43 protein-coding genes and 1 pseudogene (2 of these 44 running past the window's edge) are annotated in these 57,671 nt (G+C 40.3%); 10 read left to right on the forward strand and 34 right to left on the reverse strand.

All coding sequences use genetic code 11. The features are described from left to right. Positions 1 to 616 carry the 5' portion of a YveK family protein gene (locus tag ACSVDJ_RS17090; protein ID WP_439167487.1) on the reverse strand. Its footprint begins 128 nt before the window's first position, so only the first 616 of its 744 coding nucleotides appear in the window; it begins with the start codon at positions 614 to 616; its stop codon lies off the left edge, out of view. 488 nt (positions 617 to 1,104) lie between these two features. Here ACSVDJ_RS17090 and ptsP point away from each other — a divergent pair, with 488 nt between their 5' ends. From ptsP to relB, 3 genes are all read left to right on the forward strand, one after another. Continuing rightward, entirely contained in the window at positions 1,105 to 2,820 is a 1,716-nt protein-coding gene (gene ptsP / locus ACSVDJ_RS17095) for a phosphoenolpyruvate--protein phosphotransferase (protein ID WP_439167488.1), read from the forward strand. Between the two features lie 178 nt (positions 2,821 to 2,998). Continuing rightward, positions 2,999 to 3,319 (forward strand): hypothetical protein, encoded by a 321-nt coding sequence (locus ACSVDJ_RS17100; protein WP_439167489.1) that lies wholly within the window; start codon positions 2,999 to 3,001, stop codon positions 3,317 to 3,319. Positions 3,320 to 3,323: 4 nt separating this feature from the next. Next, positions 3,324 to 3,515 carry a type II toxin-antitoxin system RelB family anti-toxin gene (relB, locus tag ACSVDJ_RS17105; RefSeq protein ID WP_439167491.1) on the forward strand — a complete coding sequence of 64 codons (192 nt, stop codon included), beginning with the start codon at positions 3,324 to 3,326 and terminating at the stop codon, positions 3,513 to 3,515. A 44-nt stretch (positions 3,516 to 3,559) separates the two neighbouring features. On the opposite strand, the gene ACSVDJ_RS17110 is transcribed toward relB, so the two are convergent. The 15 genes from ACSVDJ_RS17110 to ACSVDJ_RS17180 all read right to left on the reverse strand — a co-directional run bounded on the left by ACSVDJ_RS17110 (position 3,560) and on the right by ACSVDJ_RS17180 (position 20,525). After that, positions 3,560 to 5,215 (reverse strand): SLC13 family permease, encoded by a 1,656-nt coding sequence (locus ACSVDJ_RS17110; protein WP_439167492.1) that lies wholly within the window; start codon positions 5,213 to 5,215, stop codon positions 3,560 to 3,562. A 107-nt stretch (positions 5,216 to 5,322) separates the two neighbouring features. Beyond that, entirely contained in the window at positions 5,323 to 6,033 is a 711-nt protein-coding gene (locus ACSVDJ_RS17115) for a response regulator (RefSeq protein ID WP_439167494.1), read from the reverse strand. Beyond that, positions 6,030 to 7,625 (reverse strand): DcuS/MalK family sensor histidine kinase, encoded by a 1,596-nt coding sequence (dcuS, locus tag ACSVDJ_RS17120; protein ID WP_439167497.1) that lies wholly within the window; start codon positions 7,623 to 7,625, stop codon positions 6,030 to 6,032. Before dcuS ends, ACSVDJ_RS17115 begins: the two co-directional genes overlap by 4 nt. Before the next feature lie 308 nt (positions 7,626 to 7,933). Continuing rightward, positions 7,934 to 8,704 carry a tyrosine-protein phosphatase gene (locus tag ACSVDJ_RS17125; protein WP_439167499.1) on the reverse strand — a complete coding sequence of 257 codons (771 nt, stop codon included), beginning with the start codon at positions 8,702 to 8,704 and terminating at the stop codon, positions 7,934 to 7,936. Positions 8,705 to 8,800: 96 nt separating this feature from the next. Beyond that, positions 8,801 to 9,667, reverse strand: a complete 867-nt coding sequence (locus ACSVDJ_RS17130; RefSeq protein WP_439167923.1) for an LCP family glycopolymer transferase — start codon at positions 9,665 to 9,667, stop codon at positions 8,801 to 8,803. A 230-nt stretch (positions 9,668 to 9,897) separates the two neighbouring features. Beyond that, positions 9,898 to 11,112, reverse strand: a complete 1,215-nt coding sequence (locus tag ACSVDJ_RS17135) for a glycosyltransferase family 4 protein (protein ID WP_439167500.1) — start codon at positions 11,110 to 11,112, stop codon at positions 9,898 to 9,900. Between the two features lie 21 nt (positions 11,113 to 11,133). Continuing rightward, entirely contained in the window at positions 11,134 to 11,997 is an 864-nt protein-coding gene (locus ACSVDJ_RS17140) for an NAD-dependent epimerase/dehydratase family protein (protein WP_439167502.1), read from the reverse strand. Beyond that, complete coding sequence (locus ACSVDJ_RS17145) at positions 11,994 to 12,653, reverse strand: sugar transferase (RefSeq protein ID WP_439167503.1); 660 nt, start codon at positions 12,651 to 12,653, stop codon at positions 11,994 to 11,996. The genes ACSVDJ_RS17140 and ACSVDJ_RS17145 overlap by 4 nt, the downstream gene beginning before the upstream one ends. Continuing rightward, a complete protein-coding gene (locus tag ACSVDJ_RS17150; RefSeq protein ID WP_439167505.1) occupies positions 12,626 to 13,477 on the reverse strand; it encodes a formyltransferase family protein in 852 nt (283 codons plus the stop codon). Before ACSVDJ_RS17150 ends, ACSVDJ_RS17145 begins: the two co-directional genes overlap by 28 nt. A gap of 23 nt (positions 13,478 to 13,500) precedes the next feature. Then, positions 13,501 to 14,181 carry a PIG-L deacetylase family protein gene (locus tag ACSVDJ_RS17155; RefSeq protein ID WP_439167506.1) on the reverse strand — a complete coding sequence of 227 codons (681 nt, stop codon included), beginning with the start codon at positions 14,179 to 14,181 and terminating at the stop codon, positions 13,501 to 13,503. A gap of 50 nt (positions 14,182 to 14,231) precedes the next feature. Continuing rightward, positions 14,232 to 15,461, reverse strand: coding sequence for an ATP-grasp domain-containing protein (locus ACSVDJ_RS17160; RefSeq protein ID WP_439167508.1), 1,230 nt, complete (start codon positions 15,459 to 15,461; stop codon positions 14,232 to 14,234). Positions 15,462 to 15,478: 17 nt separating this feature from the next. Then, positions 15,479 to 16,702: an ATP-grasp domain-containing protein gene (locus ACSVDJ_RS17165; RefSeq protein ID WP_439167510.1), complete on the reverse strand. Its 1,224-nt coding sequence runs from the start codon at positions 16,700 to 16,702 to the stop codon at positions 15,479 to 15,481. A gap of 73 nt (positions 16,703 to 16,775) precedes the next feature. Further along, positions 16,776 to 17,852, reverse strand: a complete 1,077-nt coding sequence (locus tag ACSVDJ_RS17170) for a lipid II:glycine glycyltransferase FemX (protein WP_439167512.1) — start codon at positions 17,850 to 17,852, stop codon at positions 16,776 to 16,778. Between the two features lie 55 nt (positions 17,853 to 17,907). Beyond that, complete coding sequence (locus ACSVDJ_RS17175; RefSeq protein WP_439167513.1) at positions 17,908 to 19,734, reverse strand: polysaccharide biosynthesis protein; 1,827 nt, start codon at positions 19,732 to 19,734, stop codon at positions 17,908 to 17,910. A gap of 350 nt (positions 19,735 to 20,084) precedes the next feature. Then, positions 20,085 to 20,525 (reverse strand): YaiI/YqxD family protein, encoded by a 441-nt coding sequence (locus ACSVDJ_RS17180; RefSeq protein ID WP_439167515.1) that lies wholly within the window; start codon positions 20,523 to 20,525, stop codon positions 20,085 to 20,087. A gap of 122 nt (positions 20,526 to 20,647) precedes the next feature. Here ACSVDJ_RS17180 and murB point away from each other — a divergent pair, with 122 nt between their 5' ends. After that, the gene (gene murB / locus ACSVDJ_RS17185) at positions 20,648 to 21,574 is read left to right on the forward strand and encodes a UDP-N-acetylmuramate dehydrogenase (RefSeq protein WP_439167517.1); all 927 of its coding nucleotides are present in this window, start codon (positions 20,648 to 20,650) and stop codon (positions 21,572 to 21,574) included. A gap of 71 nt (positions 21,575 to 21,645) precedes the next feature. Here the strand turns inward: murB and ACSVDJ_RS17190 are convergent, their stop codons facing one another. Further along, the gene (locus tag ACSVDJ_RS17190) at positions 21,646 to 22,215 is read right to left on the reverse strand and encodes an REP-associated tyrosine transposase (protein WP_439167518.1); all 570 of its coding nucleotides are present in this window, start codon (positions 22,213 to 22,215) and stop codon (positions 21,646 to 21,648) included. Positions 22,216 to 22,460: 245 nt separating this feature from the next. Between ACSVDJ_RS17190 and ACSVDJ_RS17195 the strand changes: the two genes are divergently transcribed. Beyond that, positions 22,461 to 22,670 (forward strand): hypothetical protein, encoded by a 210-nt coding sequence (locus ACSVDJ_RS17195; RefSeq protein WP_439167520.1) that lies wholly within the window; start codon positions 22,461 to 22,463, stop codon positions 22,668 to 22,670. A 50-nt stretch (positions 22,671 to 22,720) separates the two neighbouring features. Here the strand turns inward: ACSVDJ_RS17195 and ACSVDJ_RS17200 are convergent, their stop codons facing one another. Then, positions 22,721 to 23,095, reverse strand: coding sequence for a cbb3-type cytochrome c oxidase subunit I (locus ACSVDJ_RS17200; protein ID WP_439167521.1), 375 nt, complete (start codon positions 23,093 to 23,095; stop codon positions 22,721 to 22,723). A gap of 266 nt (positions 23,096 to 23,361) precedes the next feature. Between ACSVDJ_RS17200 and ACSVDJ_RS17205 the strand changes: the two genes are divergently transcribed. Next, positions 23,362 to 23,781: a hypothetical protein gene (locus ACSVDJ_RS17205; protein WP_439167523.1), complete on the forward strand. Its 420-nt coding sequence runs from the start codon at positions 23,362 to 23,364 to the stop codon at positions 23,779 to 23,781. Between the two features lie 255 nt (positions 23,782 to 24,036). On the opposite strand, the gene ACSVDJ_RS17210 is transcribed toward ACSVDJ_RS17205, so the two are convergent. The 7 genes and pseudogenes from ACSVDJ_RS17210 to ACSVDJ_RS17240 all read right to left on the reverse strand — a co-directional run. After that, positions 24,037 to 26,595 (reverse strand): right-handed parallel beta-helix repeat-containing protein, encoded by a 2,559-nt coding sequence (locus ACSVDJ_RS17210; RefSeq protein ID WP_518619507.1) that lies wholly within the window; start codon positions 26,593 to 26,595, stop codon positions 24,037 to 24,039. A 246-nt stretch (positions 26,596 to 26,841) separates the two neighbouring features. Next, positions 26,842 to 29,004: a 5'-nucleotidase C-terminal domain-containing protein gene (locus ACSVDJ_RS17215; protein ID WP_439167527.1), complete on the reverse strand. Its 2,163-nt coding sequence runs from the start codon at positions 29,002 to 29,004 to the stop codon at positions 26,842 to 26,844. Between the two features lie 273 nt (positions 29,005 to 29,277). Then, a complete protein-coding gene (locus ACSVDJ_RS17220; RefSeq protein ID WP_439167528.1) occupies positions 29,278 to 30,498 on the reverse strand; it encodes an S-layer homology domain-containing protein in 1,221 nt (406 codons plus the stop codon). Positions 30,499 to 30,808: 310 nt separating this feature from the next. Next, positions 30,809 to 35,572 (reverse strand): endonuclease, encoded by a 4,764-nt coding sequence (locus ACSVDJ_RS17225; RefSeq protein WP_439167530.1) that lies wholly within the window; start codon positions 35,570 to 35,572, stop codon positions 30,809 to 30,811. 129 nt (positions 35,573 to 35,701) lie between these two features. After that, complete coding sequence (locus ACSVDJ_RS17230) at positions 35,702 to 38,176, reverse strand: 5'-nucleotidase C-terminal domain-containing protein (RefSeq protein ID WP_439167531.1); 2,475 nt, start codon at positions 38,174 to 38,176, stop codon at positions 35,702 to 35,704. Positions 38,177 to 38,527: 351 nt separating this feature from the next. Beyond that, entirely contained in the window at positions 38,528 to 39,475 is a 948-nt protein-coding gene (locus ACSVDJ_RS17235) for a methyl-accepting chemotaxis protein (RefSeq protein WP_439167925.1), read from the reverse strand. Then, positions 39,473 to 40,228: pseudogene (locus ACSVDJ_RS17240) on the reverse strand (MCP four helix bundle domain-containing protein); the annotation flags it as partial. The gene ACSVDJ_RS17235 and the pseudogene ACSVDJ_RS17240, both read right to left, overlap by 3 nt. A 618-nt stretch (positions 40,229 to 40,846) precedes the next feature. On the opposite strand from ACSVDJ_RS17240, the gene ACSVDJ_RS17245 reads away from it, so the two are divergent. Then, positions 40,847 to 41,338: a competence protein ComK gene (locus ACSVDJ_RS17245; protein WP_439167533.1), complete on the forward strand. Its 492-nt coding sequence runs from the start codon at positions 40,847 to 40,849 to the stop codon at positions 41,336 to 41,338. 102 nt (positions 41,339 to 41,440) lie between these two features. Here ACSVDJ_RS17245 and ACSVDJ_RS17250 read toward each other — a convergent pair whose 3' ends face one another. The 7 genes from ACSVDJ_RS17250 to ACSVDJ_RS17280 all read right to left on the reverse strand — a co-directional run bounded on the left by ACSVDJ_RS17250 (position 41,441) and on the right by ACSVDJ_RS17280 (position 53,323). Beyond that, positions 41,441 to 43,927 carry an S-layer homology domain-containing protein gene (locus tag ACSVDJ_RS17250; protein WP_439167535.1) on the reverse strand — a complete coding sequence of 829 codons (2,487 nt, stop codon included), beginning with the start codon at positions 43,925 to 43,927 and terminating at the stop codon, positions 41,441 to 41,443. A 328-nt stretch (positions 43,928 to 44,255) separates the two neighbouring features. After that, positions 44,256 to 45,770, reverse strand: a complete 1,515-nt coding sequence (gene floT / locus ACSVDJ_RS17255) for a flotillin lipid rafts scaffold protein FloT (RefSeq protein WP_439167537.1) — start codon at positions 45,768 to 45,770, stop codon at positions 44,256 to 44,258. 12 nt (positions 45,771 to 45,782) lie between these two features. After that, positions 45,783 to 46,322: an NfeD family membrane protein gene (locus ACSVDJ_RS17260; RefSeq protein WP_439167539.1), complete on the reverse strand. Its 540-nt coding sequence runs from the start codon at positions 46,320 to 46,322 to the stop codon at positions 45,783 to 45,785. Positions 46,323 to 46,590: 268 nt separating this feature from the next. Further along, positions 46,591 to 49,662, reverse strand: a complete 3,072-nt coding sequence (locus ACSVDJ_RS17265) for an S-layer homology domain-containing protein (RefSeq protein WP_439167541.1) — start codon at positions 49,660 to 49,662, stop codon at positions 46,591 to 46,593. 474 nt (positions 49,663 to 50,136) lie between these two features. Beyond that, on the reverse strand, positions 50,137 to 51,234 hold the full coding sequence (locus ACSVDJ_RS17270; protein WP_439167542.1) for a glycosyltransferase family 4 protein: 1,098 nt from the start codon (positions 51,232 to 51,234) through the stop codon (positions 50,137 to 50,139). 63 nt (positions 51,235 to 51,297) lie between these two features. Beyond that, positions 51,298 to 52,014 carry a WecB/TagA/CpsF family glycosyltransferase gene (locus ACSVDJ_RS17275; RefSeq protein WP_439167543.1) on the reverse strand — a complete coding sequence of 239 codons (717 nt, stop codon included), beginning with the start codon at positions 52,012 to 52,014 and terminating at the stop codon, positions 51,298 to 51,300. Positions 52,015 to 52,024: 10 nt separating this feature from the next. Next, positions 52,025 to 53,323 (reverse strand): nucleotide sugar dehydrogenase, encoded by a 1,299-nt coding sequence (locus ACSVDJ_RS17280; RefSeq protein WP_439167545.1) that lies wholly within the window; start codon positions 53,321 to 53,323, stop codon positions 52,025 to 52,027. A gap of 169 nt (positions 53,324 to 53,492) precedes the next feature. On the opposite strand from ACSVDJ_RS17280, the gene csaB reads away from it, so the two are divergent. Both csaB and ACSVDJ_RS17290 read left to right on the forward strand, forming a co-directional pair. Next, on the forward strand, positions 53,493 to 54,599 hold the full coding sequence (csaB, locus tag ACSVDJ_RS17285; RefSeq protein ID WP_439167547.1) for a polysaccharide pyruvyl transferase CsaB: 1,107 nt from the start codon (positions 53,493 to 53,495) through the stop codon (positions 54,597 to 54,599). A gap of 16 nt (positions 54,600 to 54,615) precedes the next feature. Further along, positions 54,616 to 55,785, forward strand: coding sequence for a glycosyltransferase family 4 protein (locus tag ACSVDJ_RS17290; protein ID WP_439167549.1), 1,170 nt, complete (start codon positions 54,616 to 54,618; stop codon positions 55,783 to 55,785). Positions 55,786 to 55,975: 190 nt separating this feature from the next. Here ACSVDJ_RS17290 and ACSVDJ_RS17295 read toward each other — a convergent pair whose 3' ends face one another. Both ACSVDJ_RS17295 and ACSVDJ_RS17300 read right to left on the reverse strand, forming a co-directional pair. Continuing rightward, on the reverse strand, positions 55,976 to 56,344 hold the full coding sequence (locus ACSVDJ_RS17295) for a hypothetical protein (RefSeq protein ID WP_439167550.1): 369 nt from the start codon (positions 56,342 to 56,344) through the stop codon (positions 55,976 to 55,978). 201 nt (positions 56,345 to 56,545) lie between these two features. Next, positions 56,546 to 56,941, reverse strand: a complete 396-nt coding sequence (locus ACSVDJ_RS17300; RefSeq protein WP_439167551.1) for a nuclease-related domain-containing protein — start codon at positions 56,939 to 56,941, stop codon at positions 56,546 to 56,548. 108 nt (positions 56,942 to 57,049) lie between these two features. Between ACSVDJ_RS17300 and murJ the strand changes: the two genes are divergently transcribed. Next, a protein-coding gene (gene murJ / locus ACSVDJ_RS17305; RefSeq protein ID WP_439167552.1) for a murein biosynthesis integral membrane protein MurJ crosses the window boundary here: on the forward strand, positions 57,050 to 57,671 show its 5' end (the start). It continues 893 nt past the right edge of the window; the window shows 622 of its 1,515 coding nt (coding positions 1–622); its start codon is at positions 57,050 to 57,052; its stop codon lies off the right edge, out of view.

A 57,671-nucleotide genomic window follows, 5' to 3' on the forward strand; every position in this document is an offset into this window, starting at 1 on the left:
GTTCAGATTTGATCGTTTGATCTAAATATTCAAGTAAGAAAGCTAATGCCACACTGATCATGAAGCCAATAACAAAACCAATCGCAATATTTAATAGCGGCTGCGGCTTCACAGGGGCCATCTCCTTTGACCCTTCCGCTTTTGCTAAAATACTGACATTGTCGACATTCATAATTTTTATAATTTCTTTTTGAAACACAGTAGCCACTTCATTCGCTATCATCGTTGCTCTTTCAGGGTCCTGGTCTTGAACCGTAATATTCACCACTTGCGAATAGGTTTCATTTTGGACAGCAATTCGCTGATTTAATTCAGCAACTTTTACATTGAGCTTTAAATTTGCTATCACCTTGTCTAAAATCGCGGGGCTTTTAATGATGTCATTATAAGTATTAATTAATTGCAAATTTGTTTGTACAGCTGTTGAGTCGTACAACTGCTGTTCCGTTTTTGCTTGATTGACGAGCAATTGCGTAGACGTTTCATACATAGGCGTTAAAATAAAATAACTAATCACACCACTCAACAAAGTAAACAATATAGTAATGCTTAAAATTAACTTCACACGCTTCCAAATAATATTGGTCAATTCACGTAAACTAATTGTTTCCCCCATACTTTCGCCTGCCCCCAAATTTTTGATTTTCCTCTCAGCGCCGTTCATTCAAAAGAATATTTTTGTTCTTTATTTAGAACAACTTTATAAGAGGAGTATATCATAATCACTAGGATTAAATAATAGGTAGATCGGCTCATTTATTCGTTATAAAGAACGACATTCAAAATGATGAAACTTTCCCTAATTATCCACTTGTATGTGAATAAAAAAGGAGAAGATTCAATGTCACAATATACATTTGAAGCAGAAACGCCGAATTTGATGAGTTCTTTGTTGAGAACATTCACATTTAGACTTCGTTAACTTGTTTATTAATTTGTTACGAGTGATTGGCTTTTTGAGCGAGGATTAACGAAAAGAGGTGTACCCAAATCATTAGACTTGGGTACACCTCTTTTCAGATTTAAACAAGTTTGTATGGAAAGAGTATGATTATGCGGTAAACTGTAAGGAAGAGAAAACAGTCGATAGAGGGGGCCAAAAACATGAGCGAAAAAGAAATGGCAGGCATTGCCGCATCAAGCGGCATCGCGATCGCCAAAGCATTCCGATTAGAAACCCCAGAGTTCATCATTGAAAAAGTAGCAATAGTCGATACATTGGCTGAAGTGGCGCGCTTTGAACAAGCGATTGCTACAGCGATGTCGGACTTAGAAATCATTAAAGAGCATACTCGTAAACAACTAGGTGAAGAGCAAGCAGCGATTTTTGCCGCCCAGCTTCTCCTATTAAGTGATCCAGAGTTCATCCAGCCAATTAAAGAAAAAGTTACTTCCGAGCGAGTCAATGCCGAATTTGCTTTAAACGAAGTCTCTTCCACATTTGTTGACTTGTTTGAATCGATGGAAGATGCCTACATGAGGGAGCGAGCAGACGATATTGATGATGTCACCAAACGAGTATTAGCTCACCTGCTACACGTAAACTCTACTGATTTAAAGACCATTACAGAAGAAGTCATTATTGTTGCGAAAGACTTACCTCCCTCCACCACTGCACAATTAAATCGACAATTTGTCAAAGGCTTTATAACGGATAATGGTGGTCGGACTTCTCATTCTGCGATCATGGCTCGTTCAATGGAGCTTCCAGCAGTTGTTGGTACGAAAAGAGGTACGGCACGCATTCAGCATGAGGACATCGTGATTGTTGATGGAATTGACGGAAAAATTATCGTAAACCCAACAGCTCAGATGATTAAAAAATATGAAGAAAAAAAATTAGCCTACGAGGCCAAAAAAGCGGAATGGACGCAGCTTGTCCATGAGCAAACTGTATCTGCTGACGGACATCTAGTCGAATTAGGTGCCAACATCGGGACGCCAGCCGACGTGAAAGGCGCACTCGAAAACGGCGCGGAAGGCATCGGGTTATATCGGACTGAGTTTTTATACATGGGGCGGGACAGCTTTCCGACAGTGGAAGAGCAATTTGACGCTTATAAAACGGTATTAGAGCGCATGAACGAAAAGCCTGTGATCGTTCGGACACTAGATATCGGCGGCGATAAGGAGCTACCATATATCTCTCTTCCTAAAGAGAAAAACCCCTTTTTAGGATTTTGCGCTATCCGCTTCTCTTTAAGTATGCAAGACATGTTTAGAACGCAATTGCGAGCACTATTGCGAGCGAGCATATATGGTCATTTGAAAATCATGTTCCCGATGATCGCCACACTAAGCGAGCTGCGACAAGCAAAGGCGATTTTAGTAGAAGAAAAAGAAAAACTGCAAGCTAAAGGCATCAAGGTAGCGGAGCAAATAGATATCGGCATCATGGTGGAAATTCCCTCCACCGCTATCATGGCCGATCTATTCGCCAAAGAAGTTGATTTCTTCTCAATCGGAACGAATGATTTAATTCAATACACATTAGCAGCGGATCGCTTAAACGAAAACGTATCCTATTTGTACCAACCTTATCATCCGGCCCTTCTGCGCTTAATCAAACACGTGATCGATGCTGCCCACAACGAAGGAAAATGGGTCGGCATGTGTGGAGAGATGGCCGGTGATGAACTGGCGATTCCGATTCTGCTCGCATTAGGCTTGGATGAGTTCTCAATGAGCGCGACTTCGATCTTAAAGGCTCGCTCACAAATCCTGCAGCTTTCTACAGTCGATTGGAGCGAACATATTGAACATATTCTTTCAATGTCGACAGCGGAAGAAGTGGTAGCGTTTGTTAAAAGTCAATCTTGATCGAGGTACCACCCTTTATTTAGGTGGTACCTTTGTTTTTTACTGAGCTGAAATAAGTAAAGTAAGTGGATCTTCGTCACATCAAAGAAACCTGCAAACGCCAAAATAATTTGACATTATATCCCACTAATTTTATAATCAAATATGTAAAAAACTTTTTACATATGGAGGGTGTGTGATGAAAATGTTAGTGATTTATTTGCTTGTTCCAATAGTATGGGTTTTGATTATTAGCTGGTTTACCGGAAGAAAAGAGTATATGTTCCAATCAAATGATGACGAGCGAAAACAACACATTAAACAAAAAGCGATCGTACAAAGTTGGACAGCTTTGATTTTATTTTTCTTAACTAATTTCTTCATAGATTTTTTCCATTTGCATGATGAACGTTTAGATGAAGTACCTTTCGTTTTCCCTGAACTTTTATATTTACTTATTGCCCTTTTCAGCTATTTCATCTTCTTTTTTATAAACAACAAAAAAATGAGCGCTCATTAAACGTATGCAAAATAATATTCGCACTCTAAGGAAAGAACTCGGATATTCACAAGAGAAATTAGCCCATTATACTAACGTTTCTAGACAAACTATTAATGCAATTGAAAATAACAAATATGACCCTACGCTTGAATTAGCTTTCCGCTTAGCCAAAGTTCTCGGTGTAACCGTAGATACGTTATTTTTTTCTGAATAACACGACAAGAGCATGTTTTGTTTAAAACATGCTCTGTCTACTCTTTATCTAAACTCCACCGGAAAAGCATTGACGTTCACGTCGAAAATGAGCGGTAAGCCTATATAGATGGCGCCAACGATGAGGACAATCGCTATAATATTGACCCAAAAGCCGGCTCGCATCATTTCGCTAATTTTAATTTTTCCTGTGGCGAAAATGATCGCATTCGGCGGTGTACCAACTGGTAGCATGAACGCACAGTTCGCGGCCATCGAAGCAGCCATCATTAAAGCAAATGGATGAACATCAATCGCCATCGCCAATGCCGCAAGAACTGGCATAATCATCGTAGCGGTAGCAGTGTTTGATGTAATTTCTGTTAAGAACAACACGAAAGCTGTCACGAATACAATGACAAGGAATAGCGGAAATGCCTCTAATACCGTCAACTGATCACCAAGCCAAGTGGCAAGACCCGTCTCTTTAAATCCAGCAGCAATCGCTAACCCACCACCAAACAGCAAAAGAACACCCCAAGGTAAATCGCGTGAAACCGTCCAGTCTAACAACGCTCCACCTGTTCGTTTAGAAGGTAAAAGGAATAGTAATACTGCGGCGAAAATAGCAATCATCGTATCACTAATTCCCGGAATCACAATAAAGTTTTCATTTTGCCATAAAAATGTTCTCGTCACCCACATGAAAGCAGCAAACAAAAAGACTGCAAGCACAAGCTTCTCCTCTGAGCTCATTGCCCCTAACTTCTTCTTTTCTTCACGAATCAGTTCTATACCACCTGGTAACTCTTTAAATTTAATTGGAAAGGCAACATTCACTAAATAAAACCAAGTAAAAATTAACGAAATCAACACGACAGGAGCCGCCATTAACATCCAATCAGCGAATGAAACTGTCACACCGTAAAAGCTTTCAATTGCGCCCGCCATAATAATGTTGGGTGGTGTTCCGATCAACGTCCCTAATCCACCGATCGTACCTGAGAAGCCGATTCCGAAAATGACTGTTTTCTCAAACCCTTTAATATCAATCGACTGTTTTCCTGATTGTTTCACAATTTGAGCTGCTTGATATGTAATCGCTGTTCCAATCGGCACCATCATCATGACAGCCGCCGTATTCGATACCCACATCGATAAAAACCCAGTCGCAATCATAAAGCCTAGCACGATTCGTTTAGAATCAGTCCCCATCACTGCGACAATATTAATCGCAATCCGACGATGCAAATCCCACCGTTCCATCGCCATCGCAATCATAAAACCACCGAGGAATAAAAAGACCATCGGATCACCGTAAGCAGCCGTTGTTACTTTACCATCCACTGCTCCGGTAATCGGTAATAAAATCACCGGCAAAAGCGATGCGACCGGAATAGGAATCGCTTCTGTAATCCACCAAACGGCAACCCATACCGTTGTTGCGAGAACTGCTCTCGCTTCAACCGTTAATCCTTCTGGTGAAAAAAACAATTGAATCAATGTAAATAATAATGGTCCAAGGAACAAACCGCCCCATTGCACTTTCGTCATCGACCGTCTTTTATTCGGCTCATTCGGCTCTTCTTGCTTCGTTGAAGACGAATGATGTTGCATCTCTACTACGTTGCTTTCTTCTTTTGCCGAGAAAAAAAGAAGTTGTTTAATTTTATCATGTGCATTCCAACATTCTTGCCAAACCGTTGCTGTTAACTGATTCATCGGCAATCCCCCCTCTTAATATCTACTTTAAGAGTAAAGGATTCCACAGAAAAAAAGAGATTAAATAAGCAAAAAAATAGTTTTGAAAATAAAAAAAGCAAACGCTTTCATTCTATATACGATTGCACTTGATTCCGTTTTTGCTTCAAAATTCGACATCTTGTTTGCGGACGACCCACCGATCCATACGAAATTCGCTCTTCTAACACGCCGATCTCCTGCAAAAAAGATAAATATTTACGAACAGATACTCGTGATACACCTGAATGAAAGGAAATATCATCCGCTGAGAAATCGCCCTCTGTCCACTTTTCCACTGACAACCAAACAAGCTTTAACGTTTCTTTCGTCAGCCCTTTCGGCAATACTTTTCGAATCGCCTTCTTCTCTTTTGAAAAAAAGAGCTCGTCAATCTCCCCTTGATTCACTTCATCCGAACGCACATACATCTCATGTCGTCGTTGATAAGAAAGAAGGGCTTGCTGGAAACGGTCAAATTGGAATGGCTTCATTAAATAGTCTACCGCCCCGTATTGTAATGCTTTACGAACACTTGCCATATCATTTGCTGCACTAATCACAATGACATCAATGCTTTTATTCAATAGGCGAATGTTCTTCAACAACTCCAGCCCTGTCATCCCTGGCATATATATATCTAGTAAAATTAAATCTGGACGATGCGCCTGTACCTCTCGTAGAGCCGCTTCCGGCGCATTAGCAATCGCTTGCACGTGAAACCCCGGAATCGCCTCGACATACTGTTGATTAATTTGCGCAACCATCGGATCATCTTCTGCAATTAATACTTGAATCAACGCTCTCTACTCTCCTTCCTAACCGGAACATTCACTTCTATAATGGTTCCTTTTCCTTTTTCAGATGTCACATAAATTTGCCCTTGTAGCTCTTGAATCGTTTCTTTCACAAGATATAGCCCGAAGCCATGTCCTTCTCCTTTTGCAGACATGCCTTTTTTAAATGCCTCATCGACATGATCCATCCCTTTTCCGTGATCTTTCACTTCAATTGTGAGTACTTCTTCTTCATACCCGAGAAACACCGTCACTGGTCGCCCCTGCTTCGGCGTTGCCTCCAATGCATTGTCCACTAAGTTACCGATAATCGTAATTAAGTCATGCGTCAACGAAGCGCTAGAAACATTCGGCATGAAAGAATCTTCCGTTAACATTAATTCTTTCTCTTGTTCATGACAATAACTCATTTTCGCTAGTAGAAATCCGGCAACTACTGGGTCTTGAATCCGCCGTGATAAATAACCGATGCTGTCTTGATAACGCACATTCAACTCTTCAATATAAGCAGGGAGCGCATCATATCTCTCCATATGAACCATCCCTAAAATGACGTGCAAACGATTCATAAATTCATGCGTTTGCGCACGTAACGCTTCCGCATACATCTCCGTCCCACTTAATCTCTCCGCTAATTTCTTCATTTCAGTTTTATCGCGGATCGTTGCGACTGCGCCGATAATTTGATCATCTACATATAATGGAGAGCGGTTCACAAAGAAGATTACATCGTTCACTTCCACCTCTTCATCCACAATGACCTGTCCATCAGTTACCGTTTGCCCTAAATTCATCCTCGGTAGCATCGTTCGTTCGGATTGCCCAACGAAAGGCCCTGTCACACCTGCTTTTTCAAGAAGACGAACCGCTGCTTCATTCATTAATGTCACCGTGCCATGACGATCTACCGCCACAATCCCTTCATGGGTAGATTCAATCAATATCTCTCGCTCCTCAAGCAATCTAGCAATTTCCATCGGCTCTAGCCCGAACATCACCTTGCGCACACGACGGCCGAGATATAAGGCCCCACCAACTCCGACAATTAAGCCGGCTCCTAGTCCAACATAAATCACTTGTTGTTCGGAATGAATGGCTTCCTGTATATGAACAAGTGTCATTCCAACAGCTACCGCCCCGATTTGATGCCCCTCTTGGTCCAAAACAGGGGTAAAATAACGCAGCGATTTGCCAAGTGACCCTTCAGCAATGGATAAGCCCTCTTCTCCATTTAATACTTTTTGCACATCATTCCCTTGAAAAGGTTGACCGATTTCTTCCGGGTTTGGATGAGATTTACGCATACCTTGTTGATCAAACACCGTAATGAAATCTACATTTAACTCTTTCCGCACATGTTCCACATATGGTTGAATTTGTTGCTCTTTCGCTTCATTCGCTAACCCTTCACTAACGACCGTTGACTCTGCCAATAACCTCGATGTCATCGTTACCGTCTTCTCAATTTGCTCCCTCGTTTTCTTCTCCGTCTGATGTGCGATTAACCCATTCGTAATAGCAAGCGCCAACACAACAACAACTACAACGAGACCGACAATAAGCGCTCGTAACGTCAATTTCTTCTTGATGTTCAAAATCATTTCCTCCATTAAGCAAATCCACTGACTCTATCCTCAAAATATGAGAAACTGTTACTTTTTACTTCCCTATAGTATAACACTCGTACTGTTCAAAATTATAAAGAAGATTTGACGCTTATTTTACTTATTTAAAAGGAAAAGATATCCTCAGCCAAGTCGAAAAACACGCCTTTGATTCAGCCGAAAAATGTTGAATACAAAAAAAGCATTCTGTTCTATAACAAAATGCTTCATTGTATTAGGGCTGACTTTTGTTGCAAAGACAAAACGAGGAACACCTACAAAAACAAGAAAGTAAAACTCTAGAAAAGCCCAAGGAACTTCTTTTTAAGGTGTAGATATGTCGGTGGCTCCTTATGAATATGTTGACCACTTATAATAGTTTCGGCATTTTCTTGAAAGTAGAAACGGTAATCGTCCCCCATCTGCAATTGTAATCTCTCGTATGCTTCTGCTAGATGGAAAGGGCGAGTAGTCGTGTTGTGGGCATCAGATGCGATGAAATGAGCTAAGTTGGCTTCGATGAGTTGTTCTGTCAATCGTCTAATTCTTTTTCCAAAATAACCGATATAGGAGGAAGCAGTTACTTGCGTTAAAGCGCCATTTTTGACAAGCTTGTACAATTTATCAGGATGCTCAAGGATTTCTTGATTTCGCTCGGGATGAACAATGATCGGAAGAAGTCCTTTCATCTGGAGATCAAATAATAATTTTTCCGCGTATTGTGGAATATAGCCGGAAGGGAACTCAATCAGTACATATTCGGAATTTCCGCCTACAGTAAGTAGCTCACCGTTTTCGAAATCCTCAATGAATTCTCCATACATTCGAATCTCTTGTCCAGGTAAAATCTCTACATTTATCCCTGCATTCCTTAATTCATAATTTAAGTTAGCAACGTGAAGTAAAATATCAATTTTCTTATTTTCATAGATACTATTTTTATGGTGTGGGGTCGCAACAATCTTCGTGATTCCTTGCTTCTCGGCCATTTTAGCCATCGATAAACTACTCGCATTCGATTCAGCGCCATCGTCTAAACGAGGTAATATATGACAGTGAAGATCGATCATGACATTTTCTCCTTCCCTTACTCGCTTATCACTTTTAGAGTAAACAGAAAACACACAGCTTATAGGCCGTGTGTTTTTGTCTAGGTGTCGTTAATGTTATTGAATGCCTAAATGTTGTTTCAGCATATCCGAAACGCGCTCTTTTTCTTCATCAGACACTAGGTGGTAGTAGACACCACCCATTTTTTTGCCTGTTCCTTCGATTGTTTCTTGTTGGATGTTGTTTCTAGCTGAAGCGTAATTCTTTTGAATGTTCATCATTTCGTCTACCGTTAAATTCGTTTGCACGTTCTTTTGCAGGGCACCTAAAATTTCGTTGTATTTTAACACCGATGTTATGCTAGCCCCTTTATCAAGAATGCCTTGAATCACCTGGCGTTGGCGAGCTTGTCGACCGAAATCACCTTGTGGATCTTCATAGCGCATACGTGTATATTTCAATGCTTCTTCTCCCGTTAAAGTGATCGTTCCTTTTGGGAATGTTTCACCATCATAAGTAAAAGCAAATGTGTTTTCCACTTCAATTCCACCGACAGCATCGACTAAATCTTTAAAACCATCCATATTGATTTCCACATAGTAATCAACGGGTACATCAAGAAACTGCTCCACTGTTTTTGCTGACATATCAACTCCGCCAAAAGCATAGGCGTGATTGATTTTATCTTCAGTTCCTTTGCCTACAATTTCAACACGCGTATCACGCGGAATGCTGAGCATTTTCACAGAATTTTCTTCGCCGTTAACGGACATCAGTAACATCGTATCTGATCGACCTCGGTCACCTTCTCGCTCATCGACTCCTAACAGTAACACGGTAAATGCTTCTTTATTTTTCAAGGAAACTTCTTTTTCACGTTTTTCAGATTTCTTTAGCGCATGTTCATTAACAATGCCATCTAAAGCATTGTTGATTACCGAATACGCTGCAAAAATCGCTCCTCCTCCAATGGCCAATATCACCAACAAAACAATGAGAAAAAGCCTTTTCTTACTTTTCTTCTTTCTAGACCTCGATCTTCTCTCCATCCAAGTTTTTCTCCTTTATCAATGTACGTACCTATCCTTTAGAATAGCATGAAAATGGAAAGGAGAGAAGAAGGGGGTTTTTCAATACTAACTTGTAACAAAATATTTGAATGAAGATCATTCATTCGATTCATATCATACTAATATTCTTTTCTTTATTTAAGCTATACTCCAAAATATGTATCTATTTCATTTAACAGTTTTTGCTTATTAAAGTTTCGATCATAATAGTTTCTCGAATTTGTCCCCATCTTAGTTAATTGTTCTTTTGGGCAACTTAATAATTCAACAATTGCTTTAGCAAGCTGTTCAGCGTTTCCAGCCTCGCTAACGATACCTGCGTTAGCCGCTTGAATAATTTGATTAGTTTCTCCTTGGGCTGAAGCAATGATAGGCATTCCACAAGCCATATAGGACTGAAGCTTGGCAGGGATAGTCATTGAAAACAATGGACTTTCCGTTAAACAAAGAAAAGCTGCATCACTAGCTGCTAGAAGTTCAGGAATCCGGGTTGCTGGCTGCTTTGGAATAAAATGAAACATATCAGATACATCGTGGGAATTCACTAAATCAATTAATGTTCCTTTATATCTACCATCACCAACAATATTAAATCGAATATTTCTTTGTGAATTATATCCCTTTAATAACACAGCCACCTTAGGGAGGATATCTAACCCTTGAGAAACACCAATATTACCTGTAAAAATAATATTAAATGCCTCATCATTTGGAATTTCTGCAACACTAGTTGTTTCTAGTGGTAGATAGAAATCCTCTGCATACTGAGGCCAGTACGATATTTTTTCCTGTGAAACTCCACGATTGGCGATAGAAGTGATGAAACTATTTGACGTCGTAAAGATTTTTGTGGAGCGAGAGTAAATATAATCAACCATTCTGCCTATTAAGTTTACTATCAATTGATTTTTTATTCCTGATAAGATTTCGAAGTTCTCTGGCCATAGATCTTGTACATAAAGATAGCATGGAATCTTTTTCTTCTTCGCATACCATACGCCTGGTAACGCTTGTGTCATTGGCGAAACTTCAAATATAAAGACATAGTCCGCGTTGACCCTAGTAAAAATTTTCCATAAAAAACCTGAAACTACAAAGGACACATAGTTTAGTGAAAGCATCAATGGGGTATCTCCCCTTGGTATGAGCGGGATGCGAACGATCTCAATACCGTTATATATTTCTGTTCTCTTTTTAAATAGACCGTACCCGTTGAAATATTTTCCTTGTGGATAGTTAGGAATACCTGTTATAACAGTTACTCTATAGCCTCTTTTCACCCACTCAGTACAAATATCATTGATTCGAAATTGTTCAGGGTAGAAATATTGAGAAATAACCAAAATATGTTTCTTCAATTCATCGTCCACCCTTCTTCATCATTTTTCCGTTAATATAATCGAACTTCTTAAATCTCTAACTCTATATTCCTCTTTATAATCACTCAAACTCTGATCATAAATCAAATTACCAAATACCTTATTAACAATTCTTACTTTTCTACCTATAGCAATTAAAATCGGGTTAAATACTTTAGTCAATTTAACCTGCCGACGATGGGCTTCAGCGATAAGTTGAACAAGATCACTGGTCTTCACGTACTCATAATTTTGAGGAAAAAAGAGGTCGCTCTCTTCATTATTAATAATAAGGCGAATAAACTCACAAAGATTGTCTATATGAAGCATACTTCGTTGATTGTTAATGTTAGGAAATATGGGTAGGATCTGAGCTGCTTTAGCCAATTTAGGATAATTTCCTTTAGAACCTTTACCATAAATCATCGGAGGTCTAATAATAGCAATGTCGAAATCATCGCTCCTTAAAGGCTTAATCCCTTCTTCTGCTTGAAGTTTGCTATCGCCATAAAAGTTTGCAGGGGATGGTACCGTTGTTTCATCAATGATTCTCGGAATGTTTATATCACTACTTTCACCATAAACGATAATGCTACTCATAAATACAAATTGTTTCACTCCATCTTTTTTGGCTTTTTGTGCAGCTTCTATAGTTAAATCTCGATTCACTTTATAATAGAGAGGTTCCATTTCTGGTTTTGCATCAACATGTGCTATGCCAACCGTATGAAGCACCACATCATATCCTTCAAATGACTGTTCCCTCCAACTCCCATCCCTCAAACTGATCATATCAACAGAATATTGATCAGGGTATACTGATGCCCATTCATTAAAGGCTGTTCCTATATAACTATTACTTCCTGTTATAAGTATCTTTTTCATTTTGAAATACTCTCCTCTTCAGAAGTAGCTACCTCTCTAGCTCCTTGATGAATATTAACTAAGCATTTATTAACGTATCTATCTTCACCAAATAAAATGACACCAATAGTCCTCATAATAATCTTACAATCAAGCCACAAGCTAAAATTCTCTATATAGTAAACATCAAGCTTATAACGATCCTCCAAAGAAAGATAAATATTACCACTTACTTGCGCTAATCCTGTCATCCCTGGGTTCATATTCAGTCGTTTAGAAATTTCATCCGTATAATCCACAAGAGATGCTACTCGCTCGGGTCTTGGACCAACTAGACTCATTTCTCCCTTTAATACATTTAGCAATTGTGGAATTTCATCCATTTTGCTTCTTCTAAGAAACTTCCCAACCGCCGTGACTCGATCATCATCCTTCATGACCTCTTGACCTTTCACCATGTTTTCTGAACCCGGTCTCATCGTTCGAAATTTGTAGACTTCAAAGATTTTCTTATGGAGTCCCGGACGATCCTGTAAGAAGAATATTGGACCAGGTGAAGTCGTTTTAATTAAAATAGCGACTGCTATCCATAAAGGAAGAAACAATAACAGTACAAGTAAAGAAACAGCGATATCAAAGAAACGTTTCGTCAATTTTTCCCATCTTTTACTTTGCATGACGATCCCTCTATTTCATAATCAATCAGAATTAAATATCCGTCTCTTAGTTTTATTTCCCCTTCATCTAGATTAGTTTTAGCTGCCCATATTCGGAAAATGTGATCTCCATTATAATAAAAAGCACCGGGGTATGGATGTGTGACGGCTCTTACTAATTTATCTGCTTCATCCATGGTCATATTGTTGAAAATCTCGCCGTCTTCTGGTTTTCTTCCTGGCCACTCCGTCGCTTCTGATTCATTTTGTTTTGTGAATGTAATGTCGTTATGGACGATATCCTTCCAATACTTTGAAATAAGAGAAATATGCATCTGATCCACTTGTTTATAAAGCTCTGTTGCTGTGATATTCTCCTCAAGAGGAATGATACCTTGACCAATGATATCACCAGTATCCACACCTTCATCTAGCTTAAACATCGTTACACCTGTTTCTTTTAATCCTTTAATAATCGCCCACGGAATAGCAGCCCGACCTCTGCCTAACGGTAATAGGGTAGGATGCATACCAATACAGCCATGTACAGGAGTTTGTATCACTTCTTTTCCTGCTATTTGTGACCAACCAATAATAAATAACCAATCAATTTGATAGTCTTTGAGTGCTTGAATCACTTCTTGGTCATTGATGTGATCAACTTTTAACAGTGGAGTATGATGTTCAGCAGCAAGATCATCCAGATAGATTCGACCAGACTTATTTTTCGCTTTCTCATCCTTCAGCGTGATCAGTAAGTCTAGGTTTCCGCCGATACGATATATTTCTTCCATGCAACTAAGCCCCAATTGAACACAAGTGGCAAATGCTATTTTTTTTCTCACTCTCATCCCCCATTCCTTATAGGTTAAAATTCACGCCGGAATACACTTTCAAAGGCTTCGGCGTAAACCATCCCCGCTTGTGCCCCTCGGTAAGCTGCCAGTCCTTTAATTGCTTCTTTACTTCTAGGGTGAGGATAATCTCTCATCACACCGCGGTATTGTGCGAGAGCCTCTAATTTTTTGTCTACGTTGGCTTCTCCCACTTCAATAAACGTATTGGGTGAAAACTGATTTAATGTTTTATTCATCCCCCACTCTGTTGACGACGGAACCTCCATAAACAGTAGCTCCTTCAAAGATTTCACATCATCTCTTCTTTGAAATAGCCTCACCGCCGCTTGACAAGCAAGCGATGTATGCAAATGATCGTTATTTAAATCTGCCGGGTGATGAGTAAAGATCACTTCCGCTTCCGTGTCAATTATTGCTTGTTCAACAAATTGCACTAATTTCAAATGTGGAGCCATATTAAATTCAATGTTTAAAAAATCACCTTTAATAATTTGCTCAACTCCTAATAAATTCATAGAGTTGTTCACATCTTCATTCAATTCATCAGTGGTGGGTCGGTAATTTCTCGCATTCACTTCCCCTGATAAAATACAGACGTTTACCGAATGACCTTCCTGAGCTAGCTTATACATCGTTGCACCCGCCCCTAACACTTCATCATCCGGGTGAGCAACAACTACTAAATAGTTCATGAAAGTTACCTCGCTTATATCAAATTATTATTTGTTCCGTGAAAAACTAGTTAACCTATCCGCTCTTCTTTTTCTACGTTAAAACAAACTACATTACTTTTTAATTCATGGATAAATTGTTGACACTTGCCTTCTGCTTCCTTGACATCGGTTCCAGTGCAGATGACATGACCACAATGGTCGATGCTCGATTGAAGTTTAGAAATTTCTTGGTTTTCTGAAATTTTTAAAACAAAGTCTGCTGGTTGATATTTTTGGTGGAGTGGAGAGAGATCTCCTATTTGCTTGAGAATACCATTTTCGTCAAAATGGATAAATTGAACGGCTACGGCTTTCGTTTCGGTGATAGATGGGCATTTAGGCTTTTGTCCACTCGCTAATTGCACAGTAAGAGCGACAAGGTCGATGCCTGAATGCAACTTGATGAGTTCAGGTATTTGATGAGCAGCTAGTCTAGCCCCGATCTCAATAATGAAGGGTATGCCGTCAGCAGTCATCATGATATCGAAATGACAAGGACCATTTTGGATGCCTAGGCTAGTAAGCGCCTTTTCGCATTCGCTTTTCACTCTTTTCACCTGATCTTCAGATAGAAGCGATGGAAACGAGTGACCGATTTGAACCATTTGTTTTACTTTGTCATTGTGAAGAAAACAATAAACCATTTCTCCATCCACGCTAAACGACAACGCTCCAAACTCGAACCCTTCGACAAATTCCTCGACTATTACATTCCCACTGGGGCTAAACTGCATCGCATATTGGACAGCTTGGTCTAATTCAGCAATGTTTGTCACTTTACTAATTCCTCGACTTCCTGAACTGTCCGTCGGTTTCACAATATAGTTTTTTGTTTGTATCGCTACTTGTAATTGAGACTTCACCCTTATTAAATCGATTGGATGACTAATTTTATAAAATGGAGGAGTGAACATTTGATGAGCGGCAAACTTTTTTCGCATTTCATATTTGTCTGCCACAACGTGTATAAGCCCTTCTCCTTGCATAGGTAGATTCAACTTTTCATTCACATAACAGCTAGTCGGAACCGCTAAGTCATTGGACATCGTCATCGACCCGACTACCTTGTATTTGCGCGCCACTCGTTCTACTTTCCTAAAATCAGTGACATCGACACACTCGAAATAATCGGCCTTACTCGCTCCAATGCAGCTTGGATCATTAGAAACGACCACCGCATGCATTCCAAAGGCTTGAGCCTTTTTAATTGCCGGTACCTGTCCCACACTTCCGCCTAAAATTAAAAAGTTCTTTTTCATAGAATCTCCCTCTCCCCTTACAAAACTTGAGTTTCAATTCGACAAATATCGAGTAGTGACAGGCACTCTGTGATAAATTCCGCACACTTTTCTTCTGCTTCAACAGCACTCGTTCCAGTAAAGATAACGTGGCCGTATTGATCTTGGCCTGATTTGAGCTTAGTTATTTTTTGCTTTTCTGACAGACGAAGTTCGAAGTCTACTGGTTGGTATTTTCGCACGAGTGAAGATACATCACCGATTTTTTCAATGATCCCATCCTGATCGACAGTGATCATTTCTACTGCTACTGCTTCGTTTTTAGTCACTGGTAGGCACTCGACTTTTTGTCCACTCGCTAATTGGATAGTAAGGGTAGTTAAATCAATGTCTGAATGAAGCATGACCAATTCAGGAAGTTTCGTTGCACCAAGTCTTGCTCCTACTTCAATCACAAAAGGAACTCCGTCAGAATCAATAATGATGTCAATATTACTTGGCCCATTTTCAATTCCCAAACTAGTTAACGCCTTTTCGCATTCCTCTTCAATTCTACTAACTTGCTCCTTAGTGTACACGGAAGGAAAAGAATGACCGATTGGAACCATATTTGACACTTTATCATTATGAACAAAGCAATAAATTATCTTGCCATCGACACTAAACGTTTGGGCACCTATTTCAACTCCATCAATAAATTCCTCTACAATTACACTTTTATTCCGGCTAAAACCTACCGCATATTGAACAGCTTCATCTAATTCTTCACTAGTTGTAATCCTACTAACCCCTCGGCTTCCTGAACTGTCGTTAGGCTTAACAATAAAGCTTTCTGTTTCCAAAGCAGATTTCAGTTTATGCTTAACGAAGATTAAATCGTCAGAATCTCTAATTTGATAAAATTTTGGTGAATTGACTTGATGAGTAGCAAACTTTTCTCGCATAAGATACTTATCTGTTGCAAGCTGAATCAACGCCTTTCCTTGAATTGGAAGATTTAATTTTTCATTCACATAGCAACTAGTCGGTACAGCCACATCATTAGACATAGTCATCGAACCAACCACTTTGTATTGGCGGGCTACTTGTTCTACTCCCTCGAAATCCGTAGTATCCACGCACTCAAAATAATCTGCTATACTTCCCCCAATACAATGTGGATCATTAGAAACAACCACCGCATTCATCCCAAGTGCTTGTGCTTTTTGTATAGCTGGCAATTGTCCTACACCACCGCCTAAAATTAGAAAATTAGCCCTCATAACTTTTCACCACTCTCGATCAATTTTTCGCTGATTAAACTCACCACAGACCTTTTATTTTGACAAACCTCTGTCATTTTCGATATTCTGGAAAAAACCTAGCTTCTTCTCCTTGAACTAGGTTAGTTTTTGCGCTAGCTAGTTGGTCGTAGATTTGTTGATTGTGAATTTTCTTACCGATGTAAAAGTTTGTTTCAGTATTGGAGAATTGTCGTTTGTATTTATACAAAGAATCGCCTTTTTCTTTTCCTCCCCCATGGTCAACAATTCGATAGCCATTTCTTTGCCCCCATAGAACGCATTCATATCGTAAATAACAATTTGGGCATAAATGAAGATGCTCTTTGAAAGAAGCACTTAAATGAATAGTGACAAACCCTTCGCTTTTTAATAGCAAATTAGCAGAGATAACTTGACCCTCATGTAAAGCGAACGCTAAAGTAATATGATCTTTCAACGCTTCGAAATAAGCTTGAAAGAACTCTAGTGAGAAATAATAAAAAGATGAAGCTTGCTTCTTATCCATTGTTTCTGTATAAACATCGTAGAATGTTTGAATTTCTTTCGGGCTAATATCCCTTCCATCGATAAACTGTACCTTTACTTGATGTCGCTTACTCTTGTTAATTTTCCGTCTCTTGCTTGGAGCTACCGCACGCCAAGTTTCTTCCTCCGTCTTGGTGACATCATTATAAACAAACTCACCGGCGCACATCATATTCAAATACCCCTCTAATACTGCTTCCGTTTGTAAATAAGGATGGAGACGAACAAACTCACTAACAATCCCCGCTTCTTTACAATAATGCTCAAAGGCACGTCTAAAATCATGAAGAAAATCATCGTCTTCTTTTAATTGACTAGCAGAACACAAAGGCCCTCCATATCCATAAGGAGTGGTAATATCATAATATATTTGATCATCAACGCGATCTGGAATCTCTCGTTTTAAAAAAGGGTAGATGATAAATCTCTCTTGAGATTGCTCATACACAAATAATTGCGCCACCCCTTCTCCCCTCTCTTCATACATTTGTGCATATTGTGGAAGATAGAATACATCATAAGTTTCACATCTCATGACGAAATCAAGCCATTCTTTCCTTTTGGAGAGGTCAAGGATTTTGTACTTCACATTTTCTTTTATCATAATTTTTCCAACTCCTTTTTTTGTTCGTCATCAATTTAGAACGTGGAACAAAACCTTAAGTATTAATCGCCACTGGCTTCGGAGAAATGACCGTCCGATGATGAGCAATGTCTAATAATAGATGAGCAAGCGTGTGACTATCCATCGCCATAAATGTAGTGAGCAAGTAGCTGACAACCTCCATATCTTGCATGACTGCTTTTCCGATATGAATTTTCGGATGAATTTGTTGTTCGTGCACTTCGTTGTCGTTGAGCAATTCTTCATACAGCTTCTCTCCCGGTCGGATTCCGGTAAACTGAATGCCAATTTCTTCTGTCGTAAAGCCCGATAATTTAATTAAGTTTTTCGCCAGGTCCACAATTTTCACTGGTTCGCCCATATCTAATACAAAAATTTCTCCCCCGTTCGCTAACGTTCCCGCTTGAATGACAAGCCGAGATGCTTCGGGGATCGTCATAAAATAACGCTCCATTTCAGGATGAGTAACTGTCACAGGCCCACCTTTTTCAATCTGCTTCTTAAACAAAGGGATGACACTACCGCGACTGCCAAGAACGTTTCCAAATCGCACCGCTACGAATTTCGTCTTCGCTCGACCGTTCATATTTTGCACAATCATTTCCGCTACTCGTTTCGTCGCGCCCATCACACTCGTTGGATTGACGGCTTTATCCGTTGATACCATCACAAAGCTCTCTACTCCGGATTGAGCAGCGGCTTCTGCAACATTTTTTGTTCCGATAATATTATTTTTGACCGCTTCATGCGGGTTTTCTTCCATTAAAGGAACATGCTTATGAGCCGCTGCGTGATAAATGATGTCCGGTTTATATCGTTCCATCACTTGTAACATGCGTTCTCGATCTTGAATGTCCGCTATAACAGGAATAATATGTATAGCCCCTTTGCATTTTTCCTTCAGCTCCATCTCGATCGTGTAAATGCTATTTTCACCATGCCCGAGTAGGATCAGCTGAGCAGGGTTGAAATGAGCAATTTGGCGACAAATTTCCGAACCAATCGATCCACCTGCTCCTGTGACGAGTACGACTTTTTGGTTAATCGTTTCTGTAATATGCTCCGTCGCTAGCTCTATCGGTTCCCGTGCTAACAAATCCTCCGGACGAACATCTCGCCATTGATGAACAGAAAGTTTTCCGAGAATGAGATCTTCTATTTTTGGGATGATTTGCGTTTTTCTATTTGTTTGCGAGCATGTTTGATAAATAGTATTAATCTCTTTTTTATTAAGAGAGGGAATGGCAATAATAATATGTTCAATGTTATGAGTTCGAACGATTTCTTGAATATCCGCAATGCTCCCCACTACAGGAACCCCCAATATTTCTAGGTGATGCTTTCTTTGATCATCATCTACGAAAGCCGCGGGCAATAATTCAATGTCAACTTCTCTCTGCAATTGACGAACAACCATAACACCAGCAGCACCAGCTCCAACAATTAATGTTCGTTTTTTATTCTTATCTGGTAAGAGAACTAGATCACGCAGCACTCGGATGGAAAATCGTGAACCGCCGATGAATAGCATCAGTGCCATCCAAATCACGACATACAGCCGCGGATTTACTTGTTGTGTCATGATGAAATCAATCGCCATTACGCTAATCACAGATAAAGTAATCGCCTGCAACAAAACCATTAACTCCCTTATGCTAGCAAAGGACCACGCCTTCTTATACAAATGACTTTTCAAGGCAAACACCTGATAACTGCACACCAAACCAGCAATAATCACCAAAGTGGATAAATAATCGAACTCAAGCAAACCGCCAACCACCAACTGCCCGAACACCACCGCCACAAACACCAACAACACATCCATGAACACCAACACCGTCACTCGCCTTTGATAAACCATACGACTTCCCTCCTTTTTTAGGTGCCTGTCACTCCCCGAGTTTTGTCGAACAAAAACTCGGTCGGACACCGTAAAGCTTGTACGCAAATCACTGTTTTCTAGCATCATGAAAACGGATGGTCAGCTATTCCAATATTCGAAGAAGTAAAGGCAATCCTGCGCAACTCGTTCAATATAACAAACATTTTGTTCTCTATAAAGAATATTATAAAGAACACCCCTTCTTTTGTAAATACAATCTTTTCGGGAGGTGCCTGTCACTCCCCGAGTTTTGTCGAAACACAAAAAATCCGCGAGATCACAGGTTCATCTCGCGGATTTTCGTTTGTTTAGTTGTGTTCGTTCATTGGTCAATGTTGCTGTTTACACCAGGCAATTAACTGCTGCTTGAAGATTTCATTGTCTTCTTTTTTCCTTTTTTTCGGCCCCTTCATCCGGCCTCCTGCTTGGCGAATTTTCTTCGCTGTATGTCGGCTATGTAGCAGTTGATCAATATTGTCTGCTGTATAGCTTCGACCATTTTGATCGATCGCCGCTCCTTTTTTGGCGAGCACCATCGCGGCCAATCCGTAGTCCTGTGTTACGACAAGATCCCCTTTTTCTACCCGGTTGACGAGTACAAAGTCCACCGCATCTGCGCCCTTGGATACGGTAATCGTTTCTGCTCCATCGCGTATCATATTATGAGCAGTATCACAAAAAATGATCACTGGAAGATCAAACATCTTCGCCACCTTACACGTTTCATCGACTACGGGACATCCATCCGCATCAATTAATATTTTCATCAACAACACCCTCTTTTTTCCTTTCTAACAGGATTTTTTCCCTAAAAGTTGAAATGCTTCAGCAAAATCATCATACTTTAATAAAAAAACTGCTATAATTCATTATAGTGAAAATGTGAAAAGGAATGATCAAAGTGACTGATTATCGTCAATTTTACGATAAACTACAAACCGTGGTGAATAAAGAGCATATTCGCCTTGATGAATATTTAAAAAATCATACGTACACAAAATTAGGTGGCAAGGCGGACTTGTTCGTGACACCATCGACGTATGAAGACGTACAGCAAGTCGTCAAATTTGCTAATGAGAACGAGATCCCGCTAACGTTGCTTGGCAATGGATCAAACTTAATTGTCAGAGACGGCGGTATTCGCGGTATTGTCCTTAATTTGGAGTTTTTACACAAAATTTATGTTTCAGAGGGTGACATGCTAGTTGCTCAAAGTGGAGCGGCGATTATTGAAGCCTCTAGAGAAGCTTTGAAAGCCAAATTAACTGGACTAGAATTCGCTTGCGGTATCCCTGGCTCAGTTGGTGGCGCATTATTTATGAACGCAGGAGCGTACGGTGGAGAAATTAAAGATGTTCTTGACTATGCGATCGTCGTTAACCGCGAAGGCGAATTATTAAAGCTTGCGGCAGCAGATTTAGATTTATCGTATCGCACGAGCAACATTCCAACGAATCGATACATTGTACTTGAAGCAGGCTTTCAACTGAAGCCCGGGAATTATGATGAGATTAAAGCGGTGATGGACGACTTAACGAACCGACGAGAGACGATGCAGCCGCTTGAATATCCATCTTGCGGAAGCGTCTTTAAACGCCCACCTGGATACTATGCAGGGAAACTAATCCAAGATAGCGGCTTACAAGGAACAAGAATTGGCGGTGCCGAAGTATCAACGAAGCATGCCGGCTTCATCGTCAACATCGACAACGCCACAGCCACTGACTACATTACTTTGATCAAACATGTCCAAAAGACAGTCAAAGAAAAATTCAACGTGGACTTAGAACGAGAAGTAAAGATTATTGGTGAAGAATAAGTGGGACGGAGGGACAGGTCCCTTGTCCCTCTGTCCCAAAGGAAGCCTCGTATGTGAGGGGCTTCTTTTTTTTAATTAGAAAGAGACAATGATTTTTCACAAATCATTTCGCAATATTGACGCTTTTGTTCCTCCAACGTGCCTCGATAACCTTCTAGTAGAGGGGCGATGTTTATATAAGGGGGGAGCTCTTCGCTATTGTCGGCGCTGTAAAATGAATAGCTGCTCCACGGGTAGAGTTCTGGGCAGGTGACCATTTTAGCGGCAACAGGATTTAAGTGAATGTAGCGACTGACGCGGAGCATCTCCTCGTGATCATAAATCACTTCGTCAAAAAATCGCTTTTCAAACACATGACCGCTCAAGCGATAACGACTGTTGAAATAATCGGCAAATCGCTTATTCAATAGGGACATCACTTTAGAGATCGGTTGCTGAGTAGAACGTAGCTGTAAGTGGAAATGATTCGTCATCAAACAGTAGGATGTGAGTTCAAAAGGATGGGTTTCATGGAGCTGGTTGAGGATGTAGAAGAAGGCTTCGAAGTCATCAGGGCAGTAAAACAGTGGGTCCCGGCGATTTCCACGAGAGACAATGTGGTAAAATTTTTCTGGTATCCAGGTTCTTCTTTTTCGTGGCATGTTACGTTCTTTCCTTTAGAGGGGATTGAATAGTGCGAACAGTGGACAGTAAATGAAGAAGCAATGCAAGTCCTCCTTTAATAGAACAAAATGTGAGCCAAAGCGACCCACACTTAACATATTAGACACTTTTTACACCAAACCCTTTTTAACGTGGGGAAAATTATTTCGACAAAAGTCGGGGAGTGACAGGCACCTACCGTATACCGTATGCTACACTTGATCTGTAAAGGAGCGTAGATAGAATGAAAAAGAGAATGACTTTTGCCGTGCCGATTATGATTGTTGTCGGGATTCTAGCCACATGGATGCTAGCGAAAGATTATGCCACGATTGATTTGACAACACGTGTGTTAATCATCGCTAGTGCCGTCGTTTTATCAGGTGGTATCTCCTTCTTCCTATTAGGCAACGAAAACGATAAAATCGATCCGCCGCCGACTAAGAAGAAATAGAATCGACAAAAACCGGGGAGTGACAGGCACCTACCCTCCCCGGTATTATCTTATTTTGTGCTTTTTAGGTTAGTTAGTAGGTTATAGGTGAATAGAAGGATGCCGAGTACGGTTAGTGTGGAGCCGATAGCTACCCAAGTTGTGAGCGCTTCGTTTTTTGTCGTGAGCAAGAAGGCTAAGGCGATCATCATAATAGGAAGACCAATGTTGTGAAGCCAAAAATGGGCTTTAGCTATTTTTCCAAAAGTAAGCGACGGAAATAAATAATAAATGATCCCAGCAAACATGAAGGCTACCCATCCAAGTAAAAGCAAGTGCACATGAACACCTGTTAACTCATAAGAATGCTGAATGGACATATAATAACCAAGCAAAACCCCCAAAGCAAAATACACAACGGAAATCTTGATGAATTTAATAGCCATGTTGATCCCTTCCTTTTTAAAAATAATAAAATGAAACTTCAACCAGTGGAGGATCTTACTGCTCTCTAACGGGGGATAAAGCATCCTCCTCACTTTCAATATATGAACAAAACCAAACCATAGACCAAAACCCTGCGGAACATTTTTTTCGCAGGGTTTCGACAAAAATCGGGGAGTGACAGGCACCTGTCGAAGAATATCACCAAGCACAAATGGGCCGATATCGCATACATTGCAAATAGACAGGATGAAAGGAGTTCAAATATATGGATTACACAGATTACTCTCAGCATTACCCATTCCCGTTAGAAGATGATGAGTACAGACAAAATCCGTTTCAAGGACCACCAGGACAACAGCCAGGATTTCCAGGTGGATTTGGCCCTCCAGGACAGCCGCCTGGTTTCCCATCAGGAGGTGGACAGCAACAAGGAGGACCACCTACTTCTCCACCGCCTTCGTTCATACCTCAGTCGCAACAAGTAACAACATTTGCCGTTGATCCAGGTGCCATCAGGGGCTGTTTATTCCGAAATACTTATGTCTGGCTCCGCAATGGACGCAGCTTCTGGTTCTATCCAACTTTTGTTGGCCGAACATCGGTAGCTGGCTGGCGTTGGAGAAACTGGCGCTGGATGTATTACGGCACGGATTTAAATAGAATTCGTTCTTTCCGATGCTTCTAATTTAATTAAGCAGAGAGCCTCTATGGGCTACTCTGCTTTTTCTAGGTAAAAGTGAAACTTCAATCAGCGGGAGCTTCATCCCTCACTAATCAAAAAAGGAACAAAGGCTAAAATCGCAACGTCCTGTTGCAACGCCTTTGTAACCTACATCTTGCACGCCCGAACCGATCGGGCGTTTACGGGCTATTGATCTCCCACCTAGCTTTCTCTGCCCTGTTGAAGTGGAGGTCTTACAGGCTATTCACTAACGCCGGCCTATACCGTGTTCCCATTGGCATCTTTCCAAATAGTTCCATTCCACCAAACTGGTTTATTTAGTGTCGTATCAAAATATTGTTTTCCAACCACTAATGATTCACTTGGTCTATTCGCAGTTGATCCTTTTTGAGATAAAGAATCCATTTCCTTTATCCTTACTCTTCTAAGCGCCACATAGTCGTTTATGTGAGCAGCACCGTTTAAGATGATATAAGGACAAACATATCTGATAAACTTGGCATGACGAAGTTTAAAAGTATCAATGACTAAATTATTTGTTTCAAGCTTAGAATTAGAGGTTGTAATGATGTTAAAGTATTCTGGTGGCAAAAAGGCACCTGTACCTGTATCATTTGTCAATGCACATACTGTCCCACTAGAAATCGTTTTATTGATGGGAGAATTTAAATAAACTCTTTTATTTGCCACATCAATACTAGCTATAGAGCTAGCGCTTAAATAATTATTTGAATACTCGACTCCAACTGCATAGCCGTTAGACAATACTGTATCGTAAAACACTAACGTATTGCCCCCAGCAACACTCCACCCTGTTAAATCATCAAAATATAATATCGTGTCCGATTCATTAACATCCCTTGATAATTCTGAATAATCAGAAACTTTAGAGTCTGGTAATGTCTTATTCCAAATAGGGTTGCTGTCATAATCTTTCATATATAGTCCGATCAATAGAGAAGAAGTATTAACTTTATTCCAATAGTAATCGACTTGCATTTTAATAAGACCTGGTACAAAAATAACATTATTTCCAAGAAAAGAATTTTTATTTTTATCTAATTTAATGCCATCACCGAATATTTTATCATACATCGTGTCATTCGTATTATAGGTGCCTTTAGTATCGAACTCACCACCCGTAAAAAGCGATGTAGACGATTTAATGTCCTCTAAGTTCTTATTCCCTCCAAAAGAATCAATGAACGTATTCGATGATAGATTATATAGATTTTCAATGTATTGATGGCCCAATTGCGACTTATTTATATAATCAGCTCCTGGGTAATTACCACTAATGAAACCATCAAATATATTTGCATTGTTCGCTATATAAATATCAGTTAATAAATTAGGTTCAAAATAGCATCCCGAAATTTGAATACCTATCATTAACCTTTCTGGACTATCTCCACCCAAGTAGACGCCAGATCCACTGTTTCCTTCACAACATGTACCAGCACCAATAAATATAGCCGTACCACTAATTTTGATTCCATGTCCATAAGTAGTGGTCGTTTGACCTAACTGATACAATAACTGACCCATTTCATTTCTACCATTATTTTGTGCTCTACACCCTATAAAGGAAATATTATTTTTTTGATAGGCATAATAATGTTCAATTAAAACACCGTTATCTTTATTCATTTCAAACCTGCAATTAACGAGTCGACTAATATAAAAATCGTGGTTGACACCCGAAAATAAGCCATTGCCACCGTGACCTATAAAATCACAATTGCTCATAAATACATTAGCTGCCATTCTAACTTCAATCCCATGGCCTGACATCTCATTTTCTCTCGTCGTTCCAAATACTCTTAAATTGAAAAGTTTCGTTCCTTCTATCAATTTAGATCGATTTTTTCCTAAAATAATGGCGGGCAACCCTATACCAATGTTCGTAATGGTCGCAAAATTCGATGTGCCAACCATCGAAAAATGATATTTATCGATCATAAGAGGCCTATCGATAATAAATGACCCTTGTATTTTGATGCTATTATTTAATTGAATGGCTTTCTGTATTCCGTACCAGTCTATGCTATTATCTAAATTAGCATCAGGATCTAATTCTTTCACCTCAGCCAAAGTAATCGACGGATTGACATCTTTAATTTTTCTAAAAACACCATCACCAATAGCTCCATATTCTTTGACATTGACCGATTGATCCGTTATTTGTGATAAAATAGCATCTTTTTCCTCTTCGACTTCTTGTCTCGTGACAAATTCACTTAAATCCATATCAATAATGACATGACCATCTTCATCTGGTGAAATGCTATTAAATGCCATAATAGATTCTGCACTATTCACTTGCCGATTTGTCTTGTTATCAACCTCGCTCATCATCGACACAACTTCGTCTATACCGTTTGCTTTTTCACATGCGTCACCGTTCGCTTCTGTTACTACATTTTCTACTTCTCTAACTTCAATAAAAAGCTCCTGTAAGATCGAATGATCGTGTCGTTCAGTATCGCATGGTTCGCCAAAGTAAACGTTTAACCTCTTGCTAAATAATACGTTCTCCATTTTTAAAAAATGTAGTGTGAGCCCTGCGTATCCAATGACTTTCTGCTCCTCATCACCAATGTCATAAGTGATTTCGTTACCTTCCGCTTGTAATGAACGTTGTGTTATCACTCCGTCGGCACGCCTTATACTGACAATAACCTTATCAATATTCGATAGATCTGCATCAACACCGTTGTCTTTTACAATAAACTTTAACTTGTTGGCATGATATTGCGTATAATGTGGCAACGGTACCATTGTATTTTTTCTAAAGTCGATGATGATCGTCTGCATATCGGTTGTTTCCAATTACCTCACCTCAATTAAATATACTAAGACTGCGATACTCGTTCTTCCCACTTTAGCGTATAATATCGCTAATTATGGTTGTACCATCATATTCTTACCTGTCCTCTATTGTGACGTTTTTAAGCGGAAATTAATAAACAAATTTGTCATCCCTCTCTTTCAATGCACTTTTCTAAAAACCAAAAAAGCTTTGTAGAGATGTCACTCTACAAAGCTTTTTTCAAACATAATTTATTTCGCTACATCCACAATACGGCCTTCGATTTGCGGATCGACTGTTTTTAAGCTTGCCACATGGTCTCTTAAATTCTCCCAATCTGACAATCCAAGATCGGTTACACGCCCTTCTTCATAAGCCACCTTGAACATATCATAGCCGTCTCCACCTTTAGCTGTGAAGGCATTCGTTGCTACTGTGTACGTCTCTGTATCTTTAATCTCTTCGTAAGTGTCGTCCGCTTTTTTATAAGAAATCGACACAACCCGCTCGCCTGCTGGTTTAGAAGAATCATATTCTACTTTTGCACCAGATACGTGTAAGAAACCGCCATTTTCTTTTGGTAAAGTGCTCACACTCGTTTCAAACGCTGCCTTCAACTCAGCCCCGGTCACGTCCATCGTTGCTAACGTGTTACCGAATGGAAGGACAGTAATAACTTCGCCCACTGTAATTGGTCCTTGATCAACCGGTACGCGAATACCGCCACCGTTTTGCAGTGCCATCACAACGTTTGAATTATACTCTTTCGCTTTTTTAAGCATACCATCTGTAATTAAGTTTCCAAGTTCTGTTTCGTTTTTACGAACACTTGGTTTCGTATCATCACCTGAAGTACGTGGGTTATCAAGTAGCTTTTCCGCCGTTGCTCCCGTAGGTGTGTTTTTGATTTCATTTATTTTCTCTGTGTATGGTGCTAATAATGCCTTTGCTTCTGCATCTTCCGCTTGCTCTTTAATTTCAATTAATTGACCAGCGTGGCCAATTAATTTTCCGGCTTTGTCAAATTCAACATCTAATGTACCTAAAACTTTATTGTATTGATCCGCATGAACAATGACTGTTGGATCTTTCACTTTGCCCGATTCGTCTTTATTCACAACAGTTGGCTCACTTAATTTCGTATGACTATGTCCACCGACAATCACATCGATGCCATCTACTTTAGCAGCTAATGTTAAATCATTATCAACGGCTTCATTGTCATCATAGCCGATATGAGAAACAGCAACGATTTTATCCACACCTTGACCTTCAAATGCTTTTACCGCTTTTTCCGCTTCTACAAGGTAGTCCTCAAATGTCACTTTGTCTGGACTTGAGATATCTTTCGTGTCTTCCGTCGTCAAACCGAAGAAGCCAACTTTTTCTCCGTCTACTTCTTTAATAATCCCATTATAGATTTTTCCTTTTTCAGGCTCACTTGAAATGACATCACTGAATAGTCCTTTGAATTTGTCATCTCCGGAGAAATCCACATTAGAGCTGACAAACGGGAACTTAGCCCCTTGAATAAAGTCTGCTAATGCTTGATGACCTTCTGGACTAGAACCAAGATCGAATTCATGATTCCCGAACGTCATCACGTCATAGCCCATAAGATTCATAAACTTCAAATCTGCTTGACCTTTAAATTCATTGAAATATAGCGTGCCTGAGAACACATCTCCTGCATCTACTAATAACGCATTCGGCTTTTCCGCGCGCACTTCTTTAATGGCTGTCATTTTTTTCGCAGCATTGTCAAGATTAGCGTGCGTGTCGTTCGTATGCATTAAAGACAAAGTAAAATGGTTCTCTAGCTTTGAAAGTTTATGTAAGAAAATCGCGTATTCACCGCGTTTAATATCGTCATTAGTTCCATAAGAAGTTGTTGTCTTACCTGACGTGATCTCATGTTTGACAAGGGCTCCGACAGCCTCTTTATAATCCTTTGAAACGTCTGTAAAAGGAATGTTTGTTTGATCTCCTTTCAGTTCATACGCTTTTGTTAACATAAGAGCTGCCTCTCCGCGGGTAATCGGCTGGTTAGAAGCAAAGGTTGTGGCTGTTTTCCCTTCTACAATTCCAGCCTTTTTCAGCGCATTAACATAGGCTCTTGCACGTTTTGGTACATCAACAAACCCGGAATCTTCAACATCTTTAGTATCAAGCTTTAACGCTTTCGCTAGCATAACTGCAGCATCTACACGCTTAATGGAAAGAGCTGTCCCAAATTCAGTCTCCGTCATTCCAGCTGTGATTTTATTACTAATAAGGTAATCTACGGCCTCTTTATAATCCTTTGAAACGTCTGAAAATGAAGCTGCCGAAGCAGGTGTAACAGCTGTTGCCACAAGCGTAGCTGTGGCAGCCGTTGCGATAAATTTACGATGCGAGTTTGATAGATAAGCCATACACTCAATTCCCCCAATTTTAATAAATGTAAGTTTGATCGTGTACTTCCTTGATAAAAATATACAATTATATAGAAAACTACCCAATCAAAACCATAACACAAACAACGCATAGGTATTGTAAAAAAATTGTATTAATTCTGTAAATTATTATGAAGCTTGTCACGTTAAAATACTTAACAACATATGTCGACAAAAACCGGGGAGTGACAGGCACCTCATTTCAAAAAACAAACTCTGCAGCGAAACATCGCTGCAGAGCTTATCTTTACCCTATTCCTTTAACGATGCATCTGTCGAGTTAATTTCAACAATGTAGTCATCTACATTCGTTTTAATTGAAAATTTATAGTAGCCTTTGCTTGTTCCTTCATGTTTGATCGCCTTAACATACTCGCGTTTATCTTCCCAAGTCCATGGATCTTCAATCACTGATTTCAAATAGTGTTCTGCTTGTTTCACTGTTAATTTGAATGGAGCTTCTTTAATAGAATACTCTTCCCAGTCTTTAATTTTCCATTTTCCTTTGACATTTACTAACGTCCAAACAGCTGTATACGCATCGTTCATTTCAGCTGGGTAACGCACTTTCACTTTAATTTGCTTATTACTACGTTCCATAATTTCGTATGGCAGTCCAGTATCATAAACCTCATCATACATGACCCAATCGCATTCTGTGCATGACTCATTATAGTATTCTTTCATAAAACCATCCACAAGCGCTGTTTCAGCATAAGGAAGCAATTCTCCTCGCACTTTAGAGAATGATGGTCTCTTAGTCGAAACATTCTTATAATATTCAACAACCATATTCGCTTTATTCTGTAATTCTCTAACTAAATTAAAAATTTCCTCATCATTGTACTGACTCACCGGCTTTTTTTGATGAGCACGGTACAAGAATAAAGCCATTTGCTGGCGTGTCAATTTATGATGGGGTGAGAAAGTAGTAGCCGTCGTACCGTTTGTTACTTCACTACGAACTAACGCATCAATATAAGGTACTGCCCAATTTCCTTTAACTACATCCTTAAATGGAATGACTGCATTGGCATTCGTTTTATATTTGAAGCTTAACGAAATCATCTTCGCCATTTGCGCTCGTGTTAAAATCTCATTAGGTTTGATCGTGCCATCTTTAAACCCAGTAATGATACCTCGCTCCGCTAAAGCAGCGATAGAGTCATAGTTCACATTTTCCTTCGTTACATCACGAAATCCTGGATGGTTACTTTCTCGCTCTAACCCAAGTATTGCAGTGATCATGTCCGCTGCCTCTGCACGTGTCACTAATTTATTAGGTGCGACCTTTAGTGAATCATCATCTTCTGATACAAGCACTCCTTTTGCCGTTAAACTCCAAACCGACTCGTAGAAGCGATAGCTCGACTTCATGTCTTTAATTGGCTCAGCTGCTGCTTGCACGTGGTTCATGGGTACAGCTGTACAAATCAGCAAAACTGATAGTATAAAGATAATTGCTTTTTTCAACCTTATCCCTCCAAAGAATTTTTTATCAAAGCAGTAAAAACATAACAAGTAAATTATACCCATTAAAAATGTAACATTCCACCTCTTTTTTCAAAATAACGGAAAAAAACTAAATATACCATACAACCAACCTGCTAATTACCATATAAAAGCCCCTATCCTCTACAATTCCTACACACTAACCTGATCAAAATAAAAAAAGTCTTGTAGAGATTTCTCGACAAAACTTTTTAAAGATGTATATCTAACTTCTAATCTCTTTTACCAATACCACTTCACCATTCGACAAAAACCGGGGAGTGACAGGCACCTACCAGATCATAGCTGCCCATTCGGGATGGTCAATGAATGGATTGCGATTTCCTTGCCACTCTTGGATGACGTTGTTTCTGTTTTTCTCAAAATCGTCAACTGGATCTTGTTTATGCCATTCTAATAGAACGGACTTTTTTCCATGGTATGGGTTCTTTCCGTTATTTAGTCTCTCATTCAATTCAAGGTCGACACGATCTCCGCTTTCATAACGAACCGCCATGTAAAAGATCATTCTAGCGACATCACCTTTCACACGATCAGGTGGCTCCCATGAATTAGATGAGCGGTAACAGCCGTTACAATCACTTACGGAACTTCCGCCATTATCAAAATCTAAATTGCCTCTCGTGCTATTGATACGAACATCTGTCGGACGTAAATGGTGGATATCTGTGCCCGGCCCTTTGCTTGTCCCGAAATCGCCATGTGATTTCGCCCAAACGTGCTCACGGTTCCAATCGCCCATATCTCCACCATTTAAACTCTTTGAACGAGATTTCCCAGAGTAAAGTAAAATTACGTTATTTGGATTATTGGGATCTTCGTCTGTCTCACGTAATGCTTGCCAAACATCACTATAAGAAAGCTGCGTATGATCATCAATGATTTCATGTAGAGCAGCTTTCAAATCGCTTCCTGTCTTTCCATAAGCATCTTTATAATAATCATCACTTGGTACTTCCTCTGCTTTGACAGTGACACCAAAGCTTGCTGTTATGCTAGCCTTTCCATCTGTAGCAGTGACAGCGACTATATGGCTTCCCTCTTCAAGCATAAGCGTCAGTGTTCCTGTCTGCTGATCAACTGTTCCTTTCGTCGATGTGAATGTTAACCGATCATTGTCAGGATCAGAGAAATAATCGGATAACGGCAAGGAGATCATATCTCCCACTTTTACTGTTTGGTTTATAAAATCTTTTTTCAAAATAGGAGCTTTATTTTCTTCTGGAAAAGAAGGAGAGCCAATTGGCTCTCCTTGGGAATCAGTAAACTTAATAGATTCAGGTGTTGCGCCTTTTTCGTATTTAATATTTTTAATGTTTTCAGCGCCTCTAATTTCCTTCACATTATTTTTTTCAATAATCACTTCTCTCACTTCAGCACCTTTGAAATCAATGATTGCACCTGGTGCTGTCGGTTGAATTGTTACTTTCGTCTTACTTAAACCCGCACCTTGAAGTTCGGCATAAGCACCTTTTAACCAAATTCCATCTTTAATAACGGATGATTCATCTACATTAATAGCAACGCTCGGTGAGTTGATTTTTAATTTCTTTGTTTTAAAGTTAGTTAAATTATATTCTTTTTCAGGCTTGATTGGTTCTGGAGTCACACCACCACCCGTCAAACTAACCTGAACCAACACTGGATCATGATCGCTTGCACGTCCTGCCATATCAGTGAAGTCAGCATTGATGTGAAGAATATCCACTTCTGTTGCTTTTTCAAGATTTTTCGATACTAAAATATGGTCTAATACTTGAGAGTTCCCTTGGTATACATATGTGTAACGATCAGGTGTTTCTACCTTATTGATCATGTTCGTCATATGCTCACCTTCGTGAATCTTTAACGCATCAGAGAATTGGAAGTCGTTAAAGTCACCGAGAGAAACAATATTGGCGTCTGGATTTTCTGTTTTGACATCTTTGATAAAGTTAGCTACGATTGTGGCAATTTGCTTACGTTGCACTTCACTTTTGTAAACAGGTGGCTGTTGTGAACCAAATAATGGTGTATCTCCACCTTTAGAATTCCAATGGTTCGCAATCACAATAACATTGTCCCCTTGGAAATCAAATTGCGCGGCTAACGGCTTACGACTGCTATTAAATGCACTGTTGTTCGGATCAATACGACCTGGATTATGCGTTAATTGACCATTTTCATACCCTACAGCTGTCGTTGCATCCCCTTGAGGCATACCGTCTGTTAATGACACACGATCAGGATTGTATAAGAAACCAACTCGAATATTGGCTCCTGGTTGACCACCATCTTGATTATACTCTGGATCAACGTTGACGTACTCATACGTTGGTCCTCCGGCATTTGCAATCGTAGCAATCAATCGTTGATAACTTTGATCTGCTTTTGAATCGCCAGCATCTGGACCGTTATTATCTTGCACCTCTGTCACACCAACAATATCAGGGCTTTGCATATCTGTAGCAATCGCTCTTGCTAACTTTTGTGCTTTATCATCTGAAGTCGTTTTGTAATTGTTTGAGAAGTTTTCTAAGTTATAAGAAGCGATTGTTAACTTCTTATCATTCTTCACAATCGTTGTTTGTTCTGGTGCCGCCTTACCTTTTACATGAGCAGCTTCCATCTCATCTAACCCAACGTAAATTTTGTAGTTTTGGAATGAATAGCCTACGACACCTTCGATCGGCCCTGTAAATTTATCACCAGTCGCCACTTCAAAATCACGAGCTGAACTGTTCGGCTCTAAACGGAATTGGATACGATCTGCGTTTTGGTTATCTTTTTCTAATAATACGCCGCCATGCAAAGAGTTTGTTTGTCTGTTTTCAAGAACAGTAATTAAATCCCCATGTTCTTGTGGAGCAACAGCTTTCACATTATCGACTTCTACACGCATACCTTCAATACTTTCCCAGAAATCAATCGCATCTACTTCTGGATTAAATTCACCTAATTCGTCACTATCAATATGTTGAGCCGGTAAATTAGTTTCATCGATTACAATCGGCTTTGGTAATTCTACGCCAGATTGAAGTACTTCAACTTTGCCACCTCGATCATCACGAACACTGATTTGTGTTGTCTTCATATCTGTTTCTTGTTTGTCACTGAAACCATCGATCGCATATTCACTAACTTCACCAGTCACAGATACTAAATCTCCTACTTCGATCGGCCAAGGATTTTTTCCGCTATAGAGAACGATTCCTTCTGATGTTTTTGGATCATTATCAGCCAGTTCATCTGGTGTTTGAATGTGATAATAATTGTTGCTGCCTAATTTAAATGAATACGTCACTACACCCTGAATATTTTCTACCATTTGACGATCAAATGATGTTTCGTGGCTAGCTCCTTGAATATCATGGATTTGTAAGCCATCTGTGATTTTATAATCAAACGTTCTGACTTCAGAAGATCCCTTCGCTGTAATGGCTACTGCTTTAATTGTTGTATCTTCTGTAATTTCGATTGCCGTTGTATATTTAGTGCTTTCTTTTGTCGGTTCTGTACCGTCTAATGTGTAATAAATTTCAGCACCGGCAGTGTTTGCAGATAATGTAACTGTTGTGCCACCTACAAATGTGCCGCTACCTGGGTTCGCAAACGCAGGTTGGATCACAGAGCTATCAGCTACGATATCTTGCTGTGAACGTGGGATGATTTGATAATCTGCATTATACTGTTGAATAATCCCTGTAATGGAGTCATATTTCATCCCTTCCGTTAACTCTAGTTCGCCTGTTTCATCACGAACAATAAATTCCGTTGTGCCATCTGTAACTGTATAGTTTGCCCAAGAACCACCATCGTTTACGCTTTTAATTTCCACATTTTTCACTGCAACCAATTCAGATTCATTGTCTTCATTTACATCAGCGCCCGTCACTTCTTTCGGAGTGAGTGCACCAGCATTAACGTTTTTCTCAACGATCGTCGCTGAATCTAATTGCAGAAGTCCTTTAAATTCAGCAATTGTTCCTGATAATGTCACTTCATCGCCAACCGCTACATCTAAGCTTGTCGGACGAACCGCCATACCGCCTGTTTCATCTTCCACTGCAATTGTGTTTTTCAGTTTAGCTGTGACCGTTGCTTTAACAACTACTTCCTCACCAACCGATTTTGCACGTGCATTGGCAATTGACAATACTTGAGTAGGGTCAGCTGCTGTCACTTGTTCCGTTGCATTACTAGTCGCTGTAGATTCATTATCTCCGTTAATAATGACCTTGATAAATTTTCCTTCTTGAGCAGCTGTTAATGCTAATGTTGCCTTTGTAGCACCTTCGATATTTGTATAAGTACCATCTATCGTATCAGCTGCTTGCCATTGGTACGTGACATTTGTTGCTCCATCATTGGCTGCTGCTGTTAACGTTTCACCAACTTTTGCTGTGCCGGTAATAGTTGCGGATGTAACGTCAACTGGCTCTGTTGGGTCTGGCGTTGTTGAGCCGTCCATTTGATGTTGACCTAGTTGAGTAAAGGTATCTTTATTAAATTTATTCCATTCCGCAGCTACATCAAATGTATCCTCAATATTCGTATCTCCAGATGTAATGGAGCTTTTACGAACGAGTGTAGCATCAGATACAAAACTATTCTTTAATCCGTTAGCTTGTCCGATAGAGTCTACAACAGCTCCATCCTTTCTTAAAACAATTGGATCATCTCCATTAAAGTTAATGACTGAAGAATTTTCTAGATCACCATGATCCTTTATTTCTTTCGCTGCATCGTTATGATGGATCACATACACATCATTATTTTCTAATGTTCCCTCTAATTCCACTTTATTCGTTGCCGTAGTCGCTCCATTTGAGTGTAATTCAAGTGTATAGGTACTTAAATCAATCGTTTTGCCTGTCCCATTATATAATTCAATGGCTTTATTATAACTTCCCCCCTCAATATACTCAGATATAATCAAGTCAGTGGCTGCTGTTGAGGCTTTTGTAGTTGCTGGAAAAATAGGTACTAGTAAACTCGCAGCTAAAGTGGCAGACAAAATACTATTAATCGATTTTTTCCATTTATTCTTGCTCATTGAGTTTCGTCTCCTTTGTTATTAGATACACCCTTGTAACAGATGTCTTTAAGAATGAGTTACCCCTTCCCATGCCCTATAGTGAACTGGGCATGAGAAGATCAGCCTAACATTTTTCTACAACAGGCATTAAAAAATGGTCTCTCCAGCTACTTCAATATTAGACAAATCTAATGATTTGAAGTCCTCCTCGAGAATTAAATCGCCTTCAACTTTAATATTGTTCAAAGCCAGGTCAGGGTTTTTCGATCCATTAATTGTTAAGTTCCCTTGCACCACAGCGTGTGACAAAGAATCAATATTTGTCACGTCAACAGTTACAGAGCTACTATAAACTTTTGGATTTGCACTCGTTCCAGAAAAAGAATTCCCATTAACATTACCGCCAGGAAGTATAGGGTTCGACCCACCACCAGTAGATCCACCTGTATCTGGATTTGTTTGGTTCACTACATCCACAATACGGCCTTCAATTTGTGGATTGACTGTTCCTAAGCTCTTCACATGATCTCTTAAGTTTTCCCAATCGGATAAGCCAAGATCCGTTACACGACCTTCTTCATATGCTTTCTTGAAGACGTCGTAACCATCTCCACCTTTAGCAGTGAAGGCATTGGTCGCTACAGTATATTTCTCTGCCTCTTTAATTTCTGTGTAAGAACCATTTGCTTGTTTATAAGAGATGGATACGACGCGCTCACCTGCTAGTTTAGAAGAATCATATTTTACCTTTGCTCCTGATACGTGTAAGAAACCACCGTTTTCCTTTGGTAAAGCTTTTATGCTTGTTTCAAATGCTTCTTTTAACTCAGCACCTGTGACTTCCATCGTCGCTAACGTGTTTCCAAATGGTAGGACATTAATGACTTCACCAACAGTAATTGGTCCTTGATCAATCGGCACACGAATACCGCCGCCGTTTTGAAGCGCCATGACTACTTTAGGGTTGTACTCTTTTGCTTTTTTCAGCATGCCATCTGTGATTAAGTTTCCAAGCTCTGTTTCATTTTTACGAACACTTGGCTTCGTATCATCACCGGAAGTACGGGGGTTGTCTAGAACTTTTGCCGCTGTTGCTCCTGTCGGTGTGTTTTTGACTGTATCGATTTGTTTAGCATATGAATCTAAAATACCCTTCGCTTCTGCATCTTCCACTTGCTCTTTAATCTCAATTAACTGACCCGCTTGGCCAATTACTTTTCCATTTTTGTCGAATGTAACATCTAATGTTCCTAAAAACTTATTGTATTGATCCGCATGAACAATGATGGTAGGATCTTTCGCTTTTCCATTTTCATCTTTATTCACGACAGTCGGTTCGCTTAATTTCGTATGACTATGCCCACCAACAACGACATCGATGCCGTCTACTTTGGCAGCTAATGTTAAATCATTATCAACCGCTTCGTTATCGTCATATCCGATGTGAGAAACAGCGACGATTTTGTTCACTCCCATGCCTTCAAATGCTTTCACCGCTTTTTCTGCTTCTTGAATGTAGTTTTCAAAGACTACTTTATTCGGGCTAGATATCTCCTTCGTATCTTCCGTTGTCAGACCGAAAAATCCTACCTTTTGACCAGCCACTTCCTTAACCATTCCGTTATAGATTTTTCCTTCTTCCGGTTTACTAGACACCGTATCACTGAACAACCCTTTGAATTTGTCGTCCTTAGAAAAATCGATATTCGAACTCACAAACGAGAACTTAGCCCCTTTAATAAAGTCTACTAAGGCTTGATGGCCTTCTGGACTAGAACCAAGGTCAAATTCATGGTTTCCAAACGTCATCACATCGTAACCCATAAGATTCATTAATTTGAGATCCGCTTGCCCTTTAAATTCATTGAAATATAGAGTGCCAGAAAATACATCCCCTGCATCCACCAATAACGCATTCGGCTTTTGCGCGCGCACTTCTTTAATCGCGGTCATTTTCTTCGGCGCATTGTCAAGATTGGCATGCGTGTCGTTCGTATGCATTAAAGACAAGGTAAAATCTTTATTCACTCGCGAAAGCTTATGTAAGAAAATCGCATATTCACCGCGTTTGATATTATCATTGGTTCCATAAGAAGTTGGTGTCTTACCTGACGTGACCCCATGTTTTACAAGCGCCCCAACAGCCTCCTTATAACGAGCACTTACGTCTTTAAAAGGAATATTCGTATTATCCCCTTGCAGCTCATAGGCTTTTGCTAACATGAGAGCTGCTTCACCGCGGGTAATGGGCTGGTTAGAAGCAAAGGTTGTCGCTGTTTTCCCATCTACAATGCCAGCTTTCTTCAACGCATTGACATAGGCTTTTGCACGTTTAGGCACATCTGTAAAACCCGAATTCTCCACATTTTTAATGTCGAGCTTTAATGCTTTCGCTAACATTACCGCAGCATCAACACGCTTAATAGAATGAGCTGTCCCAAATGTTGTGTCCGTCATGCCATCCGTGATCTTATTACTAACTAGATAATCTACAGCCTCTTTATAATCCTTTGAAACGTCTGAAAATGAAGCTGCCGAAGCAGGTGTAACAGCTGTCGCCACAAGCGTTGCTGTTGCAGCAGACGCGATAAACTTACGATGCGATTTTGATAAGTACCCCATACACTCAATTCCTCCAACAATGATATTCTGTTATTTTTTATATTAAAATACTGAAAATACAACAACTGCAATCAATCGGAAATATGTACATTTAAAACCATAGCATAGGTATCAAATGAAAAATGTAAAACTATTATAAATATTTAACAGATATAACAATACCCCTTGATATATATAGGTTTTTCCAGCTATTCATATGAATAATTACAACAATTGATCAATTAAACTTTACAATCTGTTTACAAAAAAAGGTTAATTATAAAGTAATAGGTCTTTTTTAATATGTATTTTGAACATAACAAAAAGCCAAATTCTCCTTTACTAAGAATCTGGCTTTGGATCATTAATATTTTACACTTTAAACTGATTCACTAATTGAACTAGTTCTTCTGATAGTTCGTTAAGCGTCGCTGTACTTGACGCGATTGCTTCCATAGAAGCTAGTTGCTGTTGGACAGAAGCTGATGTTTGTTCAACACCAGCAGCCGACTCTTCTGAAATGGAAGAGAGTTCTTCGTTATACTGACTAATTCTATCTCCGCCTGTTTTCACTTCGCTAATGCTTTGAACGATGTTTTCAATCGATGAAACCATGCCGGAAACGGATGTTGAGATTTGTGTAAATGTTCCGCCTGTCGCTTTCATCTGCTCGTTGCCACGTTTCGATTGCTCTACTCCGTCTTGTAAAGTAGCCACGATTTCTTTTGAATCATGTTGAATTCCTTCAATAATCGTCGTAATTTCATTCACTGATTGACTAACACCATCTGCTAGTTTACGAACTTCATCTGCTACAACAGCAAAGCCTTTTCCATGCTCCCCTGCTCTAGCCGCCTCAATCGCAGCATTTAAAGCTAATAAATTCGTCTGATTCGAAATGTCCTCAATCACGTTGACCAGCTTAGAAATTTCCGCATTTTTATGATCAAGCTCTTTCACTTTAATCATTGAATCAACGACAATGCTCGTAATGTTCTCCATATCGGAAACGGATTGATTCATTAACTCACGACCATTCGTAGCACCTGTATATACTTGCTTCGACTCTTCATTTAAATGGCGACCACTCGCTTCAATATCACTAATTTCCTGATTTAAATCGTTCATCGTTTCCGCAGCATCTTGAACAGCGCTCGCCTGCTCTTCTGCGCCACCCGCCAACTCTTGCATCGTACTGGAGATTTGCTCACTGCCAATTTTCACTTCATTAGAAATTTGCGTAAGTTCTTCGCTTTGTTGATTCACCGTTTGCGAAATACCAACAATTTTCGACACCATGAGCGCCAGATTATCCTTCATTTGATTGACTGAATCAGCTAAAATCGCTGTTTCATCCTTATTATTCACTACTACTTTCTCCACTAATAAGTTGCCTTTAGCGATCTCTTGAATACCGTCCGTAACTGCACGTAAAGGGCCTACAATATTCCGCGTTAACCCAACAGTAATAATCACTCCAAGTAACAGTGCTACACCAAGAAATAGGAAGGTTTGCATTTTTGCGCTTTGATAACTATCCTTCGATTTCTGTGCCGCTTTATCCGCTTGCTCTTCATTAATGGCCACAAGGAAATCTAAGTTCTCCTGCATCGCATCAAATAGGACTTTATCCTTCTGCAAATTAAATTGAGCCAATTGTTGTTTCCCTTGACTACTAAATTGAATCGTTTTTTTATTATCCGCTAAAAATCGGTTCCAGTCCGATTGTAGCTCATCAAAATGTTGCCGATCTTCATCTAAGTAAATCGTTTTTTCATAAGCAGCCATCACCTTTAAAATACTATCATTCCTCTTGACAAGCTCTTTTTCTATTTGCTCTTTCTCATCTTTATCTTGTGATTGTATATGCATTAATGTGAGAGATTTCACATTCTCTGTCTCATAATTAATTCTATTAATACTCGCTACCCCTGGCATCCAACTATCCACGATTAACTCTGATTTCTCATTCATGACACGCATCTTCGTCAGACTCAACATGGACACTATAGTGAGCAGTAATAAAATGATTCCAAATCCTAGCATAATCTTCTTCCCAACCGACAATTTCAAACAAATTTCCTCCTTTTTTTCAGCTATTTAAATATTTTATCGGAGACAAACTCAAAACATTAATACCTTCTCAAAAAATAGCCAACTGGGTATGTCAGGTAATCGATACGGAGTCAATCCCATAAAAAAAAGCGCAATCAAGTATGTCTCTTTTGCGCTTTTCTTCTTTAAAAAAGTGTTTATTTACTTGTCGCTTTCTTACAGCATTTTAGCCTAAGATCACTTAAAGCCATCTAAGGTGCTTGTTGATTGTATGTCGTTTTCACCTAACCGTCAGGCTCTATATTCTATCCACACAAACTAGCGCCTTTTTTCAATGACTTTCTCGCTTATTACAACCCCGATACTAAAGACCCCTTTATCTATAGTTCTATTATACTATAATCTATACCCTTCTCTCCTTACTTTTCTTCGACATTTTCCAACAAATTCACATCATATTAATTGCCCCACACGAATGGGCTATAAGATTCCCACCTCAACACGGCAGAAGAAGCGCAGACATGCAATTGAATTCAAAATTTGAACAATATTTACAAAATTATAACAATCACACCATAGTTATATATTACCATTACTGATACACTATGAATGAAACAATCAAAGGGGGTAGGGAAAATGGAGGAGAATCCAAATTATAAAATATCTACAAAAACGATGTTGCTCAAGGAAGAGTATCACCTAGATTACAACACGATCATTTATGATGTCGATGGTATTTACTACACAAAGCAAACAGTGAAGTCGTTGTTGAATGCCGCTTGTATTGAAAGAGCTAGTACATATGATGGAAGAATTCAAGCCGCTCGGGTAGAAACTACTTGTATGAAAAAAACACCTCTGATTATTTGCCCATTTGAAAAGCTCTATGCCTTTCCCATTGTTTCACCAAGCAACTATGGCTGTCCTTGGTTTTTCCCAAGGCATATCGTTCAAGCACAACAAGAAAAAAAGGGGCTATTAAAAATCGAATTCAGCAATGGCATCTTCACCTCTATTGAAGGCTCACTCTATACGTTTAATCGACAAAGAGAGCGTGCAGACCATTGTCTCAATCACTTCTCTAACAAGTTGTATCGCCAGTTAAAATGGGACCGTCTCTTTGGTTAACAGAGACAAGCATCTAAAAAAAGAAGAACTAACCTAAACGGAAACATATATAAAAACCCTTACCTAGAATTAGGTAAGGGTCATTTAAATCTAATGCTGAATTTACTTAGACACTGTTACTCCAGCTTTTTGAGCAACATTATTAAGGTCAAGAATATCTTGTTCTGCTACATCTACTTCTACAGTAGTTAAGCTGCTTACCTTAGTAGCATCTGCAACAGTAAGAACTAACTTTCCACCTTCTACAACTTCTGCTGCTGTGAAGGCAATTGCTGCTCCTTTGCTATCTACAAGCTTGATTTCATCTTGAATATCAGCTGCTGTAGCGGCATCAGTTAACTTAATAGCTTCTGTATATGTAACAGTTAGCTTAGTTAAATCAGTTGCAACAATAGACTTAACCTCAGGAGCTGTGTTATCAGACACTTCAAGTACTTTAGAGAACTGATCGCTTACTTTGTTATCTAACGTTTGAATCGCATTCACACGGAAGATAGCCTTTTCGTCATTTGCTTTTACAAAACCACTTGGAAGTGTAATAACCACTTTCGTTTGGTCAATAGAAGTATCTGCCTTCTTTGCAAATTCAATGTTAGTATCAGCAGGAAGAGCTACTCCGTTAAGTTGATATGCAGAAGGGTTTAGGGCTGAACCTGTACCAGTAGCTTTTACTTTTTCACCAAAATCAACCGTGATCACATTTGCATCTACCGTAGCATCCTTAATAGTGAATGAAGTTTCAACTGGCTTTCCTGCTTCAATCACATCAACATTGAAAGCATACTTTGCACTCTTATTAGGAGCTAACGCTTTGTCTACTACGAAACCTTCAGCTAAATCAAAGCTATATTCGTCTGTTGCTAATCCATTAGCTAATGTGAAAACAACCGTTTTTGCATCTTCAGCAGAAACTTGAGCATCCGCTACAACAGAAGCTACAGGTAAAATTTCACCTTTTGAGTTCACTACAGCCGCTTTAGCTAGTGTTGGAGCTGCCACTTCCTCGTTATATGTTACAGAGAAAGAAGTCACTTTACCATCAGTTGTTGAAGTAGCTACTTTAACAACTTCCGGAGCTGTTGCATCTTTAGAAACGACTACATCTGTTGCAATTTCAGAAGCGTTTTTGTTTCCAAGCGTATCAACTAGTGCTTCTTTTGCAACAGTTAAAGTAACTGTATCAGAATCTCCATTTTTAAATAAATAACTGTTATTCAAAGTTACAGTATATTCCTTTTTATTTTTAGGATTAACCGCAACATCAGTTACAATATTTGTGGCGAACGTTCCAATTTTACCAGTTATGTTTAATGTATCTGCTGCTAATTCTTTATCAACAGTAACGGTTACTTTGTTTTCTCCTGCTGGAACAACACTCAAGATTGAAGGTGCTACATTGTCAACTGTTACACTTACTGCAGCTTCTTGCATATCTTTAACGTTACCAGCAGCGTCCGTTGCATTAACAACTGTCACATCATATGTTTTAGTTGCATCAAGGTCAACAGCAACCGTTGCTTCTTTTCCATTTACAGCAGCACTGTAGTTCACACCATTGATTTTAACGGTATCAATAGAAACCACTTCTTCATCGAATGATAATGTGATTTTCTTCAAGCCGTCTTTAGTATCTTTAATAGTTGAAGTAGCTGTCGTTAAAACAGGAGCTGCTTTATCATTTACAGTTACTTTTGCGTTAATTGGGCTAACGAACTGACCTTTCACATCTTTAATAATTTCAAAAGGAACCTTAACTGTATAGTCACCTTTAAAAATCTTAGTTGCAGTCAGAGTAAGCGTCTTTCCATCTTCGCTTAATGTTTGAGTAACTCCCTCAAAGTCTGCCGCACCTTCACCAGCCACTACAGTGATCACGTCTTTTTCATCTTTAACTAAAGTTTTCGCATCAACTGCTTTGTTGAACTTAACTTCAATTGTTTTAGCGTCAATCGCCTTTACACTTTCAACTTTAGCTTCAGCTGGAGCTACGTCTAGTGTCTCCGCTCTGTATAAGAATACAGCAAAGTCACCACGGATGATGTTGTCATGTGTTCCGAATGTAGTTTCTGATTTACCTGAAGTGATTTCGTTTTTCACTAATGCATTCACTGCATCTGTGTAATGACCGCCTACGTCAGAGAATTTGTTTTCGACGCCTGCTCCGTCTAAGTCGTAAGCTTTAGTGATTAATTTCGCCATTTCTCCACGAGTTAATGGATCATTCGCACCAAACGTTGTTTCTGATTTACCATTGATGATTCCTGCCGCTTTAAGTGCGTTAACTGCACCTTGACCACGAGAGCTAACATCAGTGAAGCCAGCGTCTGGAGCCTTGTCTGTATCTAACTCAAGTGCTTTAGCAAGCCAGATCGCTGCATCCATACGTTTGATTTCTTGATTAGTACCGAACGTTGTTTCAGACATCCCTTGAGTAACGTTGTTTTTTACTAAGTAGTCAACTGCATCCTTCACACGATCATTGACATCTGTGAACTCCGCTGCGAAAGCTGGAGTTACTGCTGTTGCTACTAGAGTAGCTGTTGCTGCAGTAGCAACAAATTTACGATAAGATTTTGCTTGGAAACCCATATTAAAAAACCCTCCAAATAGTTTATTAAATACATATAGCTATATGTATTTCTGCCATAATGAGAATAAGGTGCTAACCTTTATAGAATAAGGAACTACTACCAAACTTACATTTCAAGCCTACCAACCTTGCATTTATATTCCTTACCCTCCACTAAAATATAACCTTAGGAGAAACATTTTTCTATATTAAAGTAATGGATGTATTTACATATTTTTCAATAAGATAATTAATTTTCTAATCAATTAAATTTATTATTTATTAAAAAAAGCCCCACGAAGATTTCTCTTCGCAGAGCTTTCCTAAAAGTATGAATTCAAAGAACGATTACACCTCTCGATTCCTCTGTACTTCATTCGTTAATTCATCAATACTCTGCCGAACATTCCCTTTTCCCGAAAGATTCTCTAATAATTCCTTCACATCAATGCCAGCCGATGCTTTAAGAGACTCTTGCATCGTTGACATCAGGTTCGTCGTGTAGCCAGTAATTTTGTTAGCCCCACCATTTTGGCTATCGCTACCTGTATCAACGACCGTAATTTTGTCGATGTTTCCTAGCGGGCTAGCGACTTGCTTCGCGTATTCTGGAAGCATTTTAATGATCATATCTAAGACGGCTGCTTCGCCGAAATGTTCAAAGGCTTCGGCAATTTTACGTTTCGCTTCCGCTTCTGCAAGACCTTTCATCCGAATAATATCCGCCTCTGTTTCCCCGCTCGCTCGTTCCGCATCAGCTTTCGCCAATCCATCTAAGCGAATTTTCTCCGCTTCCGCCTTTGCCATCGCTTCCACTCGATACTTATTCGCTTCCGCTTCTGTCATTTGCTTCGTCTTCTCGGCTAATGCTGCTTGCTCCACCGCATAACGATCAGCATCGGCCTTTTTCTTCACTTCCGAATCATATTGACGCTCCCGACGCTGAATTTCTTTTTCTTCGAGCTCAATTTGCTTTTGACGCTCAATAATCCGAATTTGCATTTCCTGTTCCGTTACTTCTTGCTTCGCCCGTGCCGTTTCGAGATCGTATGCCTGATCTGCTCGGGCTTTCGCCACATCTTGTTCCCGACGATAATCCGCCACTTTTAATTGATTTTCCTTCTCCGCTTCGGCAATCTCTGTCGCTCGCTCTAGTTCCGCTTTCTGCGCTTCCTTCGTCGCTTCCGCTTTTTTAATTCGTGTTTCTTTCTCGGCTTCCGCTGTTGCAATATCAGCATCACGCTTCACTTGAGCGATTCGCGGCTTCCCAAGAGAATCTAAATATCCATTCTTATCACGAACATCTTTAATCGTAAAGGAAACAATCACTAGCCCCATTTTCGCTAAATCCTGTGACGCGACACGCTGCACCTCTTGCGAAAACTTATCACGGTTTTTATAAATTTCCTCGACCGTCATCGAGCCTAAAATCGAACGCAAATGACCTTCCAACACTTCTTTCGCTTCATTTTCCCGATCCTCTTTCGACTTCCCTAAGAACTGCTCGGCTGCTGTCGCAATTTCACCGATCGATCCGCCGATTTTGATGATCGCCGTTCCATCTGCCATCACCGGAACTCCTTGCTCTGTATACACTTCCGGCGTCGTCACTTCTAACTTACTTGACAACAAACTTAAAGGTTCCGACTGTTGAAATACCGGAAAAATAAACGTACCGCCACCGCGAATAATCTTAATCTTATTCCCCGAATCATCAACGTGTACATTCTTATTGCCTAAGTAACTACCCGTCACAATCAATGCCTCATCGGGCCCTGCGGTTTTGTATTTCGATACATACACCCCAACTAGAGCCACCAACAAAAAGGCTACTACACCAATAATCGTCCATACAACCGTCATAACAACACCCTCCTATTGTTGATCTTGAAACAGTGGATCATATGCTTGTACATACAACACACCTTTTTGCACATCAATAATCAATACCGTCGTTCCCTCGGCAATCGGCTGATCATCAAAAGCACAAGCAGGCTTCGAAATCATCCCGCTACTACTTTCAATAACCACTTCCCCAAACCCATCTTTCGGAATCGGAATAATCACCTTCCCCGTTCGCCCGCTTAACGACTCCTCCGTATACACAAGCGACTCCTCCGCCGACGACAACGGAATCAACACAAAATAATAAAGCAAAAAATCAAACACAACAGCTATACCGACAGCAATAAAAAGAATATAAAGACTCGTTAAAGAAGAAAACCTTTCCAAACAATAACCAACAGCAGAAACAATCGTCACAAACGCTAATACAACCGTAGGATTAAAAAATGGAATCCCATCATCAGCCCCACCAAGCACATCGCCAAAAAGAACGTACAAAATAGTCATTGAAGCTGAAGCAATCAAAAGAAATAAGTACACAGTAAGAATGGGGAACCCGAATAACTCCAAGTGTGAACCTCCTTTCTCAGGTGGTTAAAAAGAATATCGTAAATTAACTTTATATTCTTACTATTTTATACGGTAATAGGTGGGGATAAGTTTCATTTTTGTTAATTTTTTTAATTAGAAAGAGGTGTTTTTGTTGATTGCTAATAAAAAAAGAAAAGCCCCGCAGAGATTTCTCTCCACAGGACTTTCTTCATTCAGATTACTATTTAATAAATCAACTGAATTACCTAGTAATCTAGTAAAATCACAAATATTTTCTATAAACTAATTATTTCTTTGTAATATTTGTGATTTGAGTAGCATCAGTAGTTACTTCAAATGTTACTGTTTGAGTTGCTCCTGGTGCTTTAGAGATTTTAGCAGTTAATGTTACTGTTGCAGGACCTGCAACAAATGCACCTGCATTAGAAAGTTTAGTTGCATCTGAAGATTCCCATGCAATTGTTGTTCCGTTTGCACCTGAAGTAGGTAATGTTCCTAAGTCAGCACCTCCAACAGTTGGTGTAGCTAATGCTGTTACATCTGCATCAATATCAGCATTTGCTTGATGTTGTGCTGCTAATGATGCACTGTACTTCACTTTGTTGGCATCTAATTTAATTGTTGAACCTTCTTTTGCTTTGTTGTTTGCTTTATCTGTAACACCCATTGTTTTATCAGTTTGTTGATCTTCTGCAACAACTGTGATTGTTGATGCTTGAGATACGTTAACTTGTTGTGCAAGTTTTAATACTAGCTTATGGTCTGCTTTGTCACCTGAAGCTACCGTGTCTACAGAATCAACTTCAAACTCAGAACCGTTAAGAACTACTTTAAAGTCATCTTCTGCATTAGCTGTTGAGATATTCAACGCTTCGTTGAACGTTAATTCGATTTTGTCTGTTTTTGTTTTGTTATCAACAGTTTCTGTACCTACATAGTATACAGCTGATGCCAATTCTGGTTTCACGTTATCTGTTACTCCAAACACTAACTCAGCTGGTGCTTTTGTTTGAAGTGAACCTACAATGATTGAATCTGATTCAGTTTTCACATTAGTTGTAACACCGAATTTGTATTGTGTTGAAGTTTTGAATGTACCTTCTGGGAATACAATACGAACTGTTTGACGATCGCCAACAAAGTCTGCTGTTGTTCCAGCTGGTAATGTTTTACCATCCAATGTGTAATTAGCAACATTGCGTGCTGAATCACTCATTTTTTGATCATATTTGAAAGTGATTGTATTTTTCTTTGTATCGATTACCAATTTGTCAGCTGCATCTTTCCAAATTCCTGAACCAGCAGATGTTTCTGTAACTTCTGGGAATTTGTGCTCTACATATTTAAAGTTAGATGATGCTTCTTTACCAACAGAAACAACGATTTTATCGTTTTTCACTGTATTAGCAAGATAGTGTTCTACACTTGAAAGATTCACAGCGTTTTTAAATTTATCTGCTTTGAATTCTACTGTGTATGGTGCATCTTTAAGTTTAGTATTTTTCGAGAATGTTACATTTTGACCATCGACATCGGCATTAAATCCTTCAATAATAACGCCATCTTTATCACGAACTACAAAATCTGTTCCTTCAGTTAATGCAGTTCCCGCTGCTAGCGAGTTTGTAAATTTCACTACAAGTTCATCTGCTGCTGTATCTTCTTTTAATACTGTTGTTTCCACAACTGGTTTTGTGTTGTTTTTGTTTAATGTAACATTTTGAACTGATTTTTTACCGATTAAGCCGTCTGCTTGGAATTTCTCAACTGTTACTGTCAAGTTAACTGCTGCTTCACCTGAACGGTATAATGGATTTTCTTCATCTTTGTTGTCAGAGTTATCCGTTACTACTACCCAGATACCTGGTTTAGATTTGTACAGACCTACTGTTGCATCAGCTTTTGTTGCACTATCTGTTACTACAGGATCATCATAATTTTTATCAGCATTTTGGAATTCATGTGTACCTTTATTTACAGTTACAACTGAATCTTTATCAAGTGTTACTGCTGTATTTGTGTACACGAAGAAACGGTTTGCATTTACTGCTTCAATACCAGTTACTTCAGGTGTTGTTACTTGATCTGTTACTGTGTATGAGCCCGTTAATACGCTTGCTACTTTCTCGTATGATGCAGCTGTATCTGCAACGTCGAAGATAACCACTTCATGCGTACCTACTTTTTTAGCTTCTGCTTTTGCAGCTGGATCAGTAATAGCAATTGTATATTTGTATTCGCCTGCTTCACCAAGGATTTCAGCATTGCCATCTTTAGCTTTTACAGGTTTTAAATCTTTAGAGCCGATTTCAACTCCATCGATTTTTACAAGTGTAACATCGTTTCCAGATTTATCTGCATCAACTGGACGATTGAATGCTAATTCAAGGTTGTCACCTTTCTTAGCAACACTTACTAAAGCTGGTGCAGCTGTTTCAGAGAATGTAGCTTCGTTTGATACAAATTTCTCTAATTTTTTACCGTCTTTAGAAAGAATTGCATCGTTAGTTTGGATAACATATTTGTCTCCATTTTGGAATGCAATCGCTTGTTGATCAAGTAAAAGCGTTGCTGATTTTCCATCTTTTGATAGATTAATATCAATAATTTGTCCAGTTGGAACTGGTGTGTTATTGATTTTCAAGTCATAGTTCGCAGCGTTTTCTGCTGTTTTCTTGTCAACTGGTTGAGTGAAAGTCACTTTTAATTCAGAAGCGTTAATTGCACTTACACCGGCAACTTTAGCTGCTTCTACTGGTTTTGGATTTTCAGCTCTGTATAAGAACACAGCTAAGTCACCACGGATGATGTTATCATGTGTTCCGAACGTAGTTTCTGTTTTACCTAAAGTGATTTCGTTTTTCACTAATGCATTAACTGCATCTGTGTAATGTCCAGCCACGTCAGTAAATTTATTTTCTACGCCTGAACCACTTAAGTCGTAAGCTTTAGTGATGATTTTCGCCATTTCACCACGAGTTAATGGATCATTTGCACCGAATTTAGTTTCTGTTTTACCGTTGATGATACCTGCTGCTTTAAGTGCGTTAACTGCACCTTTACCACGAGCACTAACGTCAGTGAATCCCGCATCTGGAGCATTTTTTGTGTCTAATTTAAGCGCATTAGCAATCCAGATTGCCGCATCCATACGCTTAATGTTTTCGTTAGTACCGAATTTAGTGTCAGTCATACCTTGAGTGATTTCTTTCTCCACTAGGTAGTTAACTGCATCCTTCACACGATCGTTGATATCTGTGAAACCTGCCGCGAAAGCTGGAGTGACAGCTGTTGCTACTAGAGTAGCTGTTGCTGCAGTAGCAACAAATTTACGATAAGACTTTGGTTGGTAAGCCATGTAATAGTTCCTCCTGTTTTGTAAAGTTTTCTTTTAAAATATGAAATCAATCTGCAAAAAAGCAGATTGTTCCTTAACATGTGACAAGAGCCTCTCTGTTAAAAAAGGAAATCCGTGGATATGTATGTAACATTCGGACAGATTAACAGATTTAAACTCAGTTACTATTCTATCAAAGTGCTATTTTTTTTCAACTATTTTTTCAGCCTTTTAACTTTTCTCTATTAAACTGTAACAATTGTAAGACTTTAGTAAACATCGAATTATTACTGAGAGTTCAATGGATAAATGTTCCTGAAAAATAATAGCTTCCCTATTATAAACTATTGTCCTAGGAAATTAAAGGATTAATTCTATAAAATATGGTTATAATGCTACTTTTTTTAAAAAAAATTAGAACATTCTTAGGAAATGTTTCGCTAGGATACAAATAAAAACCCCGAGAGGTAATCTCCCGGGGTGACATATTCTTTCCTATATATGTGTTATTTTTGTGTACAGTTGGCGATGGGCTTCGGCAAGCTGTTGAAGCGAGAAACGTGTGGAAGCAAAGTGATAGAGCTGATCGCCCATTTGCTGTAGTTGATCTTTGCGAGTGATCGCTTCCCGCAGTGCTTGTTCGTATGCTTTCACGTCTCTCGTTGGAACGATCCAGCCGGTTTGTCCGTGGTCGATTAGTTCACCAACGCCGCCGACATCGGTGGTGATGATCGGTACGTGTTGATTGGCCGCTTCTAATAAAGCGAGCGGAAAGCTTTCGCTATAAGAGGCTAAGAGCGCCAAGTCGGAGGCGGCATAAATATGGTCAACGTCCGAGCGGAAGCCTAAGAAATGAACGTGACGCTCAAGCTTACGACGAGTTACTTCATTAATGAGTTCGTCTTCAATCGGCCCGTCACCGACGAGCAATAAGTGCGGTCGATCCTCTTCTGAAAAGGCGGTCATCGCTTCAAATACGACTGTATGCCCTTTAATCGCATGAAGGCGAGCGACCATCGCCATCACAAAGTCGTCCTCCGTTAAGCTCCATTCCCTACGAGCGAGCGGCGTCGCTGTTTCGTTCGTAAATTGGATGCCGTTGTAGACGGTTTGGATTTTGTCACTGTTGATGCCAAGCTTGATTAAATTTTGCTTAAAGCGTTCTGATACGGCGAAATAGCCGTCCATTTGTTTTACCGCATACATACTTAATGAGGTGAAAATTTTTCCTTTAATCCCCGATTTGACGAAATCAAGCGCTGGATCACTATGGACGGTCGTGACCCAGCGGATGCCGGTTTTCTTTTTGATGTAAATGCCAAAAAGATTGGCACGCGGGCCGTGGGTATGTAAAATATCGAAGCCTTCTTGTTGAATGAAGCTTACGAGCTTGTTCAATACGGATAGGTCGTAGCGGGAGCTTTGTGGGAAACACTCGGTGCGGATGCCGCTCTCCCTCGCCTCTTGTGACAGTTGCCCTTCTTGAAAGACGGCGAGCGTCACTTCTTCTGCTCGGAATTGTTCGAGCAATGTAATAACGTGCTTACGCGAGCCGCCCTTTTCTCCGCCGCTAATTAAATGAAGCACTTTCATAGATTGCACCTCCAACATACAAGAAAGGCTTTAAAGCGCATAGCGTTTTAAAGCCCTTCAAGGTTATTTGCTTACGAGTATTTTGAGTAAGAATTTCGGTAAAGCCAGTTGGCGTTTGATTCGCTTCGGTTCTTTCATAAGGCGATACAGCCATTCTAAGCCGAACTTGCGGTAAAAGGCTGGCGCTCGCTTTACTTTTCCTGAATAGACATCGAAGCTACCGCCGACACCTTGGAACACTTTCACATTCGGAAGCTTCGGCATATTTTCACGAATCCATAGCTCTTGGCGCGGGCTGCCGAGTGCAATGAACAGGAGCGCTGCTTTCGATTCGTTAATTTTTTGCACGAGCGCTTCTTGGTCTTGGACATAGCCGTTTTCATAGCCAACGATGCGCAAATTCGGAATCGAGGCTTCAAGCTTTTCCTTCGCCGTACGCACGACTTCTTCCTTCGCGCCGTAGAAAAAGACACCATGCCCTTCTTGGGCGGCAAATTGGAGCAAACGGCCCATCATATCGACGCCCGTCACCCGCTCGCGAATGTCGCCATTTTTCAGCTTAGAGGCAATGATCATGCCGATGCCGTCGGGAATTTGGTACGTTGACTCGTTAATTAATTCTTTGACGAGCGGATCACGACCAGCGGTGATTACCTTTTCCGGGTTAACAGCAATAACAGTTGATGGCAGATCATCCGCCATACGTATTTTGATGTCATCAATGATTTCATCGTACGTATACGGCGAGACTGATACGCCTAAATATTGTTCTTTCTCCATTTGGAACATCCTAATTATTTATTGGTTTATTCGCTTGGATCGCTTGAAGATTCGTTAAGTCGCCGATGCGATACACGGTAAGAGCGGCTTCTTTTTCAAGGTGCGAACAGTTTTTCGTATCAAAGATGACTGGTGTATCCATCTTGGCGATCAGCTCTTGCGGATTTAACGCTTTAAACTCATTATGATCCGTCAAAATAACGACAAGGTTCGCCCCTGTGATCGCTTCTTCAAAAGAAGAAAGCTTGAAAGGTACTTGCTCATCGCGAACGTGCGGGTCATGAATACGCACGTCAAAGCGCGGATTCGCTCGTACTTTCTCAACGATTTCAATCGCTGGGCTTTCACGAACGTCATCAATATTTCCTTTGTATGTGAGGCCGAAGAGCGCAATTTTTGGCGTTGGTAGTTCGGCCGTTAATTTAATGATTTGCTCGATCACAAAGTCCGGCATTGAGTTGTTAATGTCGCGTGATAGCTGAATCATTAACGCTTCTTCCGGTGCTTTTTCGACGATGAAATACGGGTCAACCGCTAAGCAATGGCCGCCAACTCCTGGCCCTGGCTGATGAATGTTGACGCGCGGATGGCGATTGGCAAGCTCGATCACTTTGTGAGAATCGACGCCTAGACGAGCGGCAATTTTCGTTAATTCATTCGCTAACGCAATGTTGACGTCACGGAATGTGTTTTCCATCAGCTTCGACATTTCCGCCGTGACTGCTTCTGTTTCTAGCACTTCACCTGTAACGACTTGACGATAAACATCCGCCGCTTTTGTCGCCGCTTCCTTCGTTAAGCCACCGACAATACGCGTATTTTCCACAAGCTCGATTAAAATGCGACCAGGTAGCACACGCTCTGGGCAATGCGCAAGGTATACATCTTGTTCTGGGTCAAAGCCCGCTTCTCGAATGATCGGCGCAACGACATCATCCATCGTCCGCGGTGGGATTGTCGATTCTACGATGATGATGTTTCCTTTTTGCAAATGAGGCACGACCGCTTTTGTGGCGCTTTTGACGTACTCGACATTGGCGGTGCAGTCTTCATGAATCGGTGTCGGTACAGAGATGATGAATACATCCGCTGCTTCCGGCTCTAATGACGCGCGCAGCTTGCCGGCATCGACAACTTCTTTCACGACTTCCGGAAGACCAACCTCCTCAATAATGATTTCACCTTTATTTAATCTTTCAACGACTTGTTTGTTTACATCTACTCCAACAATATCAAAGCCAGCGCGAGCGAAAACAGCCGCAGTTGGCAATCCAATATATCCTAAACCAACAACACAAATCTTCTGCATGGCAAAAAATCCTTTCTAATTACAACTAGTGTGGATTGAATTTAATAACTTAACATAGTATAGCAAATTCGCTTTCACCTTGCACTAATTTCGTTGAATGTGGGTGGGTGAAATGATAAAATGAAGTTTAGCTTTTTAAGCGTATTTGACTGACGAGGAGGCTAACTTTTTGAAAGTTGTCATTTCAGGATTTTATGGATTAGGCAATACTGGGGATGAAGCGATCCTAGAAGCGATTGTAGATAATTTACGAAATGAAATCGATGATGTAGATATTACTGTATTTTCCCTATCACCAGAACAGACGGCAAAGGAACATAACGTCGATACCGTCTACCGCGGCTGGCGTCATGAAAATAAGGAGAAAGTGAAGGCACTCCGCCAAGCAGATGTATTAATTAGCGGCGGTGGTGGACTACTTCAAGATACATACCCGACGAAGTTCTTGTTCGGCCCGCTTCCTTATTATTTATTGATTGCCTTTTTAGCGAAGCTGTGCGGCGCAAGGGTGATGTTCTTCTCTCAAGGAATTGGCCCGGTCACTTCCACTTGGGGTAAGATATTAATGAAGGTTTTCGCTAACCGCGCTGATTTTGTGACGGTGCGTGACCAATATTCAAAGGATTATTTGCACAAGCTAGGCGTCACTCGTCCACAAACGGTCGTGACCGCCGATATCGTGTTTGCTTTCCAGAAGAAGGAAGACGATTCGTGCATGAAGAGCTTGTCGTTGACTGGCGATGAGAAACTCGTCGCTGTCTCGGTGCGCCCGTGGTTTGAGCATGATGATTATTATGAAAAGCTGGCGGATGCGCTCGATGAATTGATTATGACTGATGGTATTACGCCGGTGTTTGTACCGATGGAAGGCCACCATGATGTCGATGCATCGAAACGTGTGATGAAGTTAATGAAGAAAGCCGATGCTTGCCATTTGCTTGCTGGCGATTTCACACCGAATCAGTATTTGAATTTTATCGGAGAATGCGACATGACGATCGGCTTGCGATTGCATTCATTAATTTTCTCCGCTTTAACAGCTGTGCCTCATATCGGCATTAGCTATGATAAAAAGGTCGAGAGCTTGTTGAAGCGTTCTGGCATGTGGGATTATTCGTTCCGCTTGGAGGAGTTCGATGCAGAGAAACTGAAGGTGAACGCTCGTGAAGTGTTATCTCGCCGCGCAGAATTGAGTGAGACGGTGGCTGTGAATGCCGCTTCGATGCGCCGTGACGCCTTAGAAAATATTGAACTATTAAAGAAAAAATTTATGTAAGGGGAGGTTTTTTCGAATGAAGATTTTGCTTGCGACCGTGTACCATTATCCGCATACAGGTGGGTTATCAACTCACGTAGCCACGTTGAAGGCTGGATTGGAAGCACGCGGTCATGAAGTGGATATTTTATCATTTAGTGACATTCCTGAATTACAGCAAAATATGAAAGTGCGCGGCCCTGGCTTTTTAATGAATAAATTGTCTAAAGGGAAAGGCTTCGTATACGGCTTACAGACGCGAAAGAAAATGCTACAAAAGCTAATGGAAGCAGTGAAGCATAAAAATTATGATGTCGTGAATGCACAAGAAGTGTACGCAACATTTGCCGCTCTTGATGCCGGGATGCCTGTTGTCTCTACGGTGCATGGCTACTTAACGTATGAGGCGTTGAGTGCTGGAAACATTTTAAAGGATAGCGAAGAAGAGAAGTTTTTGATGGGTGAAGAAGTGAAGGCGTACCGCAGCACACGTGCGATTATTACAGTAGACACGCGTATTAAAGAGTACGTGCAACGTGAAGCCGGCATTACGGGTACGGCGATCCGCAACTTCATTAACGTCGATGACTTCCGTCCAGAAAAAGAGAAAAAAGCGGAATTTCGTCAAAAGCATGGCGTCGATGTCGATGTGCCTGTGTTCTTCGTCCCACGTCGCTTAACGAAGAAAAACGGCGTGATTTATCCGATTTTATCGTTGCCAGCAGTGTTAGAGAAATACCCGAATGCTCAGTTGATTTATGCAGGTACAGGCGAAGCGATGGATGAGATGAAACGATTGATTGCCGAGCATAAGCTAGAGAAGAATGTTCGTTTGTTAGGTGCGATTCCGCATGACGTCATTAAAGAGTTTTACGCGTTGGCGGACGTTGCGTTAGTGCCGAGCGTTCACTCTGCCGGCGTAGAAGAAGCTACTTCGATTTCCGCATTGGAAGCGATGGGCTCTGGCTCTCCACTGATCGCTTGTGCGGTTGGTGGACTGAAAGAAATCATCAATCACAACGTCGACGGATTGTTGACTGAAGAGAAAAACGTCGAAGAACTATCTGCGGCGATGATCGAGTTGCTCGATGATCCAGCGAAAGCTCAAGCATTTGCTGATCGCGCACGGAAGAAAATTGAAGATGAATACTCTCACATGGCCGCAGCTGAGAAATATGAAGAAATTTATATGCAGGCTGTGAAGTGAGTAGTGGGCCACCTCGCCTTGGGCGGGGTGGTTTTTTTTTGTGGGTGGGTTGGCGTGTGTGATGCCTAATTCGACATGTTTCTCGCCCGATTCGACAGCCTGGACGCCCAATTCCAGCGCCCGGGCGACTAATTCGACACACCTCACAACCAATACGACAAAAAACAAGCCCAATCACACAGGATTGGGCTTATTTCGGTAACGGCAAATAGTATTTTCTACTTCTTCGGTTGCCACTCTGGGTTAGATTCATCGCCCCGAGCAATTGTTTCGCAATGTTATTCGATTGCAGATGAAAGTAATGGCGAAATTGTTTGTTCGTGATGACGGGGCTATGCAGAAGAGCATAGTCTGCGAGCGCCGAAATGTGGGCGTCAGCCGATTGATGGTGACAACGCGGGCAACGCCACGTGCCGACTGCTCGTTTCATCGGTTGGTGCTGACATTTTTCACATTTAGCACCTGTTAATAGTTCATCTTCTGAAATTTGCAGCTGACCGAGTACATCGGGGCGATACGGTTGGTCATGTTGGTTCAATAACTGGGACAGCTTACTCATTGCTGTTCGAGTGAGCCGTTCGTTTGGATAGCTCTTATGAAGATGGTCGAATTTAAATGGAATGGCGCTGGCGTGGGTGACGATTTGGAGGACCGTTTTGTGGGTGTGATCATTTTTGATCATTGTAGTTGGGTTGCTGATGACGACGAATGGAACGATGGGTATGGCGGGGAATTTGTACGAAGCAAGCCACGATTCGAGCTAACGTTGTTGTCGGCGAACTTGTAAAATCGGGTCGGCGAAGGCTTCTTCTTTTTCCTCAGTAGTGCGGATGAGCTGATGAAAAGTTTCGTCAAAGAACAGCGCGCCGGCGATGTTTTTTACTTCGAGGATGACGATGACGTTCGGACAAATAATAAGGGTGTCTATTTGGAAAAAATAACCTCCGCTCGAAAGCCGCACATTGTGGAGAATGAGGTGGTCATCGGGGAGAAACGATAAGTAGTAGTCGATCGATTGCTCGCCGCGATATCCGGCTCGGCTTCTAGCCAATTCGTCTTCAATCATAGACTGTTTCATGTGGTGCTCAGGCAAGTTTCGCTTCAATGCCTCTAACATTGAGATCTTTAAGGGGATCGTTCTTGCTTTTACTAACACATTTTCACTCCTCTCTATAAGGAAATATTTCTACATCGTCTGACAATATTCCTTTGCAACATTTATGTTATTATTAGTTAGATTGATATTTTGAATGAGGTGGAGTTCGTGTCGTTAAAGAAAACGGCTCTTTGGCTTGTTGTGCTGTCGCTTGTCGTGAAGCTTTCGGGCTTTTTGCGGGAAAGTATTATTGCGCGCGAGTTTGGAGCGACTAGTTATACAGATGGATATTTATTGGCGTTTTCATTTATTACGTTAGTGATTGCGATTATTTCGGGCGGGTTTAACAACGTATTTTTACCGCTGTATGTCAAAAAGAAGAAAGAGGCACCGGAAGCGACCGAGCGAAATGCCAACGGAGTTATGAACGCAACAGTTGTCATCTTCTTGGCGATTTCCGTATTGGGATGGTTGCTTAGTCCGTGGTTTGTTCCGCTCATTTATCCAGAAATCACTGGATTAACGGCGGAAGTAACGATTGAAATTACGCAATTTTTCTTCTTATTTATGAGTGCGATTGCGTTGAATGGGATTTTGGATTCTTATTTGCAAGCGCAGCGAATTTTCGTCCCGTCACAAATGTCGAAGCTATCAGCTACGTTGATGGGAGCCGTGTTTGCGCTGCTGTTCTCTGATCAGTGGGGCATTAACAGCTTAGCGTACGGATTCATTTTCGGAACACTTGTTGGGATCGGGATTCAATTATTTTTCCTATTGAGAAAAGGGTATC

Source organism: Bacillus sp. Hm123 (assembly GCF_051842975.2).
In the GTDB taxonomy this organism is placed as follows: Bacteria; Bacillota; Bacilli; order Bacillales; family Domibacillaceae; genus Bacillus_CE.

Excerpts from the sequence above, each read along its gene's own strand:
- ACSVDJ_RS17235 (WP_439167925.1), bottom strand. The coding sequence starts at position 39,475 with ATGAAGGATAATCTGGCGCTCATGGTGTCGAAAATTGTTGGTATTTCG.
- ACSVDJ_RS17280 (WP_439167545.1), bottom strand. The coding sequence starts at position 53,323 with ATGCAGAAGATTTGTGTTGTTGGTTTAGGATATATTGGATTGCCAACT.
- ACSVDJ_RS17145 (WP_439167503.1), bottom strand. The coding sequence starts at position 12,653 with ATGCAAAGTAAAAGATGGGAAAAATTGACGAAACGTTTCTTTGATATC.
- ACSVDJ_RS17165 (WP_439167510.1), bottom strand. The coding sequence starts at position 16,702 with ATGAGGGCTAATTTTCTAATTTTAGGCGGTGGTGTAGGACAATTGCCA.
- ACSVDJ_RS17160 (WP_439167508.1), bottom strand. The coding sequence starts at position 15,461 with ATGAAAAAGAACTTTTTAATTTTAGGCGGAAGTGTGGGACAGGTACCG.
- ACSVDJ_RS17270 (WP_439167542.1), bottom strand. The coding sequence starts at position 51,234 with ATGAAAGTGCTTCATTTAATTAGCGGCGGAGAAAAGGGCGGCTCGCGT.
- relB (WP_439167491.1), top strand. The coding sequence starts at position 3,324 with ATGCAAAATAATATTCGCACTCTAAGGAAAGAACTCGGATATTCACAA.
- ACSVDJ_RS17140 (WP_439167502.1), bottom strand. The coding sequence starts at position 11,997 with ATGAAAAAGATACTTATAACAGGAAGTAATAGTTATATAGGAACAGCC.
- murB (WP_439167517.1), top strand. The coding sequence starts at position 20,648 with ATGATCAAAGTGACTGATTATCGTCAATTTTACGATAAACTACAAACC.
- ACSVDJ_RS17230 (WP_439167531.1), bottom strand. The coding sequence starts at position 38,176 with ATGGGGTACTTATCAAAATCGCATCGTAAGTTTATCGCGTCTGCTGCA.
- ACSVDJ_RS17200 (WP_439167521.1), bottom strand. The coding sequence starts at position 23,095 with ATGGCTATTAAATTCATCAAGATTTCCGTTGTGTATTTTGCTTTGGGG.
- ACSVDJ_RS17265 (WP_439167541.1), bottom strand. The coding sequence starts at position 49,662 with ATGGCTTACCAACCAAAGTCTTATCGTAAATTTGTTGCTACTGCAGCA.
- ptsP (WP_439167488.1), top strand. The coding sequence starts at position 1,105 with ATGAGCGAAAAAGAAATGGCAGGCATTGCCGCATCAAGCGGCATCGCG.
- ACSVDJ_RS17225 (WP_439167530.1), bottom strand. The coding sequence starts at position 35,572 with ATGAGCAAGAATAAATGGAAAAAATCGATTAATAGTATTTTGTCTGCC.
- ACSVDJ_RS17295 (WP_439167550.1), bottom strand. The coding sequence starts at position 56,344 with ATGAGTAAGCTGTCCCAGTTATTGAACCAACATGACCAACCGTATCGC.
- ACSVDJ_RS17245 (WP_439167533.1), top strand. The coding sequence starts at position 40,847 with ATGGAGGAGAATCCAAATTATAAAATATCTACAAAAACGATGTTGCTC.
- ACSVDJ_RS17110 (WP_439167492.1), bottom strand. The coding sequence starts at position 5,215 with ATGAATCAGTTAACAGCAACGGTTTGGCAAGAATGTTGGAATGCACAT.
- ACSVDJ_RS17175 (WP_439167513.1), bottom strand. The coding sequence starts at position 19,734 with ATGGTTTATCAAAGGCGAGTGACGGTGTTGGTGTTCATGGATGTGTTG.
- ACSVDJ_RS17190 (WP_439167518.1), bottom strand. The coding sequence starts at position 22,215 with ATGCCACGAAAAAGAAGAACCTGGATACCAGAAAAATTTTACCACATT.
- ACSVDJ_RS17195 (WP_439167520.1), top strand. The coding sequence starts at position 22,461 with ATGAAAAAGAGAATGACTTTTGCCGTGCCGATTATGATTGTTGTCGGG.
- ACSVDJ_RS17250 (WP_439167535.1), bottom strand. The coding sequence starts at position 43,927 with ATGGGTTTCCAAGCAAAATCTTATCGTAAATTTGTTGCTACTGCAGCA.
- ACSVDJ_RS17205 (WP_439167523.1), top strand. The coding sequence starts at position 23,362 with ATGGATTACACAGATTACTCTCAGCATTACCCATTCCCGTTAGAAGAT.
- ACSVDJ_RS17215 (WP_439167527.1), bottom strand. The coding sequence starts at position 29,004 with ATGGCTTATCTATCAAACTCGCATCGTAAATTTATCGCAACGGCTGCC.
- floT (WP_439167537.1), bottom strand. The coding sequence starts at position 45,770 with ATGACGGTTGTATGGACGATTATTGGTGTAGTAGCCTTTTTGTTGGTG.
- ACSVDJ_RS17275 (WP_439167543.1), bottom strand. The coding sequence starts at position 52,014 with ATGGAGAAAGAACAATATTTAGGCGTATCAGTCTCGCCGTATACGTAC.
- ACSVDJ_RS17125 (WP_439167499.1), bottom strand. The coding sequence starts at position 8,704 with ATGATCGATCTTCACTGTCATATATTACCTCGTTTAGACGATGGCGCT.
- ACSVDJ_RS17170 (WP_439167512.1), bottom strand. The coding sequence starts at position 17,852 with ATGATAAAAGAAAATGTGAAGTACAAAATCCTTGACCTCTCCAAAAGG.
- ACSVDJ_RS17155 (WP_439167506.1), bottom strand. The coding sequence starts at position 14,181 with ATGAACTATTTAGTAGTTGTTGCTCACCCGGATGATGAAGTGTTAGGG.
- ACSVDJ_RS17290 (WP_439167549.1), top strand. The coding sequence starts at position 54,616 with ATGAAGATTTTGCTTGCGACCGTGTACCATTATCCGCATACAGGTGGG.
- ACSVDJ_RS17100 (WP_439167489.1), top strand. The coding sequence starts at position 2,999 with ATGAAAATGTTAGTGATTTATTTGCTTGTTCCAATAGTATGGGTTTTG.
- ACSVDJ_RS17210 (WP_518619507.1), bottom strand. The coding sequence starts at position 26,595 with ATGCAGACGATCATCATCGACTTTAGAAAAAATACAATGGTACCGTTG.